54 protein-coding genes (2 of these 54 only partly in view) are annotated in these 55,944 nt (G+C 65.6%); 26 read left to right on the top strand and 28 right to left on the bottom strand.

What is annotated here, in order from left to right:
- Positions 1–1,433, top strand: the 3' portion of a protein-coding gene (locus RVU70_RS00840) for an NAD(+) synthase (protein ID WP_363349214.1). The gene continues 601 nt to the left of window position 1, outside the view; 1,433 of the gene's 2,034 nt are visible here — the last part of the coding sequence; its start codon lies beyond the left edge, outside the window; the stop codon is at positions 1,431–1,433.
- 61 nt (positions 1,434–1,494) lie between these two features.
- On the opposite strand, the gene RVU70_RS00835 is transcribed toward RVU70_RS00840, so the two are convergent.
- Both RVU70_RS00835 and RVU70_RS00830 read right to left on the bottom strand, forming a co-directional pair.
- Entirely contained in the window at positions 1,495–1,668 is a 174-nt protein-coding gene (locus tag RVU70_RS00835; protein WP_363349213.1) for a DUF1328 domain-containing protein, read from the bottom strand.
- 158 nt (positions 1,669–1,826) lie between these two features.
- Complete coding sequence (locus RVU70_RS00830; RefSeq protein ID WP_363349212.1) at positions 1,827–2,684, bottom strand: D-amino-acid transaminase; 858 nt, start codon at positions 2,682–2,684, stop codon at positions 1,827–1,829.
- A gap of 182 nt (positions 2,685–2,866) precedes the next feature.
- Between RVU70_RS00830 and RVU70_RS00825 the strand changes: the two genes are divergently transcribed.
- Together RVU70_RS00825 and RVU70_RS00820 are read left to right on the top strand one after the other, a co-directional pair.
- The gene (locus RVU70_RS00825) at positions 2,867–4,270 is read left to right on the top strand and encodes a hypothetical protein (protein ID WP_363349211.1); all 1,404 of its coding nucleotides are present in this window, start codon (positions 2,867–2,869) and stop codon (positions 4,268–4,270) included.
- Positions 4,271–4,272: 2 nt separating this feature from the next.
- Entirely contained in the window at positions 4,273–5,328 is a 1,056-nt protein-coding gene (locus RVU70_RS00820; protein WP_363349210.1) for a M14 family metallopeptidase, read from the top strand.
- A 64-nt stretch (positions 5,329–5,392) separates the two neighbouring features.
- Here RVU70_RS00820 and RVU70_RS00815 read toward each other — a convergent pair whose 3' ends face one another.
- Together RVU70_RS00815 and RVU70_RS00810 are read right to left on the bottom strand one after the other, a co-directional pair.
- The gene (locus tag RVU70_RS00815) at positions 5,393–6,796 is read right to left on the bottom strand and encodes a DUF1254 domain-containing protein (protein ID WP_363349209.1); all 1,404 of its coding nucleotides are present in this window, start codon (positions 6,794–6,796) and stop codon (positions 5,393–5,395) included.
- Between the two features lie 55 nt (positions 6,797–6,851).
- Positions 6,852–7,802 carry an endonuclease/exonuclease/phosphatase family protein gene (locus tag RVU70_RS00810; RefSeq protein ID WP_363349208.1) on the bottom strand — a complete coding sequence of 317 codons (951 nt, stop codon included), beginning with the start codon at positions 7,800–7,802 and terminating at the stop codon, positions 6,852–6,854.
- 140 nt (positions 7,803–7,942) lie between these two features.
- On the opposite strand from RVU70_RS00810, the gene RVU70_RS00805 reads away from it, so the two are divergent.
- From RVU70_RS00805 to RVU70_RS00780, 6 genes are all read left to right on the top strand, one after another.
- Positions 7,943–8,632 (top strand): Crp/Fnr family transcriptional regulator, encoded by a 690-nt coding sequence (locus RVU70_RS00805; protein ID WP_363349207.1) that lies wholly within the window; start codon positions 7,943–7,945, stop codon positions 8,630–8,632.
- A gap of 91 nt (positions 8,633–8,723) precedes the next feature.
- On the top strand, positions 8,724–9,056 hold the full coding sequence (locus RVU70_RS00800) for a polysaccharide deacetylase (RefSeq protein WP_363349206.1): 333 nt from the start codon (positions 8,724–8,726) through the stop codon (positions 9,054–9,056).
- A 187-nt stretch (positions 9,057–9,243) separates the two neighbouring features.
- A complete protein-coding gene (locus RVU70_RS00795; RefSeq protein WP_363349205.1) occupies positions 9,244–10,575 on the top strand; it encodes a tetratricopeptide repeat protein in 1,332 nt (443 codons plus the stop codon).
- An 11-nt stretch (positions 10,576–10,586) separates the two neighbouring features.
- A complete protein-coding gene (locus RVU70_RS00790; RefSeq protein WP_363349204.1) occupies positions 10,587–11,468 on the top strand; it encodes a FecR domain-containing protein in 882 nt (293 codons plus the stop codon).
- 109 nt (positions 11,469–11,577) lie between these two features.
- Positions 11,578–13,794 (top strand): adenylate/guanylate cyclase domain-containing protein, encoded by a 2,217-nt coding sequence (locus RVU70_RS00785; RefSeq protein ID WP_363349203.1) that lies wholly within the window; start codon positions 11,578–11,580, stop codon positions 13,792–13,794.
- Positions 13,773–14,486: a hypothetical protein gene (locus RVU70_RS00780; protein WP_363349202.1), complete on the top strand. Its 714-nt coding sequence runs from the start codon at positions 13,773–13,775 to the stop codon at positions 14,484–14,486. Before RVU70_RS00785 ends, RVU70_RS00780 begins: the two co-directional genes overlap by 22 nt.
- A gap of 2 nt (positions 14,487–14,488) precedes the next feature.
- On the opposite strand, the gene RVU70_RS00775 is transcribed toward RVU70_RS00780, so the two are convergent.
- The gene (locus RVU70_RS00775; protein WP_363349201.1) at positions 14,489–14,959 is read right to left on the bottom strand and encodes a CinA family protein; all 471 of its coding nucleotides are present in this window, start codon (positions 14,957–14,959) and stop codon (positions 14,489–14,491) included.
- 310 nt (positions 14,960–15,269) lie between these two features.
- Between RVU70_RS00775 and rpsU the strand changes: the two genes are divergently transcribed.
- Positions 15,270–15,569: a 30S ribosomal protein S21 gene (gene rpsU / locus RVU70_RS00770; RefSeq protein WP_363349200.1), complete on the top strand. Its 300-nt coding sequence runs from the start codon at positions 15,270–15,272 to the stop codon at positions 15,567–15,569.
- Positions 15,570–15,601: 32 nt separating this feature from the next.
- A complete protein-coding gene (locus RVU70_RS00765) occupies positions 15,602–15,820 on the top strand; it encodes a hypothetical protein (protein WP_363349199.1) in 219 nt (72 codons plus the stop codon).
- A 275-nt stretch (positions 15,821–16,095) separates the two neighbouring features.
- Here RVU70_RS00765 and RVU70_RS00760 read toward each other — a convergent pair whose 3' ends face one another.
- From RVU70_RS00760 to RVU70_RS00715, 10 genes are all read right to left on the bottom strand, one after another.
- Complete coding sequence (locus RVU70_RS00760) at positions 16,096–17,589, bottom strand: bifunctional UDP-sugar hydrolase/5'-nucleotidase (RefSeq protein WP_363349198.1); 1,494 nt, start codon at positions 17,587–17,589, stop codon at positions 16,096–16,098.
- Positions 17,590–17,705: 116 nt separating this feature from the next.
- Entirely contained in the window at positions 17,706–18,698 is a 993-nt protein-coding gene (locus RVU70_RS00755) for a L,D-transpeptidase (protein ID WP_363349197.1), read from the bottom strand.
- Between the two features lie 341 nt (positions 18,699–19,039).
- On the bottom strand, positions 19,040–21,217 hold the full coding sequence (glyS, locus tag RVU70_RS00750) for a glycine--tRNA ligase subunit beta (RefSeq protein ID WP_363349196.1): 2,178 nt from the start codon (positions 21,215–21,217) through the stop codon (positions 19,040–19,042).
- A 116-nt stretch (positions 21,218–21,333) separates the two neighbouring features.
- Complete coding sequence (locus tag RVU70_RS00745) at positions 21,334–21,573, bottom strand: CDGSH iron-sulfur domain-containing protein (protein WP_363349195.1); 240 nt, start codon at positions 21,571–21,573, stop codon at positions 21,334–21,336.
- A 9-nt stretch (positions 21,574–21,582) separates the two neighbouring features.
- Complete coding sequence (gene trxB / locus RVU70_RS00740) at positions 21,583–22,548, bottom strand: thioredoxin-disulfide reductase (RefSeq protein ID WP_363349194.1); 966 nt, start codon at positions 22,546–22,548, stop codon at positions 21,583–21,585.
- Between the two features lie 547 nt (positions 22,549–23,095).
- Complete coding sequence (locus RVU70_RS00735; RefSeq protein ID WP_363349193.1) at positions 23,096–24,076, bottom strand: mitochondrial fission ELM1 family protein; 981 nt, start codon at positions 24,074–24,076, stop codon at positions 23,096–23,098.
- A gap of 47 nt (positions 24,077–24,123) precedes the next feature.
- Complete coding sequence (gene greA / locus RVU70_RS00730) at positions 24,124–24,597, bottom strand: transcription elongation factor GreA (protein WP_363351160.1); 474 nt, start codon at positions 24,595–24,597, stop codon at positions 24,124–24,126.
- A 184-nt stretch (positions 24,598–24,781) separates the two neighbouring features.
- Complete coding sequence (gene carB / locus RVU70_RS00725) at positions 24,782–28,117, bottom strand: carbamoyl-phosphate synthase large subunit (protein WP_363349192.1); 3,336 nt, start codon at positions 28,115–28,117, stop codon at positions 24,782–24,784.
- Between the two features lie 472 nt (positions 28,118–28,589).
- Positions 28,590–28,880 (bottom strand): hypothetical protein, encoded by a 291-nt coding sequence (locus RVU70_RS00720; protein ID WP_363349191.1) that lies wholly within the window; start codon positions 28,878–28,880, stop codon positions 28,590–28,592.
- Entirely contained in the window at positions 28,877–29,560 is a 684-nt protein-coding gene (locus RVU70_RS00715) for a helix-turn-helix transcriptional regulator (RefSeq protein ID WP_363349190.1), read from the bottom strand. Before RVU70_RS00715 ends, RVU70_RS00720 begins: the two co-directional genes overlap by 4 nt.
- A 160-nt stretch (positions 29,561–29,720) precedes the next feature.
- On the opposite strand from RVU70_RS00715, the gene RVU70_RS00710 reads away from it, so the two are divergent.
- Complete coding sequence (locus tag RVU70_RS00710; RefSeq protein ID WP_363349189.1) at positions 29,721–30,068, top strand: cytochrome c; 348 nt, start codon at positions 29,721–29,723, stop codon at positions 30,066–30,068.
- Position 30,069: 1 nt separating this feature from the next.
- Positions 30,070–30,450, top strand: a complete 381-nt coding sequence (locus RVU70_RS00705; RefSeq protein ID WP_363349188.1) for a GtrA family protein — start codon at positions 30,070–30,072, stop codon at positions 30,448–30,450.
- Between the two features lie 4 nt (positions 30,451–30,454).
- On the opposite strand, the gene hemF is transcribed toward RVU70_RS00705, so the two are convergent.
- The 3 genes from hemF to RVU70_RS00690 all read right to left on the bottom strand — a co-directional run bounded on the left by hemF (position 30,455) and on the right by RVU70_RS00690 (position 32,756).
- Complete coding sequence (hemF, locus tag RVU70_RS00700) at positions 30,455–31,345, bottom strand: oxygen-dependent coproporphyrinogen oxidase (RefSeq protein WP_363351158.1); 891 nt, start codon at positions 31,343–31,345, stop codon at positions 30,455–30,457.
- A gap of 101 nt (positions 31,346–31,446) precedes the next feature.
- Positions 31,447–32,136, bottom strand: a complete 690-nt coding sequence (locus RVU70_RS00695; protein ID WP_363349187.1) for a hypothetical protein — start codon at positions 32,134–32,136, stop codon at positions 31,447–31,449.
- Between the two features lie 146 nt (positions 32,137–32,282).
- Complete coding sequence (locus RVU70_RS00690) at positions 32,283–32,756, bottom strand: tRNA (cytidine(34)-2'-O)-methyltransferase (protein ID WP_363349186.1); 474 nt, start codon at positions 32,754–32,756, stop codon at positions 32,283–32,285.
- 267 nt (positions 32,757–33,023) lie between these two features.
- Here RVU70_RS00690 and petA point away from each other — a divergent pair, with 267 nt between their 5' ends.
- The 3 genes from petA to RVU70_RS00675 all read left to right on the top strand — a co-directional run bounded on the left by petA (position 33,024) and on the right by RVU70_RS00675 (position 35,742).
- Entirely contained in the window at positions 33,024–33,554 is a 531-nt protein-coding gene (gene petA, locus RVU70_RS00685) for a ubiquinol-cytochrome c reductase iron-sulfur subunit (RefSeq protein WP_363349185.1), read from the top strand.
- A 63-nt stretch (positions 33,555–33,617) separates the two neighbouring features.
- Positions 33,618–34,856: a cytochrome b/b6 gene (locus tag RVU70_RS00680; protein ID WP_363349184.1), complete on the top strand. Its 1,239-nt coding sequence runs from the start codon at positions 33,618–33,620 to the stop codon at positions 34,854–34,856.
- A 34-nt stretch (positions 34,857–34,890) separates the two neighbouring features.
- Positions 34,891–35,742: a cytochrome c1 gene (locus RVU70_RS00675; protein ID WP_363349183.1), complete on the top strand. Its 852-nt coding sequence runs from the start codon at positions 34,891–34,893 to the stop codon at positions 35,740–35,742.
- A 15-nt stretch (positions 35,743–35,757) separates the two neighbouring features.
- Here the strand turns inward: RVU70_RS00675 and RVU70_RS00670 are convergent, their stop codons facing one another.
- Positions 35,758–36,390 (bottom strand): MarC family protein, encoded by a 633-nt coding sequence (locus RVU70_RS00670; RefSeq protein WP_363349182.1) that lies wholly within the window; start codon positions 36,388–36,390, stop codon positions 35,758–35,760.
- Positions 36,391–36,600: 210 nt separating this feature from the next.
- Between RVU70_RS00670 and RVU70_RS00665 the strand changes: the two genes are divergently transcribed.
- From RVU70_RS00665 to guaA, 5 genes are all read left to right on the top strand, one after another.
- Positions 36,601–37,899 (top strand): homoserine dehydrogenase, encoded by a 1,299-nt coding sequence (locus RVU70_RS00665; protein WP_363349181.1) that lies wholly within the window; start codon positions 36,601–36,603, stop codon positions 37,897–37,899.
- Positions 37,900–37,911: 12 nt separating this feature from the next.
- Complete coding sequence (locus tag RVU70_RS00660) at positions 37,912–38,892, top strand: fructose-bisphosphatase class II family protein (protein WP_363349180.1); 981 nt, start codon at positions 37,912–37,914, stop codon at positions 38,890–38,892.
- A gap of 74 nt (positions 38,893–38,966) precedes the next feature.
- Complete coding sequence (locus RVU70_RS00655; RefSeq protein ID WP_363349179.1) at positions 38,967–40,283, top strand: RsmB/NOP family class I SAM-dependent RNA methyltransferase; 1,317 nt, start codon at positions 38,967–38,969, stop codon at positions 40,281–40,283.
- A 67-nt stretch (positions 40,284–40,350) separates the two neighbouring features.
- Positions 40,351–40,767, top strand: coding sequence for a DUF559 domain-containing protein (locus RVU70_RS00650; protein WP_363349178.1), 417 nt, complete (start codon positions 40,351–40,353; stop codon positions 40,765–40,767).
- Positions 40,768–40,847: 80 nt separating this feature from the next.
- Positions 40,848–42,449: a glutamine-hydrolyzing GMP synthase gene (gene guaA / locus RVU70_RS00645; RefSeq protein WP_363349177.1), complete on the top strand. Its 1,602-nt coding sequence runs from the start codon at positions 40,848–40,850 to the stop codon at positions 42,447–42,449.
- 69 nt (positions 42,450–42,518) lie between these two features.
- Here guaA and RVU70_RS00640 read toward each other — a convergent pair whose 3' ends face one another.
- Genes RVU70_RS00640 through RVU70_RS00615 form a run of 6 tightly spaced genes read right to left on the bottom strand, consistent with a single transcriptional unit; the run spans position 42,519 to position 48,498 of the window.
- Complete coding sequence (locus tag RVU70_RS00640; protein WP_363349176.1) at positions 42,519–43,310, bottom strand: TonB family protein; 792 nt, start codon at positions 43,308–43,310, stop codon at positions 42,519–42,521.
- A complete protein-coding gene (gene exbD, locus RVU70_RS00635) occupies positions 43,307–43,753 on the bottom strand; it encodes a TonB system transport protein ExbD (RefSeq protein ID WP_363349175.1) in 447 nt (148 codons plus the stop codon). The genes RVU70_RS00640 and exbD overlap by 4 nt, the downstream gene beginning before the upstream one ends.
- 6 nt (positions 43,754–43,759) lie before the next feature.
- A complete protein-coding gene (exbB, locus tag RVU70_RS00630) occupies positions 43,760–44,563 on the bottom strand; it encodes a tonB-system energizer ExbB (protein ID WP_405044870.1) in 804 nt (267 codons plus the stop codon).
- Between the two features lie 5 nt (positions 44,564–44,568).
- Positions 44,569–45,252, bottom strand: coding sequence for a Fe2+-dependent dioxygenase (locus RVU70_RS00625; protein ID WP_363349173.1), 684 nt, complete (start codon positions 45,250–45,252; stop codon positions 44,569–44,571).
- Positions 45,253–45,256: 4 nt separating this feature from the next.
- Entirely contained in the window at positions 45,257–45,937 is a 681-nt protein-coding gene (locus RVU70_RS00620; protein ID WP_363349172.1) for a Fe2+-dependent dioxygenase, read from the bottom strand.
- 11 nt (positions 45,938–45,948) lie between these two features.
- On the bottom strand, positions 45,949–48,498 hold the full coding sequence (locus tag RVU70_RS00615) for a TonB-dependent receptor (RefSeq protein ID WP_405044831.1): 2,550 nt from the start codon (positions 48,496–48,498) through the stop codon (positions 45,949–45,951).
- Positions 48,499–48,821: 323 nt separating this feature from the next.
- Here RVU70_RS00615 and hemP (RVU70_RS00610) point away from each other — a divergent pair, with 323 nt between their 5' ends.
- From hemP (RVU70_RS00610) to RVU70_RS00600, 3 genes are all read left to right on the top strand, one after another.
- Entirely contained in the window at positions 48,822–49,010 is a 189-nt protein-coding gene (gene hemP / locus RVU70_RS00610) for a hemin uptake protein HemP (RefSeq protein WP_363349171.1), read from the top strand.
- 156 nt (positions 49,011–49,166) lie between these two features.
- Complete coding sequence (hemP, locus tag RVU70_RS00605) at positions 49,167–49,346, top strand: hemin uptake protein HemP (protein WP_363349170.1); 180 nt, start codon at positions 49,167–49,169, stop codon at positions 49,344–49,346.
- Between the two features lie 642 nt (positions 49,347–49,988).
- Positions 49,989–50,567 carry a DnaJ domain-containing protein gene (locus RVU70_RS00600; RefSeq protein WP_363349169.1) on the top strand — a complete coding sequence of 193 codons (579 nt, stop codon included), beginning with the start codon at positions 49,989–49,991 and terminating at the stop codon, positions 50,565–50,567.
- A 2-nt stretch (positions 50,568–50,569) separates the two neighbouring features.
- Here the strand turns inward: RVU70_RS00600 and uvrC are convergent, their stop codons facing one another.
- On the bottom strand, positions 50,570–52,558 hold the full coding sequence (gene uvrC, locus RVU70_RS00595) for an excinuclease ABC subunit UvrC (RefSeq protein WP_363349168.1): 1,989 nt from the start codon (positions 52,556–52,558) through the stop codon (positions 50,570–50,572).
- A gap of 53 nt (positions 52,559–52,611) precedes the next feature.
- Positions 52,612–52,782 carry a Flp family type IVb pilin gene (locus tag RVU70_RS00590; RefSeq protein WP_363349167.1) on the bottom strand — a complete coding sequence of 57 codons (171 nt, stop codon included), beginning with the start codon at positions 52,780–52,782 and terminating at the stop codon, positions 52,612–52,614.
- Positions 52,783–52,939: 157 nt separating this feature from the next.
- On the opposite strand from RVU70_RS00590, the gene RVU70_RS00585 reads away from it, so the two are divergent.
- A complete protein-coding gene (locus tag RVU70_RS00585; RefSeq protein WP_363349166.1) occupies positions 52,940–54,049 on the top strand; it encodes an ionic transporter in 1,110 nt (369 codons plus the stop codon).
- Between the two features lie 16 nt (positions 54,050–54,065).
- Entirely contained in the window at positions 54,066–54,710 is a 645-nt protein-coding gene (locus RVU70_RS00580) for a glutathione S-transferase family protein (RefSeq protein ID WP_363349165.1), read from the top strand.
- 584 nt (positions 54,711–55,294) lie between these two features.
- Here RVU70_RS00580 and ung read toward each other — a convergent pair.
- Positions 55,295–55,944 carry the 3' portion of a uracil-DNA glycosylase gene (gene ung / locus RVU70_RS00575; protein WP_363349164.1) on the bottom strand. It continues 19 nt past the right edge of the window, so the window shows 650 of its 669 coding nt (coding positions 20–669); the start codon falls outside the window, past its right edge — the gene reads right to left on this strand; it ends in the stop codon at positions 55,295–55,297.

The raw sequence follows: 55,944 nt of genomic DNA, 5'->3' as shown, positions 1-55,944 counted from the left end.
TCAATCTCTCGGCGTCCAACGCCATCGTCGGCAAATCCGATTATCGCCAGACGCTGTGTGCGTCCCATTCGGCGCGCTGCCTCGCCGCCTATCTCTACTCGGCCGCGGGGCAGGGGGAGTCGACAACCGATCTCGCCTGGGACGGCGAGGCCGTGATCTATGAGCAGGGCGATGTTCTCGCCCGCGCGCCGCGCTTCTCGGATACGCCGCAGCTCGTTGTCGCGGATATCGACCTCGGCCGCCTCCTGGCCGAGCGCGCGAGGCAGGGCACCTTTGGCGACTGCGCCGATGTCGAAGCGGGCGCCGTGCAGTATCGCCGCGTCGGCTTCGAGATCTTGGCCCCGTGCGACGTCGATCTCGGGCTTTTGCGAGATGTGCCGCGCTTCCCCTTCGTGCCGAATGACGAAGCGCGGCTTGCGGAACTCTGCTTCGAGGCCTTCAACATTCAGTCGCACGGGCTCGAGCAGAGGCTGCGCGCGGCTGGGATCAAAAAGGTCGTCATTGGCGTGTCGGGCGGGCTCGACTCGACGCAGGCCTTGCTCGTCGCCGTCACGGCGATGGAGCGGCTCGGTCTGCCGCGCGAAAACATTCTCGCTTATACGCTGCCGGCCTTTGCGACGAGCGACCGCACCAAGAGCAACGCCTGGGCGCTGATGCGGGCGCTGGGCGTGTCGGCGCAGGAGATCGACGTCTCGGCCGCCTGCCGACAGATGCTCGAAGATATCGGCCACCCCGCCGCGCGCGGCGAAACGGTGTATGACGCGACCTATGAGAATGTGCAGGCGGGCGCGCGCACCTCGCTGCTGTTCCGCCTCGCCAATTTTCATGACGCCATCGTCATTGGCACGGGCGACCTCTCGGAATTGGCGCTCGGCTGGTGCACCTATGGCGTCGGCGATCAAATGTCGCATTACAACGTCAACGCATCTGTGCCGAAGACGCTCATCCAGCATCTCATCCGCTGGTGCGCCCGCGACGCGCGCTTTGGCCCTGAGACGGTCGCCGTGCTCGTCGATATTCTCAAAACCGAAATCTCGCCCGAACTCGTCCCCGGCGAAGAGGCGCAGCGCACGGAAGCTTTCGTCGGCCCTTACGCCCTGCAGGATTTCAATCTGTTTTACACGACGCGCTACGGCTTCCACCCAGCGAAGACGGCGTTCCTGTCCTGGCGCGCCTGGCGCGACGCGGGTGCGGGCGAGTGGCCTTCGGTCATCGCGGAGAGCGACCGCTGCGCCTATGATCTGCATGAGATCAAGCATTGGCTCACAGTCTTCCTGCGGCGCTTTTTTGCGACGAGCCAGTTCAAGCGCTCGGCGCTGCCCAATGGGCCAAAGGTGAGTTCGGGAGGCTCTCTCTCGCCACGCGGCGACTGGCGCGCGCCGAGCGATTCATCGGCGGAGGCGTGGCTCGCCGGCCTCGACGACATTCCGTAAAAAAAGGACCGGCCAACGCCGGTCCAGTTGGGAGCACCAAGAGAGAAAAGCGCCTGTCCCGTCAGGCTCGGCGGACGAATCCGATGACCGCCGAGATAACGAAGAGGGCGAGCGCCACCCAGAACAGAATCCGGGCGCCTTCCATCGCCGTGCCGGCGACTCCGCCAAAGCCAAAGAACGCGGCGATGACGGCCACGATGAGAAACAAGATCGCATAGTGCAGCAGGCTGCCCATGTTGACCTCCGTGGGTGAAACCTAACTCGCAGGCACAACGCGCGCTTGCCAGCAGTGTTCCAACATGAACGCGACGGTCGCCACAAAAAGACGGCCAGGGGCGCCGCGGCGTCCCTGGCCATCAACCTCCCGACCACGCGTAGCGCACTACGCGGCGGTCAGACCGCGGTGGCGCGTGCGAAATTGAGATAGATGGCGCGCAGCCGCTTCGCTCTTTCGCCAGGAACGCCCGTCCCCACCGGGCGCCCGTCAATCGAGACGACCGGCAGAACGAGATTGGATGCGCTTGTCAGAAAGGCTTCCGCCGCCTCCTGAGCTTCAGCCACTGTGAAGGGCCGTTCCTCGACCGATAATCCTTCTTGATCTGCGAGCGCCATCACGGCGCGGCGCGTGCAGCCGGGCAGGATCGCCGTCGAATTGGGACGCGTGACGATGGCGTCCTGCTTGGTGATGATGAAGGCCGTCGAGGACGAGCCCTCGGTGACGAAGCCTTCCTGATCCACCATCCAGGCTTCCTGACAGCCGGCTTCCGTCGCCGCCTGTTTGGCGAGCACCTGCGCCAGCAGGGCGACGCTCTTGATGTCGCGACGCGCCCAGCGCAGATCAGGGACTGTCAGGATCTTGACCCCAGTCTGCGCCGCGGGGGAGGCGAGAATATTCTTTCGCTGCGCAAAGGCGACGAGAGTCGGGCGGGCGTTGTTCGGGAAGGAGAAATCCCTTTCGGCCGCCCCGCGTGTGATCTGGAGATAGACGAGCCCTTCGTCGATCCCGTTGCGCGAGACGAGCGCGCGCTCGATCTCGACGATCTCCGGCATGGGCGCGGGACTGGTGAGCCGCAGCGCGTCGAGCGAGCGCTGAAGCCGCGCCAGATGCGCCTCATTGTCGACCAGCCGGCCGTCGATGACCGCCGCGACTTCATAGACGCCGTCAGCGAAGAGGAAACCGCGGTCGAGGATCGAAACTTTGGCGTCTTCGAGCGGCGTGAACACGCCATTGACATAGGCGACGTCGGACAAGCGGGCTCTCCTGTTATTCTGATTCGTCTCTTAGCGCGGCCTTTCGTCTTGCGGTAGGCGGCAAGACGTGAGCTTTGCAGATTCTTCGCCACGACGAGAGCGGGGAGGGGTTCGCGACGCATCGTCGCGCCTGCTTCCCCGACTCGCTTCTAGGTAATAGAAGGGGGCGAGCGGGAGGCGTCGTGGGCGAGGAAATCAGGGCAACCGGATTTACCGGCGAAGACAAGGTCCGCTTCAGGGCCCGGCTCGCCGAAGAGACCGAAATGGCCCGCGCTCTGTTCGCGGCCGGCAAATTTTCGCGCGCGGGCCACATGCTCGGCTTCGAAGTCGAGACCTGGATCGTCGATCACAATTACTTTCCGGCGTCCATCAATCAACTGCTGCTGGAGACGCTCGCGAACCCGCTCGTCGTGCCGGAGCTGTCGCGCTTCAATCTAGAGCTGAACTGCGATCCGCTGCCGCTCGAAGGCGACGCGCTCGGCCTGGCGCATGACGCGCTGACCGAGGTGTGGCGGCGCTGCAACGACGCCGCGCATCGCCATGACGCCAATCTCGTGCTGATCGGCACGTTGCCGACGATCCGCGACGAGGATCTGACGCTCGCCAATATGTCGCCGCTCAACCGTTATTACGCGCTCAACAGCGAGGTGCTGCGCATGCGCGGGGGCCGGCCGCTCAAGGTCGACATATTGGGTCGCGAACATCTCGTCTCCGAGCATCGAGACGTGATGCTCGAGGCCGCGACGACCTCCTTTCAGGTGCATCTCAAGGCGCCCGCCGATCTCGCGCATCTCTATTACAACGCCTCCATCGCCGGCTCCGCCCCCATTCTCGCGGCAAGCGGCAATGCGCCTTTCCTCTTCGGCAAGGCGCTGTGGGAAGAAACGCGCATCCCGCTCTTCGAACAGGCGGTGGACGTCCCCGGCCCGGCGCGCGTCTGCATGGGCTCGGGCTACGCGCAACAATCGCTGCTCGAAATCTTCGAGGAGAACCTGCGCGACTATGACGCGCTGCTGCCGATCCACTTCGAGGACGAACCGGCCGCGATGCGCCATTTGCGCCTGCACAATGGCGTCATCTGGCGCTGGAATCGTCCACTGATCGGCTTCGACGCCGATGGCGCGCCGCATTTGCGGGTGGAGCATCGCATTCTGCCGGCCGGCCCGACCTTCGTCGACATGATGGCCAACGCCGCGCTCTACCTGGGGCTCGCCCGCGCGCTGGCGGTCCAGGGCGACAATGGAACGGGCGGCCTCTCCTTCGAGGAGGCGCGGCGCAATTTTTACACGGCGGCGCGTCATGGGCTCGACGCCGTGCTCACCTGGCCGGGGGAGGGCGAGATCGGAGCCGACCGGCTGCTCACGGAGCGGCTGCTTCCGTTGGCGCGGCAGGGGTTGGACGACCTCGGCGTCACGGACCCGCGCGGCTATCTCGACGTGATCGAGGCGCGCGTGCGCTCCGGACAGACCGGCGCGGCCTGGCAGCGCAAAGCACTCGACGCCTGCGACGGCGACCTCTATGCCATGATGGCCGCCTATTGCGAAGGACAGCGCAGCGGCGCGCCCGTGCATGAATGGGACTTGTGAGAATGACTGTGATCGACGCGCCCTGCGCGGTGATGGATCGGCTGCCGGGAGGCTTTCTCGACTGCCCCGCCAATAGACTGAGCGAAATCCTTCCTGGCCCCACGCTGTTCGATCTGCCGGGGCGCGATCCGCATCCGCTGTTCGTTTCGACCTTGCTGCATGGGAACGAGTATAGCGGGCTCGAAGCGATGCAGGTGGTGTTGCGCCACCATGCGGCGCGGGGGCTCAACCGTTCGCTGCTGCTCTACATCGGCAATGTGCGGGCGGCGGCGGCGAATGTGCGCACGCTGCCGGCCGAACGCGACTACAATCGCGTCTGGCCGGGCACGCTCTATCCGGACGACCCGCAGGCGGCGACGGCGCGATGGGTCTATGATTTCGCCGCGGCGCGCGGTCTCTTCGCCAGCATCGACATTCACAACAACACCGGCTTCAATCCACATTACGCCTGCGTGCGGCGGCTGGAGCCCAACTTCATCGCGTTGGCGCAGCTCTTTTCGCGAACCGTGGTGCATTTCCAGCGCCCCGTCGGCACGCAGGCGGCGGCTTTTGCCAATCTTTGTCCCGCGATCACCGTCGAATGCGGCAAGGCGGGCGCGGGCTCGGCGACCGAACATGCGATCGAGCTCGTCGAAGCGGCGCTCTCCATTACCCAACTGCCCGAACATGCGCCGTCCGCGCATGACGTCGATCTCCTGCGCACCTTCGCCATCGTCAAGCCGCCGGCCGGATCGACCTTTTCCTTTGACGGGTCGCCCGCGGATTTCATGTTCCGCTCCGATATCGACCGTCTGAACTTCAGCGAACTGTCGCCGGAGGCGACTTTCGGCGTCGCCCGCGCCGGGATGAAACTCGACATCCTGCCCGGCGACGGCGACCACCCGCCGCCGGAAGATTGCTTCGCCTATGACGGCGGCGAGATCAGGCTGACATGCCCCGCCATCCCCGCCATGCTCACCGTCGACCCGCGCGCGGTGGAGCAGGATTGCCTGTGCTATCTGATGCACCGCATCGGCATGGACGGCGCGCCGCTTCAAGCTGCAAGCCCCTCACCCTGACCCTCTCGCCGCGCGCGGGGACAGGCGATGGCGGCTTGCGGACGGCGTATAAGGAGAGGCGCGCTTATTGGCCCCGTCGGATCGCAGGCGGCGCCCAGCGGCCGTCGAGCGCTTCCGGCTTTGGCGCATAAAGCCGCATGGTGACGCTGGGGCCGCCCGACGCTGGCGCGGGCAGCCAGTTCGCCTCTCTGTCCGGCCCCGGGCTCGCAGGCTGAATATAGATATCCAGCGAACCGTCTGGATTGTAGGCCAACGGGTCGCGGTCGCCGATGGCAAAGCGGTTGATCGGGTTCGGGATCTGAAAGCCCTTGTCGTCATACATGGTGAGCGACCAGAAAGCCTCGACCGGCGGCAATTCGCCTTTCGCGAAATGCAGCACGTAGGGGCTTCCGCCCTTGAGCGGCTGGCCCTCGCTGTCGGCGAGGTTGAACGGGTAGATGGCGTCCTCCGGCTGGTTGGCGCCGAGGCCGATCTGCGCAACGATGGCGCGCTTCAAATAGTAATCGCCATAAACGCCCATTGTGTCGGTGTTCATCTGCCAGCCGTTGACGACGCGGGCGAGCGTCGGCGTCTTGGCCTTCATCTCCGCCAGCGCATCGACGCGGGCGCGCTCCAGGGCGGCCTTGATTTTCGGGTCCGCCTTCTCGCCGTCGAAACTCTTCCCGGGTTCGATCCCGAGGCGCTTCAACCGCGCGATCTGCGACCAGTCGGTCACATGCGGCGGGTTCGCCTTCATGAGCTCCGCCCCATAACCGAGGAACTTTGCCGCCGGCATGGAATCCACCTGCTCCATGGGCGGCGTCTTCATGTCGACGCCAGGATCGGGCTTGAACGGGGCGGCGGGCTTCTCCGGCTTGCCCCAGCGCGAGAGCGGCGTGAGCTTGTAGCCGTCCTGCACCTCGTGAACCGCCGCGTAATCTTTCGGCCCGTTGGTTTGTGTGCGGCCGACGACCCACACATAGGGGGTCGGCGCGTCGATCCGCTCGACGTTTTTCGGCAGTTTGCCCTTCCAGCCCTGCGGCGTGATCGCGAAATGGCCGGCGGCCGTTCCCGTCGTGCGCTTGCCGGGCGAGGCGAAAACGTCGGTCCACATGTCGAGGAGCGGCAGCAGATAATAGCGCCCCTTGGTGTCCGGGGCCGACATGACGATGGGCTCCTTGGTCAGATCGAGCCAGGCGATCGAATAGAGCGTGTCGAAGTTGGGCCGCACGACGTCGTGGAAATCGGCGGGCGGATATTCGCGCACATGGGCGAAGGCGTTCATCGGGCCGGCGCCCGGCTTTTTTCCGGGCTCCACATTGGTCATGACCTTGCGGGTCACATCCATCGTGACGAGCGGGTAGAAATAGACATAGGCCTCCTTGCCGATCTCATAAGCGTCCTGCTCGGTGAGCGGCTCCGCGGCGCGAGCGACGGAGACGAGCGACAAAGCCGCGACGAACGCGGAAAACTGGATTGTGAATTTCATGTGGCTCTCCTTGCAACCAGCAAAGCTTACAGGTTGAGGCCGTCAGCGCAACCAGTCACAGAGACAGCCGCGCCACGATCGGCGCATGGAGCGAGCCGAGGATCGGGTCCTGCGCAAAGACCTCGTCCTCCAGGCCGTCGTTGAGAATGCGCGTCTCGCGCCAGCCCTTGGCGAGAGCGTTGGAGACGAGAATATGGTCGATGAGCCTGGGCCGGCCGGCATGGATCACCGTGAAGCGCTGCGTGGCGTCGACGCAGACTTCGAGCGGCGTCAGCGCGCGCGGCCCCTGCTGCGTTTCATTGTCGCCGCCGCGCAGCAAGCGCGTCGGCGCGTCGTACTCGTCGGCGTTGAAATCGCCGCAGACGGCGAGACGCGCCTCGGGTTCGGCGTCGAAAATCGTTTCGATGAAGAGACGCGCCTCCAGCGCCTGCCCCTCGCGCTTTTGCGCCGCGACGAATTGCCCTTCGACCTGCGACTTGCTCGAGCCTTCCCCGCGCGCGGTGGCGACGGGGGCAGGGCGCGGCGCGCGCAAATGCAAATCGAGCACATGCAGGAGCGTCCCGTCTGGCGGTTCGATCGCGGCATAGAGCAGCGGCCGATCCCATTCGATGAGAATAGGCTCGGGCGCGACGTCGCCGTCGCGCGGCGGCGGCCATGACCAGCGCTGGACGATGTCGTGATGAATTTGCCGCGCTGTTCGAATCGGCCAGCGACTGAGGAGCACGAGGTTGTGAACGTCGGCGGGCGCGTCGGTTCCCGGCCGTACGCTCGCGGCTCGCGCGTAATCGGCGTAAGGCGTTCCGGCCAGCAGCCGCTCGAGCGCGAGATAATCTCGCGGCGCGTGCTTGTGCGGCTTTTGCGCGCCGACCTCCTGCAGGCAGAGCACGTCGGCGTCGAGCGCGAGAAGAAGCGGCAGCAGCGCCGCCCGCCGCGCCTCGAACGCCGCCGTACGCGTCGCGGCCCAGTCGAGGTTTTCGAGATTGAAGGTCGCGAGCCGCAGATCCATCCGCTAATTGTCGCGCGGCCGGCCCCATCGCGCCAGAGAGCAATGGCGACGCCTGCGCCAAAAAAACGCCCCTCGACGGCGCGGCCCTTTGCCGGCACTATGTCGCGCCCCTCTCGTCATCTTTTCCCGGAGCGTTTTCCGTGTCGGTCTTCGACGGCATTCCTTTTTTCGCCGGACTCGATTCGGCGCGCGCCGAAAGCCTCGGCCGCCAATGCGTCCGCAAGCGTTATGACGAGGGGGAGCTTGTCCTCGACTTCGAAGACCCGTCGGAGGACGTTTACTTCATCGTGAGCGGGGACGTGCGCGTGCTGGTCCGCACGGCGGCGGGCAAGGAGATGATCCTCGGCGATTTCGGCCCCGGCAAATTCTTCGGGGAAATGGCGGCGATCGACGGCGCCAAGCGGTCAGCCAACGTCACGGCGCTGACCAACGCCGAGATTATGCTCGCCCCGCCAGGGGTCTTTCGCGACATCGTGCTGCACTCGCCGGAAATTTCCGAGCGGCTGATGCGTCTGCTCACGGCGCGCATACGCGAACTCAACATCCGGCTGTTCGAGCGCTCCGTGCTGGATTTGCGCCACAGGCTCTATTCCGAGTTGTTGCGCATGTCGTCGCCGCGCAAGGGGCACGACGGCCAGGCGATCATCTCGCCGCCGCCCTTCCAGCATGATCTCGCCGCGCGCATCGGCTGCCGTCGCGAGCAGGTCAGCCGCGAGCTCGGCGCCATGATCGAGGAGGGCACAGCCGAGAAAATCCGCGGCGGCCTTGTCCTGCTGCGCCCGGCGGTGCTCGAAAAGCGCGTGCGCGACGCGATGAACGAAGCGGAGTGACGCGTGCGCTCGCGCACGCACGCGCTCTCCGCCAACCCCTATACAGGGTCTAGCTCGCATTATTCGAGCAATGACCTTTGGAGGGGTTGTGATGAGCATCCAGTTGACGCCCATTGCGCGCTGCCAGGAAATCGCCGGGCTCGGCCCGCATGAAATCATGCTCGGCGCGGTGCCGGGCGAGAAGCACGAGCGTCTCCTCGCCCGTTATTGCCGCAACCGGCGCTCGGCTGCTCTCGCGCGTACCGCGATCGTCGCCGACATTCGCGCCGCTGTGACAGATGGCGCGACGCGGGAAGCCGCCGATCTCCTGATCGTGCTGCGCCGGCTTCTGTCGCAGCCTGCGTCGTCTCGCCGGCCGCCCTGCGCGCGCCGCCCGCTCGGCAGGCGCCGCCATGGTCGAGCTGTCGCCTTGGCGCAACATTGAGTTTTTCTTTGCTGCGGGGCTCGAGTCCCGAAAAGCGTTGTCGGCAATTAATTCTTCTTAAGCTGAAAAAGAGATCTGCGACCAGATCGGCGCTCGTCCAGCGCCTGGGCGCTCATTGCAAAGATTAAGGCTGCGGGCGATGATTCCTTCGTTGTGAAGGGGGCGCCCGGTGCTTTCTCTTAGAGCTTTGTCGGCACAGGTTCTGACGGCCGTCTTGATCGTCGGGGCGCTTCACGCGCCCGCGGTCGCGCAGGACAGCGACGCGGAGCGCGATCGCCTCGCCGCGCATATTCAGAGCCATCCCGAGGACGATGCGGCGACCTACCGCTTCGTCGTCCTCGCGACCGAGCTCGAGGACTATGAGGGCGCCGTCGGGGCGCTCGAACGGCTGTTGATGTTCAATCCCGATCTGTCGCGGGCGCGCAAGGAACTGGGGTTTCTTTATGCGCGCCTCGGCAATTGGGACATCGCCGCGCAGCATCTGCGGGAGGCGCGCGAGAGCGAGAGCCTCGACGCCGTCCAAAAGGCCCAGATCGACGCGCAGCTGCCCGACATCGAGAAACGCGCGCAGCCGAGCCGCCTGTCGGTCCGTCTGCATTCGGGTTTTCGGGCGCAGTCCAACGCCAACTATTTCCCCGCCAATAATCTCTTCCAGGTTGGCGGCGCGGGGCTCGTCGCGCCCGGCGGACCGGCGCGCGACGTCAATACGTTTCAGCTCGTCGAGGCGCAGCACGAATATGAATTCGGCGCGCGGCGCGGCGACCGCCTCGAAACGCGCGGGACCGCTTACGCCACGCAGCAGTTCCGCTTGCCGCAATACAGCGTGGCGCTGTTTTCCGGCTCGATCGGCCCGCGCTTTTTTCTCCCGTCGAGCGCGTTGAGCGGTCTGTCGGTCAGGCCTTATCTCGCGGGCGTCGTCTCGCTGCTCGGCTCGGATAATTATCTCAACGCCGGCGGCGCGGGCGCGAGCTTTCGCGCCGAGCTGACGCCCGACGCCTGGCTGGAGCCCGGCGCCGAATGGCGCAGCCTGTCGGTCGCTCCGACGCGCGGCTTCTTCGGCGTCGCGCCTTCGGCGACATTGTCGACCCTAGCGTCGGGCGACGCCGTGACCGGTTATGTGAGCGGCGGCTATGCGTTCTTCGACACGGTCCGGCTCGAAGGGCGCTTCGGTTACACGCGGGCGAACGCCTTTTACGTCGCGCAGAGTTCCGACCAGATCGACGCGCAGGCGCTGCTGAGGCTCGAGGTCGATCCGCTGCATCCGATGTTCGGGCGCCGCTGGACGATCGCCCCTTATGCGCGCTTCACCCATCTCTCCTTCGACGCGCCAAATCCGCTCGTCTCGCCCTTCGTCGCGCGACGCGACTCGGCATGGACGTACGGCGTCATGCTGGATGCGCCCGTGACCGCCATGCTCGGCTTCGCCGGCAATCTCGAATTCTCCCGCAACGACTCCAATCTGCCGAACTTCCGGACGCAGAACGTCTCGGTCTCCTTCGGCCCCACGGCGAAATTCTAGGGAGACCGCTCATGTCCACAATTCAAAGATTCGCGCTCGCCCTCGCGCTCTTGCTGCCGGCCTTGCCGGCGGCGGCGGAAAAAGTCGGCAACGTCGGGGCCGCCAACCCGGCGGCTTTCGGCGCGCCGCCCGGCGCCGCGCGGCATGCGCTCGCTATCGGCCTCGGCGTCGAAAAGGGAGAGCGCATCGACACTTCGGCCGAGGGCAGCGCGCAAATCATCTTCAACGATTCCTCCACCATGACCGTCGGACGAAACAGCTCGGTCGCCATCGACGACTTCGTCTATCAGGGCGGCGCGGGCGGCCAGGGCGTGCGGCTCGCCAGGGGCGTCATGCGATTCGTCGGCGGCGGCGTGAGCCATGGGGCCGGCGCGACGCTGAATACGCCGACGGCCGCGGTCGGCGTCCGCGGCGGTTCGCTTCTCCTGCGGATCGGCGGCGACTGCGGAACCCTTGTCGTGCATCAGGTCGGCGTCATCGAGGTGCGCGGAGCCGGCGGCGGGTCGCAAATCCTTAACCGTCCCGGTTTCGGCGTCTGCGCCGCCGGGGAGGGCGTTTCGGAGCCTTTCCGCGTGCCGGGCGAGACCATCGCCGCCATTACCGCACAAATGGCCAGCCGTCGCGGACAATCGGGCGGAGCCCGCGGCCGCCACTCAAACGAGAGCGCGGCCGCGCTCGGAGATCACGCGCCCGCGAGCGTGGAGCCGCCGCCGGGGCTCGAGGCGCTTGCGCCCGTCTGGGCGGGCGGCGCCCTGGTCCAGAGCAGCGCCAATGCGACGAATCAGCCTGCGCCGCCCCAGCCGCGCGCCGCGCCTCGGGACGCGCCCGAGACCCCGACGGGCCATTACACCCACTCCTATCCCCATCGGTCCTATTCGCACGGGAAGGACTGAAGCTTTGCGCCTCGGAGCGCGGCCTTGGTCTTGTTGAAGGGCGCAGCGTGAACTAGCGTGGCCAAAAAGCAGGTTGGCCGCGCGCTTGCGCCATGTTCACGGACCCTCGATGCGATCGCGCAAACATATCTTCGTCGTCGCGGCTGTGCTTGCCGGCCTGTTGACGCTGCCCTGGGGCTTGTTGCAGCCCCGCCTCCTCGACGACCTGCGCAACATGGTCTTCGATTATTATCAGCGGCTGTCGCCGCGCGTCTACGACCCAGAGGCGCCGGTCCGCGTCGTGGGCGTCGACGAAGAAAGTCTCGAGGCCTATGGGCAGTGGCCCTGGCCGCGAACGCGCATCGCTGCGCTGGTCGACCGCCTGAGCGAATTGGGCGCGGCGGTGGTCGCCTTCGATTTCGTTTTCGCCGAGCCGGATCGCGCCAGCGCCCGCATGCTCGTTGAGGCCTTGCCCGACGCCAAGCTGCGGGCGGATGTCGCGCGGCTCGTGGCGAAGGCGCCGGATAGCGACGCCCTGTTCGCCGATGCGGTCGGGCGCGGACCGGTCGTGATCGGCGCCACGCTGGCGGCGCAGGGCGCAAAGTCTTTCCCGGCCAAGGGGGGCGTGGTCTCGGCGGGCGACGACCCGCTGCCCTTTGTCTATGAATTCCCGGGCGCCATTTTGCCGCTTGCCGCGCTGATCCAAAAGGCGAAGGGCGTCGGCGTCACCAACTGGCTGCCCGACCGTGACCTCGTCGTGCGACGCGTGCCGCTGCTGTTGCGCGTCGGCGAGTCGCTTGCGCCGTCGCTCGCCCTGGAGGGCTTGCGCGTCGCGCAGGGGGAGCCGAGCATCATCGTGCGCTCCTCGAACGCCAGCGGCGAGACCGCCTATGGCGCGCATACCGGCGTCAACGCCGTAAAGGTCGGCGCCTTCGAGATCGCCACGGGGTCGGCGGCCGACGTGCGGCCGCGTTACGCCTTCAGAGATTCGCGGCGGACTCTTTCCGCCAAGGCGGTGCTGGAAGGCCAGGTTCCGCGCAGCGAAGTCGAAGGGCGGATCGTCTTTGTCGGCGCGCTCGCGATTGGCCTCGGCGACGTTCGCGCGACGCCGCTGGAGCCGGTCGTCCCGGGCGTCGAAGTGCACGCCCAAATCCTCGAAGCGCTCACCAGCGGCGCGCTGTTGTCGCGCCCCGACTGGGCGCCGGGGCTGGAAGTCGTTCTCTCTTTTCTCGCGTTTCTGGTGACGATGCCGCTCTTGTTCCTCGCGCCTTTGTCCGTCTCCACGCTTTACGCGCCGCTTGCCGTGGCGGGGCTTTTCGGCGGCTCCTTCTACCTTTTCGAAAAATACGGGATGTTGATCGATCCCGCCTATCCGAGCCTCGTCGTCATCGGCACTTATATCGTCGGCGCCGTCACCCTGTGGCGCTCCGAAAATTCAGCGCGACGCCAGGTGCGCAACGCTTTCGGCAAATTCGTCGCGCCGGCGGTCGTCGACCGCCTCGCCGAGAATCCGAAATTGCTCGTTCTCGGCGGAGAGACGCGCGAATTGACCGTGCTGTTCTCCGACCTGCGCAACTTCTCCGGCCTCTCCGAAGGCATGAGCGCGCGCGAGCTCACGCAGTTCATGAATGATTATTTGACGCCCATGACCGACGCCATTCTCGAATGCGAGGGCACGGTCGACAAATATATGGGCGACGCCATTCTCGCCTTCTGGAACGCGCCGCTCGACATCGCCGACCATCCGCGCAAGGCGCTGAAGGCGGCGTTGGAGATGCGCGAGGCGCTGCTCGCCTTCAACGCGGCGCGGGCCAGGGCCGCTCAGGAGACGGGGCGTCCTTATGTCGAGGCGCGCATGGGCTGCGGCCTCAACCTCGGTCCCTGCAACGTCGGCAATATGGGCTCGGTGCGGCGATTCGATTACTCGATTCTCGGCGACAATGTGAATCTCGCCTCGCGGCTCGAGGGGGCGAGCAAGGCCTTCGGCACGGATATCATCGCCTCTGGCGCGGTGCGCGACGCGGCGCCCGACCTGGCTTGGCTCGATCTCGGCCGCATTGTCGTCGTCGGCCGCAGCGAGCCCACCCAGGTCTTCGCGCTCGCGGGCGACGCGCACTTTGCTACCTCGCAGCCGTATGTGCGCTGGCGCACATCGCACCAGGAAATGATGGCTGAATATGAGGCAGGTCGCTTCGAGGCCGCCGCGGCGCGCGCGGCGGAACTGGCGCGAACTCGTCCCGGCCTCTGGGCGAGCCTCTACGCGGCCCTAGAAAAGCGATATGCGGGCCTCGCCCGCGACGGCGTGCGGGAAGGTTGGTCCTCGGTATGGAATTTGACAAGCAAGTAGACGCCCTCGGCATCGATCCAATCATTGGGAAATATTGGTCGCTTTTGGCCTCCCGCCATGACGCCGACGCCTTCGACGCGCTGGACGCCGGCTATCGAGAGCCCCAGCGCGCCTATCACGCCTGGGGCCATATCGCCGACATGCTGGAGAAGCTCGATCGTCTCTCGCCACTCGCCGCGCGTCCCGACCTCGTCGCGGCGGCCATCTTCTGGCACGACTCGGTCTACCTCACCCGCGATCCCGATGGCCGCCCGCGCCTCGATCCTGAAAATGTCCGCGACAGCGCCGATTTGTTCGAGCGGCATTCGAGATTCGACGCCATGGAGGCGCAGGCGATCCACGATCTCATCATGGCCACCTCCCACCACATGAAGGCGAAGGCGCGAAAAGAGCATTACCCGGGCTTTGCGCGCGACCTCGACCTCTTCCTGGATCTCGATCTCTCTTCGCTCGCCGCGCCCTGGCCGGTTTTCCTCAAGAACCTCGACGATATACGGTTCGAGTTCGGCTGGGCGCCGGAGCAGGAGTTTTTCCTCGGGCGCACCAAGATGCTGGAGAGCTTCCTTGGCGGCGGCGACGCGCTTTTCCGCCTTCCCGAGACGCGCGCGCTTTGGCTCGACGCCGCGCGCGACAATCTCATCCGCGCCGACGCCGATCTGCGCTCGAAGATGGCTTGCCAGAAATCGGCGTAACGTCAGCGCGTGGAAGCCGCGAGAAGCATTTCGAGCGCCTGCCTCACTGCGCCCTCGCGAATGTCGCTTCGACTCTGCGGCCCGAAGCGGCGCTCGACATGCTCAGTCGGCGCCTCGCGCCGCGCCAGAGCGAAGTGAACGAGCCCCACCGGCTTCGCCGCCGATCCGCCGCCCGGCCCGGCGATCCCGGTGATGGAGACGGCGAGGTCGGCGCCGGAATGGGCGAGTGCGCCCTCGGCCATCGCCCGCGCGACCTCTTCGCTCACGGCGCCGTGGGCGAGGATCAGCGCTTCGGGCACGCCGAGCATGTCCTGCTTGGCTTTGTTGGAATAGGTCACGAAGCCGCGGTCGAAAATCTCGCTCGATCCGGCAACTTCGGTGATCGCTCCGGCGACGAGGCCGCCCGTGCACGATTCGGCCGTCGCCGCGACAAGCTTGCGCTCGCGAAGAGCGACGAGAAGTTTATTTGCCAAATCAAAGACTTGATGTTGCACGACAGGCCCGGGCTCGATGACGGCCGCAGCTTACACGCCATGGGCGTCCTCGAGCCATAGCCTTGATGCCGCCGCCCTGGCCAATCGCAATTATGGCTGGCGCTTGCCCGCGCATTGCCCTAAATAGAGCCGGCGGGGCCGTTCGACTGTCGAACTGGAGCCTCCCGCCCTCGAATCTTCCTGATACCCGAGTTCTCGCCATTTTCGCTTCGATGTCGGAGCATCGAGCGCATGGTTCGCGCCATCCCCCGAGAGCCGGGTTTCCTCTTTTTTGCAGATCGGAAAACTCGTGCAGGTTTTGGTTCGCGACAACAATGTCGATCAGGCCCTTCGTGTGCTCAAGAAGAAGCTGCAGCGCGAAGGCGTCTTTCGGGAAATGAAGCAGCGTCGCGCTTACGAGAAGCCCTCTGAGCGGCGCGCGCGAGAAAAGGCGGAAGCCATTCGCCGCGCCCGCAAGCTCGCTCGCAAGCAGGCGCAGCGCGAAGGCCTCCTGCCGGCGCCGAAGCAGAAGCCGCGCCCCGCGAAGCCCCGTCCGGCCACGCCCGCCTCGCCGACGCCGTCGCTCACGCCGGCCGCCGGCGGCTTCTGATCGTTCGCGGCCGCGCCGACAGGGGAGTCACCATGGCCCGCAAACCTGCGACGAAGAGCGAGTTCGTTCTCTTCGACGTCGTTTATGACGATGGCAGCCAACGCTCCAATCGTCGCGTTCCCAAGGAAGCGCTGGGCGGGCTCGACGGCGACGCGCCCGCACGCGCGATCCTCGAAGCCCAGGATCTCGAGATCGCCGAACGCTCGGGCCGACCGGCCGCGACGATCAAAACGGTGCGTCGCTCCTCGTGAGCGACCGCTCCTCAGATCTCGGCGGGGGCAATCCGCGACGATAGCGATCCCCCATGCGGCCATAATCCCTCCTCCGGCAGTCCGACCACGGTTCGGCTCGCCCGCGCGTTCAATATCGCCGCTGCGTCCGTGCGGCTGGTAGGAGTTGGGAAGAAAAGCGACGGACCCTGCGTAATCGTCGGCGCTCGAGGGCGGGGTGCAGAACGCGTCGGTAATGATGTATGTCGGCTCGGGGGCGATCGATCGCCGCGGGCTGACACGTAAGGGCCGTGCCATCACTCGATCGTGATCCGCCCGTCGACCGCCGGCGAAATGGCCCCCGCCTTGCGGATCGCCTCGATGACGACCGCGGAGAGCAGCGGCGCCGCGTCCTCGGTGACGAGCGGCCGGCCGCGAAGCAGGGCGTCATAGCCGTCCTTGCCGTTGGCGAGATAGTCGTTCGTCGCGATCCTGTAGAGCCGCTTCTCGTCGAGCGGCGCGCCGCCGATGGCGATGGCGAGGAGGCGCGAGCCTGGAACCGCGTCGCGCCGCAGCGCGAGACGCGCGCCGGAGATTTGTGCGAAGCGCCCCGCATCCTTGCCGAGCGCGCCATAGGCGCTCTCCAGCGCCGCGCGCAGATCGGCGCCGCTGAGTTCGATCGTCACGAGCCTGTTGGCGAAGGGCAAAGCGGCGAGCACGCTCTTTCGCGTCAGCGTCGCGCCGGCGGGGAGGACGGCGTCGCCGCGAATGGCCCCGCCGTTGAGAATCGCCACATCGGCGCCGGTTGCGGCGCGCATGGCGTCGGCGAGGTAGTCGCCGAGCGCGGTCTCGCGCGTGCGCACGCTCGCCTTGCGTCCATCCAGTTCTTTCTGCGTGACGCCGATCGGCTCGTCGAGACCCTTGTCCAGCCGGGCGCGAATTTCGTCGGCGCGCGCGGCGACGGCGGGGTCGGGCGCAACGTCCCCCGTATCGAGGATGCGGAACTTTGGCGACCACGCGACCTTGCGCGCGCCGGCGTCGGACACGGTAACGGCAAGATCGACGGCGACGAGCTGCGCGCCGTCGGCTTGCGTCTCGGCGATGACGGCGCGTCCGTCATAGGCGACGAAGAGATTGTGGTCGTGGCCGGAGAGGATGACGTCGATGAGGCCGGTCTTGGCGAGGCGCAGATCGTCCGTCCACTCGGAATGGGTGACCGCCACGATGAGATCGGCGCCCGCGTCGCGCAGCCGCCGCGCCTCCCGCCGCGCGGTTTCGATCGCCGGGAAAATGCGCAGCGTCTCCGTGTTCGAGCGTTCGCGCGACTCGTCCTCGGTCAGGCCGATGACGCCGATCCGCACGCCCTCCACGTCGATGATCGCGCTGTCGGCGAAGCCCGGCAGCGGACGCCCCGCGCCGTCGCGCAGATTGGCGGCGAGACGCGTGGCGTGCAACGCGTCCATGCGCGCGCGAAATACGTCCTCGCCGAAATCGAACTCGTGATTGCCCGGTGTGAAGACGTCGACGCCCACGAGATTGAGCAGTTCGACGATATGCGCGCCTTTGTCGAGACTCGAGAGAAGCGACGGCGACAGAGCGTCCCCCGCAAGCGCGACGAGGGTCGCTTTGGTCTTGGCGCGCTCCGCCTTCAAGACGCCCGAGACGCGCGCAAATCCCCCGCGCCCATTGCGCTCGTCCATCTCATAGATGTCGCTGAAGACGAGCAGCGTGAGATTGACGAGGCGCTCCGCCGCCGCCGATTCGCAAGACAGCGCGAGAAGGAAGAGGACGACGGCGAGAGGGCGGCGCATGAGTTGATCCGTGTCGGACGCAGGGGCGCATGTTGCCGCCCCGGCATGACAGTTTCAACGCCCGGCGGTGCAAGGCCCGCGTCCACCCCTCTCCCCGCTGGGGGAGAGAGGGGGAATCACCCCGTGGTGACGATGACGAAATCCTTGCCGCTGCGGCTGTCGGGCGAGAGGGGCGCGTCGGTGAGCACCATGGTCATGCCGGGGTGCATGCGCGTCTGCATCGCCTCGACGAAAGCGGGCTCGGCGCCGATTCGCTGCATCACGGCGTCGTCGCGCATCGCCGGCGACGCCGCGGCGCTGTGGGTGATGGCGCTCCACCTCAGGCCGCGCGCGTCATTGGCCGCGCCGTTCAAGACGAAGACATGCGAGCCGAGCGCGTCGCCGCCCTTGAGAGTGAGCTTGGAGCGCGCGACGACGCGGTCGTTTTCGATGAGCTCGATCACACGATCGGCGGATGAGACGATGACGCTCGTGACGGGATAGCTCTCCGCCGCCGCCCAGTCCGAGGGGTGCTTCTTGCCGTCGAGGCTCGAGACGACCTGCTCGAATTCCTGTTCGGCATAGCCCGAGAGCACCATGCCGGGATGCGTCAGCTCCCAGGGGTCGGTATGAGCGCCGGCGATGATGACCGGCGTGCCGATATGGGTGACGCCGAACAGCAGTTCCGAGAACTTCACCGGCAGGCGCACGCAGCCGTGCGAGGCCGGGTAGCCGGGCAGATTGCCGGCGTGCAAGGCGACGCCGGACCAGGTCAGCCGGTTCATATTGGGCATGGGCGCGTCGTCGTAGATCGACGAGTGATGATTCTTGTCCTTCTCCAGCACGACGAACACGCCCGTCGGGGTCGCATGGCCCGGCTTGCCGGTCGAGCAGGTGGAGACCGCTATTCGGATGCCGTTGCGATAAACGTGGACGCGCTGCTCGGGGATCGAGACGACGACCGACACCGGCCCCGTCTCGGCGCGCTCGGGATGCCAAGTATAGTCTCCGGGCTTGAGCTGCGCGATATCCTTCAGCATTTCGCCGGCAAAGGCCGGCCGGCCTGCGAAAGCGGCGGCGCCCACCAGTCCGAAAACAAAGCTGCGACGGGACGAATAAAGGATGCTCATAATATTTCTCCCCTGTTACCGGGACGTATCGCGCCAGTAACACGGCCGTATCGTTCGGCCAAGTTTCGGAATAAGGGAGAAGCGCATGGCTGTGCGTGCGCCCGCGCACGGGGCGAGGGGGAGGAGCGCCGATGAAACGGTCTCTCGACGTTTCCATCCCCCCCTCTTGCGGGGAGGGTGGCGCGCGCGGCGCGCCGGGTGGGGGACTTGGGGCGGCCGCAAGCCGGTATTAAGAAAGCAGTTTCACAACGCTGCGCGCCCCGCCCGACCCCGCTTCGCGGGGCCACCCTCCCCGCAAGGGGGAGGGATCGTTCGCGGGTGAGGTTGGTTCTCGCGGCTCGTTATGCTTGGGCTTCGCCGGCGACCTTGCCGAAGTCGGCCACGCCCATCATCACCCGACGCAGTTCCGCGAGCAGGCGCAGGCGGTTCAGGCGCAAGTCGGCGTTGTCGGCGTTTACCGTCACATGGTCGAAGAAGGCGTCGACCGGCGCGCGCAGATGCGACAGCGCGCGCATGGCGCCCGCGAAATCCTCCTTCGCCAGCCGCTCGGCCGTCTCCTCGCGGGCCCGGGCGATGGCGGCGGCGAGCTTGTGCTCCTGCGGCTCGATTCGCAGATTGGGCGCGTGGCGGTGGGAATAGGCCTGCGGCCCGTCCTTCTTTTCCTCGGCCTTGAGAATATTGACCGCGCGCTTGAAGCCGGCGAGCAGATTCTTGCCGTCGTCGGTGGCGAGGAATTTGTCGAGCGCTTCGACCTTCTTCGTGATCATGAGCAGATCGTCCTGCAGAGGCGCGGCCGCGGCCGGCTCCTCCTCGGAGTCGGCGAAGGCCACGGCGCCGAGCGCCGCATCAATAAGATCGTAGCGCGCCCCCTTGTCCCGCAAGTAGACCTTCAGGCGCTCGATGAAAAATTCCAAAAGCTCGACCGCCTTCACGCCGACCATGCCGCTGTCCGTCTTCTTCAGCGCTTTTGCGTGGAAGGAGAAGTCGTTGTAATGGCGGTCGACGATCTGCGCCAAAGGCGCGCGCAGTTCATTCTCCAGCACGATCCGGATGACGCCGAGCGCCGCCCTCCGCAGCGCATAGGGGTCCTTGCTGCCGGTCGGCTTCTCGTCGATCGCCCAGAAGCCGACGAGCGTGTCGAGCTTGTCGGCGAGCGCCACGGCGATGGAGACGGGGTCGGTCGGGATGCGGTCGCTCGGCCCCTGCGGCTTGTAATGCTCCTCGCAGGCGGCGGCGACCGAAGCGTCCTCGCCCTGCGCGGTCGCGTAATAGCGGCCCATCAGCCCCTGCAGCTCGGGGAATTCGCCGACCATCTCCGAGACGAGATCGGCCTTGCACAGCGTCGCGGCGCGCGCGGCCTTCTCCGGATCGGCGCCGACGACCGGCGCCAGTTCGCGGGCGAAGGCGGCGATGCGCTTCACGCGCTCGCCCTGCGTGCCGAGCTTCTCGTGGAAGACGATCTGGTCGAGCTTCGGCAGCCGGTCTTCCAGTCTCGTCTTGAGGTCCGTCTCGTAGAAGAATTTCGCGTCCGAGAGCCGCGCGGCGATGACGCGCTCATTGCCGGCGACGACCGTGGCGCCGCCGTCCGCCGCCTCGATATTGGAGACGAGGATGAATTTGTTGGTCAGCGCGTCGCCTTTGCGAAGCACAAAGCACTTCTGGTTCACGCGGATCGTCGCGCGAATGACTTCGGGCGGGATCGACAGGAAGCTCTCGTCGAAAGAGCCCATCAGCGTCACCGGCCATTCGACGAGGCCGCCGACCTCCTCCAGAAGCCCGACGTCCTCGATAAGTTCGAGCCCCTGTGCGAAGGCGAGGTCCTTGGCGTCATGCAGGATGATGTCGCGCCGCCGCGCCGGGTCGATAACGACCTTGGCGCGCTCCAGCCCCATCGCGTAATCCTCGAAGCGCCGCACGCGGAAGGGCGCCGGCGCGAGGAAGCGATGGCCGCGCGTGACGTCGCCCGAACGAACGCCGTCGACCTCGAAGGGCACGACGTCCGGCGTCTCGGTCTCCGGCCCGAAGGTGGCGACGATGGCATGCAGCGGGCGCACCCAGCGCAGACTCTCTGTGCGCTCCGAAGCGGCGCCCCAGCGCATGGACTTGGGCCACGGGAAGCTTTTCACGATCCCCGGCAGGATTTCCGCCAGCACGTCGATCGTCGCCGCGCCGGCGCGCTCGATCACCGCGAGATAGAATTCCGCGCCCTTCTTGTCCTTCTCGATCCGCGCCTGCTCGAGCGAGGCGAGCCCGGCGCTTTTCAGAAAGCCCTGGATCGCCGCCTCCGGCGCGCCGACGCGGGGCCCTTTGCGCTCCTCGCGCACGTCCGGCTGGCGGCCGGGCAGGCCGACGACCTGCAGCGCGAGCCGGCGCGGCGTGGCGTAGGCGGCGGCGCCCTCATAGGTCAGCCCACGGTCGACGAGGGCGTTGGTGACGAGCTTCTTCAAGTCGTCAGCCGCCTGCCGCTGCATGCGCGCCGGAATTTCTTCGGAGAACAGTTCGAGGAGAAGATCGGGCATCCGGGGATCTTTATCGGGCGAGGGTGAATCCGGGACGATGTTTAGAGCCCGATGCGGCGCCGCGCAAATCCGCGAGGCTCAAATCCCTTGAGCGGGGCTTCCCGGAGCCCAGCGCCTTACAGCTCCTTATGCGTGCCGTCGCAGAGCGGCTCTTTCCTTGAATGCTTGCAGCCGCAGAAAAACGCCTTGCCGGTGGCCTCGGCCTTGTAGGCGACGGGCTCGATCCCCGAGCCCTTGTGGGCGCCGTCGCAGAAGGGCTGCTTGGCGCTGCGGCCGCAGGCGCACCAGTAATAGGTCTTTCCTTCCTCCACCTCGACCGGCATGGCTTTCTTCTGGAAGATGACGCGTTCTGTCATGTGTTCTCCTCAAGCGGGCTCGGTGGCCAGCGCCGGCGCGCCGAGCAGAAATTTCTCGACCTCCAGCGCGGCCATGCAGCCGAGCCCGGCGGCGGTCACGGCCTGGCGGTAGACTTCGTCGGCGACGTCGCCGGCGGCGTAGACGCCGGGGATGTTGGTGCGCGTCGTGCCGGCCTCGACGGCGATATAGCCAGAGGGCTTCACCGTGAGCTGGCCCTTGAACAGTTCGGAGGCGGGCGCATGGCCGATGGCGATGAAGACGCCCTCGGCGTCGAGCGTCTGCGTCTCGCCGGTAAGGACATTCTTCACCCGCGCCCCGGTGACGGCGAGCGGGCCTTCCACGCCGACGATTTCATCGATCACATGATTGAACAGAACGGAGACGTTCGCCTGCTGGCGCAGCCGCTCCTGCAGCACGCGCTCGGAGCGCAGCATGTCGCGGCGGTGCACCAGCGTCACATGCGAGGCGAGGTTGGAGAGATAGAGCGCCTCCTCGACCGCGGTGTTGCCGCCGCCCACCACGATGACCTTTTTGCCGCGGAAGAAGAAGCCGTCGCAGGTCGCGCAGGCGGAAACGCCGAAACCCTTGAATTTCTCCTCGCTCGGGATGCCGAGCCATTTGGCCTTCGCGCCCGTCGCGACGATCAGCGCGTCGCAGGTGTAGGTCGCGCCGCTGTCGCCGATCAAGGTGAAGGGGCGGGTCTCGAGACGGGCCTCCACAATGTGGTCGGAGACGAGCTTCGTGCCGACATGCTCGGCCTGAAGCCGCATCTGCTCCATGAGCCACGGCCCCTGAACGGGCTCCGCGAAGCCGGGGTAGTTCTCGACGTCAGTGGTGATCATGAGCTGGCCGCCCTGGTCGAAGCCGGCGATGAGCATCGGCTCCAGCATGGCGCGCGCGGCGTAGATCGCGGCTGTATAGCCGGCGGGCCCGGAGCCGATGATGATGACGCGCGCATGCTTGGGGGCGGACATGGGAAACTCTTTCGAAACGGCCGCGAAGGAGCCCGCAATCTAGCGATTATGCGCCGCGCCGCAAGGCGGCCGTCTCTCCCGCGCATACGCCCCGTGGCCGTCTCTCTCCTCATGTCCTGAAGGAGGCCCGAAGGGCAGTCTCGAAGGATGGGCCGCTTGGTCCTGCCGGATTTCCTCGTCCTTCGAGACGCGCGCTTCGCGCGCCCTCAGGATGAGGAAATCCTCCGGCCGGCGTTGGGACGGTTGTTCGCCTGCGGCTTAGAGGCTTTGGCGGTCTCTCCCCCTCATCCTGAGGAGGCCCGAAGGGCCGTCTCGAAGGATGGGCCGCCTGGTCCTGCCGGATTTCCTCGTCCTTCGAGACGCGCGCCTTGCGCGCCCTCAGGATGAGGAAATCCTCCTGCCGGCGTTGGGACGGTTGTTCGCCTGCGGCTTAGAGGCTTTGGCGGTCTCTCCCCCTCATCCCGAGGAGGCCCGAAGGGCCGTCTCGAAGGATCGGCCGCTTGGTCCTGCCGGATTTCCTCGTCCTTCAAGACGCGCGCCTCGCGCCTCAGGAGGAGAAACTGGCGAAATCCGCCGCGATGCGCGCGGCGATCATCGGCGTCGAATTGATGGGCGTATAGGTCCAGTCCTCGAAAGGACCGCGCCAAATGCGGATGGCGCCGGCCGTTTCCAGCGCGGCGAGATAGGCGCGGATCTTCGGGCGCGGGGCCAGGGGTTCGATCACATGGACCGGGACGCCGGTCGCGACCGCTTCGCCGACCATATTGACGCTGTCTCCCGTAACGACGAGGCGATCGGCGTTGGCGAGAATGGAGAGATAGGGGTTTTCGCCCGAACCGTCCCAGCAGAAGCCGCCGGGCCCCGAGAGCGCCGTCCGTAATGCCTGCGCGACCTCGGGCGGCGTGCGCCGCGAGGGCGTCGCCATCACCCCGAACCCGCCCTGGAGCAGGGCGCCGGCGATATGGTCGAGGTCATGGATGACGCCCTCGGCCCCGCCGATCAGCATGGCGACCCTCGGGCGGGGCAGGACGGCGATGCGCGGGTCGGGGGCGGCGCGGGCCTCGGCGAGGCGCGCCGGTGTGATGCGATTCGGCGGCGTCAGCGGCGAAATCACATTGGCGCCCTTGAGACGGTCATGGCGCGGCGCGACGATGAGATCGGCGGCGTTCCAGCCGAGCGCCGGGGCGTTGACATAGATCGTGAAGACACGCCCCCCAGAGTCGCGCTTCAGCCGCCGCAGCGCCGGCAAGGCGCGCCGCCCGGCGGCGAGCGCAATGTCCGGGTAGGGTGCGGCATAGGCGAAGGCGTCGCGCGGGTCCGGCGGGCCGAAGGGCGCGAGCGACGAATAGGGCGGGCGCGGGTCGACGGCGCGAATGTCTGGCCCGAGGCCCAGCGCCTCCGCGAGCCCGAGCGTCTGCGCCTCATGCCCGGCGCGGCCGTCGGTAATGATGCGGAGCGTTGCTCCGAGTCTCACTCCCGCTTCGCAGGAGACGGGACGCTCGTGCTCAGCCATTTGAATGAAGGCCACAATCCGCTCCCTCTCCCGCGAAGCGGGGGAGGGCCGGGGAGGGGGCCTTACACAAAAGCGACCTTCAGAATTTCGTAACTCTTGCCGCCGCCGGGTGTTTTCACCTCCACCGTGTCGCCGACCTTCTTGCCGATCAGCGCGCGGGCGATGGGGCTCGTGATGGAGACGCGGCCGCTCTTCACGTCGGCTTCGGTCTCGCCGACGATCTGATAGGCTTTCTCCTCCTCGGTATCCTCGTCGACCACGGTGACGGTTGCGCCGAACTTGATCGTCGAGCCCGTGAGTTTGGCGACGTCGATCACCTCGGCGCGCGAGAGCTTGTCCTCGAGCTCGGCGATGCGGCCTTCATTGAGCGACTGCGCTTCCTTGGCGGCGTGATATTCGGCGTTCTCCGAGAGATCGCCATGCGCGCGGGCTTCGGCGATCTGCTGGATGATGCGCGGCCTGTCCTCCTGTTGACGGCGGCGCAGTTCCTCTCCGAGCGCCGCATATCCTGCGGCTGTCATGGGCACCTTGTCCACCATTTCTCGCTCTTCGCTCCGATCATATGCGGCGCTCCCACGCAGGCGTTCAGCCGGCGCGAGAGGCGCGTGTCCCGAATCATATGACTGACGGTTTTGCCGCAAAATCGGCGCCGGCAGCCGACCTTCGGCGCCTCAGCGTCCGAAGGGGCGCCGGGGGCGCCGTCCTCATTTCCTTTTTCTCTCAGTCTTTTGCAGGCTCGAAATAATCCTGTAGCGCCCGCGCCTCGAGGTCTCCCGACACATAGGCCCTGACCCCCTGCGCCGCCGCAATAGCGCCTGCGAGGGTCGTATAATAGGGAACCTTATGCAGAAGGGCGGCGCGGCGCAAGGAACGCGAATCCGCGAGCGCCTGGGCCCCTTCGGTCGTGTTGAACACGAGCTGAATCGCGCCGTTCTTGATGGCGTCGACGATGTGCGGCCGGCCTTCCGAGACCTTGTTGATCTTCTGCGCGGCGATGCCCTCCTCCTGCAGGAAGCGGGCGGTGCCGCCGGTCGCGACGACGCTGAAGCCGATTTCTTTCAAGGCTCGGATGGTCGGCACGATGCGGGGCTTGTCCGCGTCGCGCACCGAGACGAAAACGACGCCCTCGCGCGGCGCCTTGGCGCCGCCGCCGAGCTGGCTCTTCACAAAGGCCGCGTCGAAGGCGACGTCGAGGCCGATCACTTCGCCCGTCGAGCGCATCTCCGGCCCGAGAACCGTGTCGACGCCGGGGAAGCGCGCGAAGGGGAAGACGGCCTCCTTCACGCCGATATGTTTCAACGGACCCGTCGGCAGGGAGAAGCCCGAGAGCTTCTCGCCCGCCATCACGCGCGCGGCGATCTTGGCGAAAGGCGCGCCGACGACCTTGGCGACGAAAGGCACGGTGCGCGAGGCGCGCGGATTAACCTCGAGCACGTAGATTTCGCCGTCCTTGAGGGCGAATTGCACATTCATCAGGCCCACGACGCCGAGCGCCATGGCGAGGCTCCTGGTCTGCGCCTCGAGTTCGGCGACGACCTCGGGGGCGAGCGAGCGCGGCGGCAGCGAGCAGGCCGAGTCGCCCGAATGGATGCCGGCCTCTTCGATATGCTCCATCACCCCGGCGATGACGGCCTGTTCGCCGTCGGCGACGCAGTCCACGTCCACTTCAATGGCGTCGGTCAGATAGCGGTCGAAGAGCAGCGGGTTCTTGCCGAGCACCATATTGATCTGCCCGGTCTTGTCATTGGGGTAGCGCGTCTTGATCTCCGACGGCACCAGGGTCGGCAGCGTGCCGAGCAGATAGTCGTCGAGGTCGGTCGCGTCCCGAATGATCGCCATGGCGCGGCCGCCGAGCACATAGGACGGACGCACGACGAGCGGCAGGCCCAATTCGCCCGCGACGATGCGGGCCTGTTCGACCGAATAGGCGATGCCGTTCTTGGGCTGCTTGAGGCCGAGCTTGTCGAGAAGCCGCTTGAAGCGGTCGCGGTCTTCGGCGAGATCGATCGAATCGACCGGCGTGCCGAGGATCGGCGCGCCCATGGCGGCGAGGCCGTGGGCGAGCTTCAAGGGCGTCTGGCCGCCATATTGGACGATGACGCCGGCGAGCGTTCCGCGCGACTTTTCGACGTCGAGGATTTCGCCGACGTCCTCATTGGTCAGCGGCTCGAAATAGAGGCGGTCCGACGTGTCGTAATCCGTCGAGACCGTCTCCGGATTGCAATTGATCATGATCGTTTCGAAGCCGGCGTCGTCGAGCGCGAAACAGGCGTGACAGCAGCAATAGTCGAATTCGATGCCCTGTCCGATGCGGTTCGGTCCGCCCCCGAGAATGACGACCTTCTTGCCGTCCGAGGGCGCCGCTTCATTGGCGAGGGCGCCGGCGAAGGGCGATTCGTAAGTCGAATACATATAGGCCGTGGGCGAGGCGAACTCCGCCGCGCAGGTGTCGATGCGCTTATAGACCGGGCGCACGCCGAGCGCGTGGCGCGCGGCGCGCACGGCGGCTTCCTCGACGCCGGCGAGGGTGGCGAGCCGCGCGTCCGAGAAGCCGGCGAATTTGAGCCGGCGTAAATTCTCGGCGTCCTTGGGCAGGCCGAATTTCTTCACCTTCGCTTCGAGCGCGACGATTTCGGCGATGCGGGCGATGAACCAGGGGTCGATCTTGCTCGCTTCGTGGATTTCGTTCTCGCTCATGCCGAGGCGCAGCGCCTGGCCGACGACGAGCAGGCGGTCCGGCGTCGGCGTGCCGAGCGCGCCGCGCAGCACATTCATGTCGTCGCCTTTGCCGAGCCCTTCGATCTCGATGTCGTCGAGCCCCGAGAGGCCCGTCTCCAGCGAGCGCAGCGCCTTTTGCAGGGATTCCGCAAAATTGCGGCCGATCGCCATGGCTTCGCCGACCGACTTCATCGCCGTCGTCAGCACCGGCTCGGAGCCGGGAAATTTTTCGAAAGCAAAACGCGGAATCTTGGTGACGACGTAATCGATCGTCGGCTCGAAGGAGGCCGGCGTCGCGCCGCCGGTGATGTCGTTGGCGATCTCGTCGAGCGTGTAGCCGACGGCGAGGCGCGCGGCGACCTTGGCGATGGGAAAGCCCGTCGCTTTCGACGCGAGCGCCGAGGAGCGCGACACGCGCGGATTCATCTCGATGACGATCATGCGGCCGGTGCGCGGATCGACCGCGAATTGCACGTTCGAGCCGCCGGTCTCGACGCCGATCTCGCGCAGCACGGCGAGCGAGGCGTCGCGCATGATCTGGTATTCTTTATCGGTGAGGGTCAGCGCCGGCGCGACGGTGATCGAGTCGCCGGTGTGCACGCCCATCGGATCGATGTTCTCGATCGAGCAGACAATGATGCAATTGTCCGCCTTGTCGCGGACGACCTCCATTTCGTACTCTTTCCAGCCGAGCACGCTTTCTTCAATCAGCACTTCGCTCGTCGGCGAGGCGTCGATTCCGCGCTCGACGATCTCGATGAACTCGGACTTGTTGTAGGCGATGCCGCCGCCTGTGCCGCCGAGGGTGAAGGAGGGACGGATGATGGCCGGAAGGCCGATGTCGTCCAAAGCGTCGAGCGCCGCGGTGAGGGTCTTCACGTGATGCGAGCGCGGCGTGTCGAGGCCGATCTTGGTCATCGCCTCGCGGAACAGTTCACGATCTTCGGCCTTGTCGATGGCGTGCGCCGTGGCGCCGATCATTTCGACGTCGAATTTTTTCAGCACGCCCATCTTCTCGAGCGAGAGCGCGCAGTTGAGCGCGGTCTGGCCGCCCATGGTGGGGAGCAGGGCGAAGCCGCCGGGAACGGCGTAGCGCTCCTTCTCGATGATCTTGGCGACGAACTCCGGCGTGATCGGCTCGACGTAAGTGCGATGCGCCAGATCCGGGTCGGTCATGATCGTCGCCGGATTGGAGTTGACGAGCACGATCCGGTAGCCCTCGGCTTTGAGCGCCTTGCACGCCTGGGTGCCGGAATAGTCGAATTCGCAGGCCTGGCCGATGACGATGGGGCCCGCGCCGATGATCAGGATGGTCGATATGTCGGTTCTTTTCGGCATGTCGCTTCTGTGGTTCGGCGCGGCTCGCGCACATTTGGTCTCGCCCTCGCGCCAAGGACTCCCGTCAGGCGGGCGCCTCGCAGCGCGGGGGCGCGGAAGAATTCGTCCTCGGCCCGTTTGCGCGCCCTGTGGGTAAGCGCGCGCATAAAAAAAGGCCGCGTTTCCGGCCCTTGGACCGGCACGCGTCCCGTATGTGCCCATCTTGCGGGCGGCGAGCGGGCGCGCCCGGCTCGAAAGTTGTCGTTTGTTAGACGATTATCCGGCCGATGAGAAGGGGGCAGAAGCCGCGAGCGGGCGGAAGCCGTGGAGCGTAGCCGCGACATTTTTATTGCCCATTTTGGGCGCACACCTGCTCAGGTTGAGCAATTTACGGATTCTCGTACTTTCCAACCACAGCTTTACGGCCAAGATTGAATATGATCAGATTCGGTAAATACTTACTCGGCGGGCGGAAAAAATGGGCGCAATTGATTCAGCGGTCGCCGAGGCGGTCGGCCGACGCATTTTGGAGCGAAGGGGCGCAGAGCTCATCGAATTCATGTATCTGCTCGATGAGAAAAATACCCTTGAATTGCTGCGAGAATTCGTCGTCCTGCGCGGCGAGGACCAGGCCAAAATCGTAGATTTTTTCAAAAAGATAAACCGCCGCGGGGATCTCAAATTGAGCTTTGGCCGCGACGGCATAAGGGTTCAGCCCGGGGGTTTGGGGGGCTGAACGGGTCGGCTCCGACCGGCTGCCTCCGGCCGGAGCCGACCTGATCATGTTATCAGACCGGAGCGCATCGCGATGACGATCGCCGAGGTCCGGTTGACGGCTTTGAGCTCCTGCTTGATCTGCCGCATATATTTATCGACCGTATGCCCGGAGACATTCAAAATCGCGGCGATTTCCTGATCCGTCTTGCCCTCCGCGGCCCATTTCAAGGCCAGGATCTGGCGTTCAGAGAAGCGCGGCGCTTCGTTCACGCAGTCAATCTTCAACATGCGCGCAAAGGCGTAGTGTGCGAGGAAGGCCAGGCTCCTCTCCAGATCCGGCCCGGACGATAAGGCGGGGCCGAAAAAACCGAGGCCGTAGATGACCGCTTCTTCCGCGACGACCGGAAAAAGCAGCCCTTCTCCACCCTGAATCCATGCGTCGCGGCAACGCGCGCAGTCGACGATCCAGTGGGCAACTTCGCCGGTGTCCAGAATGCGATCGAAGAGATGCGTTCTGTTCGGATTGATGAAAAAGCTCGACGCTTGTGTCGGCGGCTCAGAGTCAGCGATTGGCGGCGGAACGGGCCGCCAGCATGGGGTCCGCTCGCAGGGCCCTGGCGGATTTCGCGACATTTCCTCGGGGATTGCGCCGGCGAGGATGGACTCGACGCCGAATGAAGCGGTGATCGCGAGCAGGCCGGCCCCGAAGTCGCGCGCGGACGCAGCCTCGTCCAGGGACTTGACCATCTCATTGGCGGTGGCGATTCTGGTTAAAAGCCAGCTGCCTTCGGGGATCAAACGCGCTCCATTGCAATTTTGTCGAACGACGACCTGGCCTTCTGCCCGTAAGTGCAAGCCCAGAAAAACAAAATTACTTGAGCGGAAGGGTGGCGATCAAGGAAAAATGATGTGCAGTGACGTTTTCCGACTGGCCCTCGTCCGCTTTCGCGCCTTGAGGGCCGCAACTCTCGCCTGCGCTTTCTGCTTCGCCAGCTTGACGTGGCAGGCGCCGGCGCGGGCGGAGGAGCCGCCCGTCAGCCTTGCGGAATGCGCGGCCTGTCATGGCGCCGATGGCGTCGGACGGGATGAAGAGATTCCCAATCTCGCCGGCCAGCACGAACGCTATCTCTATACGCAGCTCCAGGCCTTCAAATCCGGCAAGCGCCCGCACAAGGAGATGCGCTACGAGAGCCGCCATCTCTCCGATCAGGAGATGCAGGCGCTGGCGCGCTATTACGCGCAGCTGGCGCGCTGAAATGGTTCTTTTTCGCCAGCTTACGACTTACGCCTCGGTCGGCGCGGCGGCGACGGCGGTTCATTACGCGATCCTCGTCGGCCTCGTGGAGGCGGGCGGCTGGCGGCCGGTGCCCGCGACGCTGTGCGGCTATGTCGCCGGCGGCGTCGTCGCGTATCTCCTCAATCGCCGCCACACATTCGGCAGCGACCGGCCGCACGCCGAAGCCGGTTGGCGCTTCGCTTTGACGGCCTTCATCGGCTTTTGCATCACTTATGCGCTGATGAGCCTGTTCGTGGAGCGTCTCGGCGCGCCCTATCTGCCCGCGCAGATCGTCACGACGGTGCTCGCAATGTTCGTGACTTTTGCGATCAACAGGTCGTGGACCTTCGGGGTCGGCTGACGCTTCAGGGCCATTTCACCGTCGGCGGCATGGAGGATAAGATCGAGTCGACATTGCCGCCGGTCTTGAGGCCGAAAATCGTGCCGCGGTCATAGAGCAGATTATACTCGACATAGCGCCCGCGGCGGATGAGCTGCTCTTCCCGCTGCGCCGCGCTCCAGGGCGTCGCGACGTTGCGGCGCACGAGTTCGGGGTAGATCGCGAGAAAGCTTTCACCGACGTCGCGGGTGAAGGCGAAGTCCTTGTCCCAGGCGCTGTTTTCCGCGTCGCCCGCGCTGTTGAAGTAATCGTAGAAAATGCCGCCGATCCCGCGCGGCTCTTTGCGGTGGGGCAGGTAGAAATACTCGTCGCACCACGCCTTGAAGCGCTCGTAGTCGGCGACCGGATGGCGCTCGCAGGCGCCGCGCATGGCGGCGTGGAAGGCCATCGTATCCGGGTCGGTTTGCGTACGGCGGGCGTCGAGGACGGGCGTGAGGTCGGCGCCGCCCCCGAACCAGGCCTTCGTCGTCACGACGAAGCGCGTGTTCATGTGCACGGCCGGCACATTCGGGTTCCAGGGATGGGCGATGAGCGAGATTCCCGTGGCGAAGAAGCGCGGGTCCTCGGCGGCGCCGGGAATCTGCTTGGCGAATTCCGGCTGGAACGTGCCGAAGACGGTGGAGCAGTGGACGCCGGCCTTTTCGAAGACCCGTCCGTGGATCATCCCCATGCGCCCGCCGCCGCCGGGAGCGCCGTCGTGATTGACCCGCTCCCAATGGCTCAGGTCGAAGCGGCCCGGCTCGGAGGAATCGGCGAAGGGCCCGGCGGCTTCGTTCTCGAGCGCTTCGAAAGCGGCGCAGATGCGCAGTTGCAACGCCTCGAACCATTCGCGCGCCGCGCTTTTGCGCTGTTCCATAAGGTCGTCCGTCACGCCGCCGCCCTTCCTGAGATGACCGGATGACCGACGTTTTGGGGTGGACCGCCCGGCGTGTCAATTCATGGGCCGGGTCGGCTCGATCATTGGCCCTGGGACACCCGCACCCGCCGCTCGGCCGATCCATGGGCCGCGCCGCTGCGTTCGGGCTTCGCCGGCGCGGCCTGGGCCTGCGCGGGCTGGGCGCTGGAGGGTTCGGAGGCAGGGGCCGACTCGACCTCTCCGGAGAGCGCCGCGCCGAGCGTGTAGGCGATCGCCGACCGCACGTCGTAACCGCGGGCCGTCATGGTCATTCGGTAGCAACGAACCGGCGCGCCGAGTTGCGGATTGAGGTCCTTCTTTGCGAGGACTTCGGCCCTGACGTCCTCCGCATCCTTGATTTCCACGAGGTCGAGATCGCGAAGACGGTGATCCGCGGCGACATCGTCGAGAAGGCCGGCTTTCGGCCCATCGAACAGGCAGAGGTTGCTCAATGTTCCGACGTTGAGAAGGCGCGCGAGCAGCCTGCCATTGAGCTTCGTCAAGTCCGCCACGGCCTGACCGCCGACGAAACGGCTGTCCCTCGGAAGGATCATCTTGTCGAGCCGCCGGGCGTCGAAGGTGACCTTGGTCCCCATCATCTCGACCTGATTGACGTGGTCGATGAGGCTCCCGATCTTCGCCTCGACAGCCATATGGTTATAGGCGCCATAGGCGAGCAGGCCGGCGAAGGCCGCGGAGGCGAGCGTGCGGTTGAGAATGTTCGGCAGGGCCTGAAGCTTGTCGAGTTCCATGGCGGAGCTCCTATCGAATGGCTTTGCTCAATGAGAGACCCTCCCACGGGGCGGCTCTGCGCGCCGTGCGTTGGCGCACAAAAAGGTTAATGGCCGTTAACTTTTCAAAAAGCCGCCGTGCGGACGCGGAGCCTCACGCGCGCGCGTCAAGTCCCGAGCTGGCGGAGCGCCTCGCCCATGACCATCGCCGCCGCGACGGCGACATTGAGCGAGCGCGCCGGCGGCGCCATGGGAATGCGCAAGGTCATGTCCGCGGCGGCGAAAACCGCGTCCGGCACGCCCGCCGACTCGCGCCCCGCCAGGAGGATGTCGCCGGGCTGGAAAACACAGTCGGTATAGGGCGTTGAGGCGCGGGTCGAGAGCAGGACGAGGCGCCGCGGGGCGCCTTCCGCCGCCCGGGTGGCGCGCCAGGCCTCAAAGGCGTCGAAAGAGGCGTGACGCTGGATCGTCACCAGATCGAGATAGTCCATTCCCGCCCGGCGAAAGGCGCTGTCCGTGACCGGGAAGCCCGCCGGCCCGATTATTGCGGCCTCGACGCCGAGACAGGCGCAGGCGCGCAGCATCGTGCCGGCGTTTTGCGGAATGTCCGGCTGGTAGAGTGCGAGCATGAGCGGGGGCATGTGTCAGACTTTGCGGCAAATCGACGCGAATGGTGCGCTGCGGCGGGAAACACAGGGCGAATGGCAAAGATTCCCGGCCCGCGCAAGTGGACATGATGGCGGATTGGCGCCACATAAGCCGCGCGCGAGCGGGGTTCAACTGCTTTCGCCGGGCCGTGGCCTTGCGGGCTGGCGCGCGGCGCGTAAAAGTGAAACGATTGCTCTGAGTCGAGTTTGCGCTTGTCGCCCAAGCGCTCTTTGCTCGCAGCGATTGGGAGAGGTCAAGGCGTGAACGATAGAATCGCACAAAAAGCGCCGGCGGAGCCGAGCCGGCGGGACATTCTCTATATCGCCACGGGCGCGGCCGCGGTCGTCGCCGCCGGCGGCATGGTCTGGCCGTTGATCTCGCAAATGAACCCGGACGCCTCGACGCGGGCGCTCGCCTCGACGGAAGTCGATCTGTCGGCCATCCCGCTCGGGCAGATCGTGACCGTGAAATGGCGCGGCAAGCCGGTCTTCATTCGCCACCGCACCCCCGAGGAAATCAAAGCGGCTGAAGACGTGCCGCTCGCCGAGCTGCCCGATCCCGAACCCGATTCGAAACGCGTCCAGAAACCGGAATGGCTCGTCATCGTCGGCGTCTGCACCCACCTGGGCTGCATTCCGACCGGCAAGGCCGGCGAATTCGACGGCTGGTTCTGCCCCTGCCACGGCTCGACCTACGATCTTTCGGGCCGCATCCGCAGCGGTCCGGCGCCGAGCAATCTCGAAGTGCCGCAATATGCTTTCCTGAGCGACACGAAGATCAAGATCGGATAGGCCCGCCGCCTTTTCCGCCTTTCCCGCGCCCTTCGCCGCGCCTGACGCATTCGAGAAAGTTCCATGAGCGGACATTCCCAATATACGCCCAAGAGCGGCTTCGCCCGTTGGCTGGAGCGCCGGCTGCCGATCATCAGCTTCATGTATGACGCCTTCGTCGCCTATCCGACGCCCAAGAATCTCAATTATCTCTGGACCTTCGGCGCCATTTTATCCTTCATGCTGGTCGCCCAGATCGTCACCGGCGTGGTGCTCGCCATGCACTACACGGCCGAAACCACGCTCGCCTTCGACTCCGTCGAAAAGATCATGCGCGACGTGAACTGGGGCTGGGCGCTGCGCTATGCGCACGCCAATGGCGCCTCGATGTTCTTTCTCGCCGTCTACATCCATATCTTCCGCGGCATGTATTACGGCTCCTACAAGGAGCCCCGCGAGGTGCTGTGGATCCTGGGCGTCATCATCTTCATGGTGATGATGGCGACGGGCTTCCTCGGCTATGTCCTGCCGTGGGGTCAGATGTCCTTCTGGGCGGCGACGGTGATCACCAATCTGTTCACGGCGATCCCCGTGGTGGGGCCGTCCATCACCACTTGGCTGCTCGGCGGCTATTCAGTCGACAATCCGACGCTCAACCGATTTTTCGCCCTGCATTATCTGCTGCCCTTCATCATCGTGGCGGTGGTCGCCCTGCACGTCTGGGCGCTGCATGTGACGGGGCAGAACAATCCGACCGGCGTCGAGGTGAAGAACGTCAAGAAGGACACGGTGCCCTTCACGCCCTATGCGACGCTCAAGGACGGTTTCGCCATCGGCGCCTTTGTGGTGCTCTACGCCTGGATGACGTTTTTCGTGCCGAACTATCTCGGCCATCCCGACAATTACATCGAGGCGAACCCGTTGGTGACGCCGCCGCATATCGTGCCGGAATGGTATTTCCTGCCCTTCTATGCGATCCTGCGCGCCATCCCGAACAAGCTGCTTGGCGTGATCGCGCTGTTCCTGTCGATCCTGATCGCCGCCGCCTTGCCCTGGCTCGACAGATCGCCGGTGAAGTCAGGGAGCTATCGCCCGCTGTTCCGCAAATTCTACTGGGTGTTCGTGGCCGTCTGCATCGGGCTCGGCTATCTCGGCGCGCAGCCGGCGGAGGGCGTCTATCTCTGGCTCGCGCGCCTCTTCGCCTTCTATTATTTCCTGCACTACGTGGTCATCCTGCCGCTGCTCGCGAAATTCGAGAAGCCCGAGCCGCTGCCGGACTCCATCGACGCCGCCGTCGCCACGGGAGAGGTCTCCCATGTCTGAGGCCGGCCGCATGTTTGCCCAACAGGACTCTTCGATGACCCGCAGACCGATTCTGGCTTTCCTTTCGGGCGCCGCTTTGCTTCTCGCCGCTTTCGCTTCCCCGGCATTCGCGGAAGGGGGCCATCACGAGAAGAAGCCGGAAGTCCATTCCTGGAGTTTCGCAGGGTTCTTCGGCCAGTACGACAAGGCGCAGCTGCGTCGCGGCTTCAAGGTCTATAAGGAAGTCTGCTCGACCTGCCATTCGATCAAAATGCTGGCGTTCCGCAATCTGAGCCAGCCGGGCGGGCCGGAGTTCACCGAGAAGGAGGTCGCGACCCTCGCCGCAACCTATAAGGTCAAGGACGGTCCGAATGACGCGGGCGAATATTACGATCGTCCGGCGCGTCCGAGCGACCGCTTCCCGCCGCCCTTCGCCAATGAGCAGGCGGCGCGCGCCGCCATGTCGGGCGCCTATCCGCCGGATATGTCGGTCCTGGCCAAGGCGAGGGGCTATGGCCGCGGATTCCCGACCTTCCTGCTCGACGCGCTGCCCGGCCTGTCCTATCAGGAGCATGGCGTCGACTACATCGCCTCGCTGCTCGAAGGCTATACCGACCCTCCCCATGACGTGAAGGTTCCGGAGGGGCAGTATTACAATGCGTATATGAGCGGCAACCGCATCGGCATGCCGCCGCCCCTGTCCGACGGCGCCGTCACCTATGACGACGGGGCGCCGCAGACGGTCGATCAATATTCCAAGGACGTCACCGCCTTCCTGATGTGGGTCGCCGAGCCGCATCTCGAGGCCCGCAAGCATATCGGCCAGGGCGTCGTCGCCTTCCTGATCGTCTTCGCGCTGCTGCTTTACTTCACCAAGCGCATGATCTGGCGCGACGTCGCGCATTAGCGATCGGCGCGCGCCTCACGCCAGAAAGCTTCGCGCGCCGTCCATGACGAACTGGACGGCGAGCGAGGCCAAAAGCACGCCGACCAGCTTCTCCATCACAATGCTCGCCGAGGCGCCAAGGAGGCGCTCGACCTGCGTCGCCAGGCGACAAACCGCCCAGCAGATGGCGACGACCACCAGAATTGCCCCGATCAGCGCCGCAAGTCGCGCCGGATCGCCATGCGCGTCGCCCGCGATCAGCAGCGTCGCGGTGATGGCGCCGGGGCCGGCCATCATCGGAATGGCGAGCGGGAAGGCGGCGATATGCTTGCCGTTTTCGACCACGGCCCGATGCGCCGTGGCGGCGTCGCGGTTGATGCGCACGCCGAACACCATCTCGGAGGCGATCGAAAACAGCAGCAGTCCGCCGGCGATGCGGAAGGCGGGAATCGTGATCCCCATGGCCGAGAGCAGGGCGGCCCCGCCAAAGGCGGCGCCGGTCAGGATCAAGAAGGCGTAGAGACAGGCGCGGGCCGCAATCTGCGCCCGAGCGGCCGGCGTCTCCCGCGCCGTGGCGGCGAGAAAGATCGGCGCGAGGCCTGCCGGTTCGACGACCACGAGCAAAGTGACGAAAGCCGTCGCCAGACCGCCGAGGTCGATCGCCGCCATGGGACCTCCCAGCTCGGTCGACGCCGCCGCGCGACCTTCATTCCTTCATACTACCTGAAGTGGCGATGGGGCGCTTCATGCGCCAACGCCCAAAGAGGGGGCGCAGGCCCTCTGCGCTCTTCCTTGATCCCCTGACTGAAATCGTGCACAAGGCGCTTCGCATGGGCGGGGGCGCCCCAGGGTTGATCGCTTTTTCCCGGAAGGGTGGAAATGTCGGAGATTTTGCGCGTCGGGATCGCGGGACTCGGCACGGTCGGCGCGGCGGTGGCGCGGCTGCTCCACCGGCAGGCGGAGGCGCTGACCGCGCGCACCGGACGACGGATCGTCGTCACCGGGGTTTCGGCGCGCGACCAGGCGAAGAAACGCGACGCCGATTTCTCTGGAGCGGAATTTTTCTCGGACCCGGTGAAGCTCGCTTCGTCCGAAAAGGTCGACCTTTTCGTCGAACTGATCGGCGGCTCTGAAGGGCCTGCCCGCGCCAGCGTCGAGACCGCGCTCGCGCATGGCAAGTCGGTCGTGACCGCCAACAAGGCGCTGCTCGCGGCGCATGGCCTGCATCTCACGCAGCTCGCCGAGGAGAAGCATGTCGCGCTGTCCTTCGAGGCCTCGGTCGCCGGCGGCATACCGATCGTGAAGACGCTGCGCGAGGGCCTCGCCGGCAATTCGATCGAGCGCGTCTATGGCGTTCTCAACGGCACCTGCAATTACATTCTATCGCGCATGGAGCGCGAGCAGCTCTCATTCGAGGAGTGCCTGAAAGAGGCGCAGAAGCTCGGCTACGCCGAGGCTGACCCCACCTTCGACATCGGCGGCTTCGACACGGCGCACAAGCTTGCGATCCTCACCTCGCTCGCCTTTGGCACGCGGATTTCGGCGCAGTCGATCGATATTGAAGGCATCGAGCGCGTCAGCCTCGCCGACATCGAGGCCGCCGACGAACTCGGCTTCCGGATCAAGCTCCTGGGCGTCGCTCAGCGCACGGCGGACGGCATCGAGCAGCGCGTGCATCCGACCATGGTCAGCAAGAACTCGGCGATCGCCCAGGTGATGGGCGTGCTCAACGCCGTGACGATCGACGCCGACGCGGTGCACGAATTGACGCTCGTCGGTCCCGGCGCGGGCGGCGACGCCACCGCCTCGGCCGTCGTCGCCGATATCGCCGACATCGCCAAGGGCGTGCGCTCTGCGCCCTTCGGCCTGCCGTCGGCGCAGCTTTCCGAGCTCAAGCGCACGCCGATGCGCCGCCACGAGGGCGGCTATTACATCCGCATGTCGGTGCGCGACGTGGCGGGCGCCTTCGCCAAGATCGCCGGGCGGATGGCGGAGCGGCAGATTTCGCTCGAGAGCATCATGCAGCGCGGCCGTCGCGGCGCGCCCGGGGCTTGCGTGGACGTGATCCTGATCACGCACGCGACGAGCGAGCATCTCGTCCGCGAGGCGCTGGAGCTTATTTTCCAGGATGGCACGATCGTCTCGCGCGCCCAGGTCATCCGCATCGAGCGCGAATAGGCCCACCGCCTCATGACACTCAAACCGCAGCTCGACGCCGCGTCCATCGACCGCCTGCTTACGATCGAGCTCGCCCGCGCCACGGAGCGCGCGGCGGTCGCGGCGGCGCGACTGCGTGGGCGTGGCGACGAGATGAGCGCGGACCGCGCCGCGGTCGAGGCCATGTATGAGGAGCTGGCGCGTCTGCCCGTGCGCGGCCGCATCGTGATCGGCGAAGGCGACGACGCCGAGTCGTCGCGCCTTCATGTCGGCGCCGAGATCGGCGCGGCGGCGGGCCCGCATGTCGAGCTCGCCGTGGCGCCGCTCGAGGGCGCGACGCTCTGCGCCAAGGACATGTCCGGCTCCATCGCCATCGCCGCCGCCGCCACGTCCGGCTCCTTCCTGCATGCGCCCGACTCCTACATGGACAAGATCGCGATCGGTCCGGGCTATCCCAAGGGCCTCGTCGATCTCGACCGCGACCCGGCCGACAATGTGCGCGCGCTGGCAGAGGCCAAGGGCGTGCCGGCCGCCGAGATCACGGTCTGCGTGCTGGACCGTCCGCGTCACGCCCAGATCATCTCCAAATGCCGCAAGGCGGGCGCCTGCGTGCGACTCATTTCCGACGGCGACGTCGCCGGGATCGTCTTCGTGACCGACCCGACGGAAACCGGCGTCGACATGTATCTGGGCCGGGGCGGCGCGCCCGAGGGCGTGTTGGCCGCGGCGGTCCTGCGCTGCGCCGGCGGCCAGATGCAGGGCCGCCTTGTCTTGGAGACGCCCGAACAACGCGCCAGCGCTTTGCGCCACGGCCTCGACGATCCGCGCAAGAAATACAGCGTCGCCGACATGGTGACGGGCGACGTCGTGGTCTGCGTCACTGGCGTGACCGACGGCCCGCTGGTCGACGGGGTCGTGTTCGACAAGGGCCGCATCGAGACCGAGACCCTCGTCTATCGCTCCGCGACGAGCACAGTGCGCTGCATCGGCGCGCGGCGGCGCCCGCGGATCTAACCTTTCGCGGGCGCGCGGCCGCCGGCCGCTGTAAAGCCGACGCGGACGTCCGCCCTTCGCCCGGAAAACCCTTTATGACCCCTGCCGCCCATATCTCCGCCGCCATTGAAGTTCTGGCCGATCTCGCGCAGCGCCGCCGCCCCGCCGCCGAGGCGCTCAAGGACTGGGGGGCGTCGCATCGCTTCGCGGGCTCGAAGGACCGCGCCGCGATCGCCAGCCTCGTCTTCGACGCGCTGCGCAAGCTTTCGTCCGCGCGGTGGATCATGGGCGCGGAGACGCCGCGCGCGACCATGCTCGGGGCGCTGCGGGAGGCGCGGGGGCTCGACGTCGACGCCATCGCCGCGCTTTGCTCGGGAGAGCGCCACGCTCCGGCGCCGCTGACCGAAGAAGAGCGCCAGCGGCTCGACACGGCGACGCTCGCGGACGCGCCCGCACATGTGCGCGGCGATTATCCGGAGTGGCTCACAGAGCGCTTCGCCGCCGCCTTTGGCGTGCAGGCGGCCGCGGAGGGCGCCGCGCTCGCCACGCGCGCGCCCGTCGATCTGCGCGTCAACATCCTCAAGGGCTCCCGCGAGCAAGCTATGGCGAAGCTCTCGCATCTCAATCCATCCCCGACGCCGCTCTCGCCGATCGGCCTGCGCATAGAGGCCGGGCAGGGCCGGGGGCCGGCGCTCCCCGCCGAAACAGCTTATGTGAAGGGTCTGGTCGAGCCGCAGGACGAGGCCTCGCAGCTCGCCTCTCTTTTATGCGCCGCCGCGCCGGGCGAGCAGGTTCTCGACCTTTGCGCCGGCGGCGGCGGCAAGGCGCTGGCGCTGGCCGGGCAGATGCATAATCGCGGGCAGCTCTACGCCTATGACGCCGACGGGCGCCGGCTGATGCCGATCCACGAGCGGCTGGAGCGGGCGGGGGCGCGCAACATTCAGGTGCGCCAGCCGAAGGGCAAGGCGGATGTCCTCTCCGATCTCGCCGGGCGCTGCGACCTCGTCCTGATCGACGCGCCCTGCACCGGCGTCGGGGCCTGGCGGCGCCACCCCGACGCCAAATGGCGCCTCGCGCCCGGCGCGCTGGAATTGCGGCTCAAGGAGCAGGCGGCGCTGCTCGAGCAGGCCCTGCGCTTCGTGAAGCCCGGCGGCCGGCTCGCTTATGTGACCTGCTCGCTCCTGATCGACGAGAACGAAGTGCAGGTCGAGGCGTTTCTCAGCGCGAATCCTGACTTTGCCGCTCTTTCGGCCCAGGAGACGGCGGAAGGCGCGGGGCTTCCCGACCTTGCCCGCTTCGCTTCGCCACATGGGCGGGGGATCAGGCTTTCGCCGGCGACGAGCCGGACGGATGGGTTTTATGTGTGTTTGATGCGGAACTCCCGACCCTTCTCCCGCTTCGCGGAAGGATAAGGTTCAGCTAAGCTTCGTCGCGAGCGTCCCCTCTCCCGCAAAGCGGGGGAGGGGCAGGGAGGGGGCGATGGAGAAGGGCAAACTTCCAAAGATTGCCTTCGCCCGGAAGCTTCGCCGGGAGATGACCGAAGCGGAGCGTAAGCTCTGGCATGCGCTCCGCGGCCATCGCTTCAAGGCTTTGCACTTCCGCCGGCAGGCTCCTTGTGGTCCCTATGTTGCTGACTTTCTCTGCCACGCTCTCAAACTCGTCGTGGAGCTCGATGGTGCCACGCATTCCACCGACGACTCCGAGCTTTTGCGCGACGGTCTCCGCGACAGATGGTTCGCGAAGAATGGATTTTCGGTCTTGCGATTCACCAACGGGCAGGTTTACGCAGAGTTCGAGGGCGTGCTGGAGATGATCCGCCTGCGCGCTGAGGACAGATTACCCCCTCCCCAACCCTCCCCCGCTGCGCGGGAGAGGGAGTTAGACTGTGATAGCTGAGAGACGAAGCTACCACGGGCGTGAGCGTCCCCTCTCCCGCGAAGGGGGCGGGACACGAGGGGGCGACGCCGAAAGAACCCATGACCGCCGCCGAAACCTTCCACCACGACATCGCCGACCGCCACGACAAGGTTCTCATCGTCGACTTCGGCTCGCAGGTCACGCAGCTCATTGCGCGGCGTGTGCGCGAAGCGGGCGTCTATTGTGAGATCGCGCCCTTCCAGCGCGCCGATCGCGCCTTCGCCGAGATCCGCCCCAAGGCGGTGATCCTCTCCGGCGGGCCGTGCTCGGTGACCGACGAAGGCTCGCCGCGCGCGCCGCAAGCGATCTTCGAGTCGGGCGTGCCCGTGCTCGGCATCTGCTACGGCGAGCAGACCATGGCGACGCAACTCGGCGGCAAGGTCGAGGGCGGGCATCATCGCGAATTCGGCCGCGCCGAGATCACGGCGCTGGAGCATAGCGCGCTCTTCGACGGCGTCTGGGCCACAGGCGCCAGCGCCACGGTCTGGATGAGCCATGGCGACCGCGTCACGGACTTACCGGAAGGCTTCCGGGTCATCGCCGCGTCGGAAAACGCGCCCATGGCGGCGATCGCCGACGAGCAGCGCCGCTATTTCGGGCTGCAGTTTCACCCGGAGGTCGTGCATACGCCGGACGGCGCGAGGCTTCTCGCCAATTTCGTGCACAAGGTCGCGGGTCTCAAATCCGACTGGACGATGGCGGCGTTCCGCGGCGAAGCCATCGCCGCGATCCGCAAGCAGGTCGGCGAGGGGCGCGTGCTCTGCGGCCTCTCCGGCGGCGTCGACAGCGCCGTCGCAGCGGTGCTCATCCACGAGGCGATCGGCGATCGCCTGACCTGCGTCTTCGTCGACCACGGCCTGTTGCGGCTCGGCGAGGCGGAGGAGGTGGTGCGCCTGTTCCGCGACCATTACAACATCCCGCTGCATCACGTCGAAGCCGAGGAGCTTTTCCTCTCGGCGCTCGAGGGCGTCGACGATCCGGAAGTGAAGCGCAAGACGATTGGCCGTCTGTTCATCGAGACCTTCGACGCGGAAGCCAAGAAGATTGCTGAGGACGGCCGCGGCGCGCCGCAATTTCTCGCGCAGGGCACGCTCTACCCCGACGTTATCGAGAGCGTCTCCTTTACTGGCGGGCCGTCGGTCACGATCAAATCGCATCACAATGTGGGCGGGCTGCCGGAGCGCATGAATATGGCGCTCGTCGAGCCCTTGCGCGAACTCTTCAAGGATGAGGTGCGGGCGCTCGGCCGCGAACTCGGTCTGCCGGAGGCTTTCGTCGGGCGCCATCCCTTCCCCGGACCGGGCCTCGCCATTCGCTGCCCTGGCCTCATCACGCGCGAGAAGCTCGACATTCTGCGCAAGGCCGACGCCGTCTATCTCGACGAGATTCGCAAGGCGGGTCTCTACGATGAAATCTGGCAGGCCTTCGCGGCGCTGCTGCCGGTGCGCAGCGTCGGCGTGATGGGCGACGGCCGCACCTATGATTACGTCGTCGCGCTGCGCGCAGTGACGAGCAGCGACGGCATGACGGCGGATTTCTATCCCTTCGACATGAATTTCCTCGGCCGCGCGGCGACGCGCATCATCAATGAGGTGAGGGGCGTCAATCGCGTCGTCTACGACGTGACGTCGAAGCCGCCGGGCACGATCGAGTGGGAGTGAGGGGGCTGCGGGCTCGATCCCTGGCGAGGGCCGCAATCATCCTCCGGCAGAACTTCTATTCAACCGACCCTATCGCCGATCCGCGCGAAACTGCACGGGCACCTCGAAGGACAGGCTTTCGTCGGCGATGACCGGCGGCGGCGCGGGGACCGGATCGGCCTTCTTCATCATCGCGAGCGCGGCTTCGTCGAAGACGGGGAGGCCGGAGGAGCGCTTGATGCTGTAAGCTAGGATGTGACCGTGTCGATCGAGGGTGAAGTGGACGCTGGCCTCCGCGGCCCGTCGGCCGCCGCCGGCCGGGTAACGCTTGGCGCGATTGAGATGCGCCATCAGCGCCTTCTGCCACGTCAGCTTGACGGCGCTGGCGGCGGCGTCCGCGCCTTGCACCGGCGCGGCCGGGCGGTCGGCCAGCTTTTCGGCTTCGGATTTCGGCGGCGCCGTCGCTTCGGAGGCGGCGGATTCGTTCGACACCACCTGCTGGGCCTGCCGCGACTTCTGATCCTCGACCGGCTTCTCCGGCTTCGCGTCGCGCGACAGCTCCGCATCCTCGGCCTCGGCCCGCGCTATTTTCTCTTCGATATTTTCCTTGGTTTCGGCCGAGGCGACCGACGGCGCCGCCGCGGCGGACTCGTCGGTCACGGGGCCGGGCGGATGATCGAGATGTTCGATCTCGCGCGCCGCCACGGGCTCGAGCGAAATCTCGATCGCCGGCGCGCCGCTCGCCTCCTCGTCTATGTCGCCCCGAAGCGTGAGGAACGCGGTCGCGGCGCCGCCGACATGCAGGAAAATCGCGCAGAGCGTCGCGAGGCCCCAGAGCCTGTTGTTCAGCGCTTCGTTTCGCAGAGCCGCAGCGCCGCTCATTTGGCGCCGCCCGCGTCTTTGCCCCCGCTGTCTTTGCCGCCAGCGTCGAGCGCAACCAACGCAACTTTCAGGAAGCCGCCGGCGCGCAGCCGCTCCAGCACCGCCATCATCTCGCCATAGGGCACCGCGCTGTCGGCGCGCAGATAGATGCGCTTGCCCTTGTCGCCGAGATGCCTTTCCAGCGTCGCGACCAGATCGTTGCGCTTCACCGGCGTATCGCCGATCGCCAGCGCGAGATCGGATTGGATCGTCACATAAACGGGCTTGTCCGGCTTCTCGTGCGGCGCCGCGTTGGAGGCCGGAAGATCGACCGGCAGGTCCACCGTCGCGAGCGGCGCGGCGACCATGAAAATAATGAGGAGAACCAGCATCACGTCGATGAATGGCGTGACGTTGATCTCGTGCGTTTCCTGCAGATCGCCTTTGCCGAGATGCGCGGCCATGGTCGCTTACTCCGCTGCTTGAATCTTGCTTGCGTGATGTCCGCGATCCAGGTCGCGCGACACGATGCGCAGCAACTCGCCCGAGACATTGGAGACGAGCTCGAGATAGGCGCTCGTCTGTCGCGCGAGATGATTGTAGATCAGCACGGCGGGGATCGCCGCAAAGAGGCCGATGGCCGTCGCGAGAAGGGCCTCGGCGATGCCGGGCGCGACGACGGCCAGATTGGTGGTCTGGGCCTTCGAGATGCCGATGAAGCTGTTCATGATGCCCCACACGGTTCCAAAGAGGCCGACGAAAGGCGCCGTCGACCCGACGGACGCCAGAAACCCCGTACCGCGCTTGACGGACAACGCCTCGGCGCGCTCGACTTCCACAAAGCAGGAGCTGACGCGCTCCTTGACGCCGGGCCAAGCGAGAATGTCGGAAGAGAGTTTCAACTCACGCGTCGCTTCCGAGAGGAGAGCGGTGGTCAAACGGTCGCCGTTCCCCAAGGCTAATCGCGCTTCTGCAAGTCCGCGCGCCTCGGAGAGCCTGGCGAGAGCGTCGAGGGCGCGTTGGCGGGCGCGCTTCAATTCAATCGTCTTGGCGATGAGGACGGTCCACGTGCCGACGGAGGCAAGCAGCAGGCCGATCATGACGATTTTCACGACGATGTCGGCGTTTGAAAACATCGTCCAGACAGAAAGATCATGAGGCTTCGTCGCGGCGATCGCCGCATCGACGGCGCGCGCCGTCGGGGAGCCCTGAGCCCAGCTCGCAGAGACGAGGGCCTCGAGAGAAAGCATTCCCAGGAACGCCGATCGCATCATGTTTTTCATGCTTCCGCCCATACTCGAATGAGATTGTGGTAGATTCCAGTAAGCCTCACACAAGCTGGATCGCCTGCGCCAAGCCGATGGCTCAAGGATTGAATCGCCTGGTCCAGATCGAACAGCAAAGCGCGGGCCACATTGTCCCGGATCATGCTTTGCAGCCAAAAAAACGAAGCGACGCGTTCGCCGCGCGTCACTTCACGAACAAAGTGTAGGCTCGTCGAAGGGTAGAGAACGAGATCGCCAGCGGCAAGCTTGATTTCCTGCTGCCCCACGCGGTCCTCGATCACCAGTTCGCCGCCTTCGTAATCCTCCGCCTCCGAGAGAAAAAGCGTGCACGAGAGATCGGTGCGAATGCGGATCGTCGTGCCGGGAATCCCGCGGATCGCGTTGTCGACGTGGAGGCCGAAATTCTGCCCGACGCCATATCGGTTGAAAAGCGGCGGAAAGATTCTGAGCGGCAGCGCCGCCGAAACGAACGTCGGGCAGCTCGCGAGAGCCTGCAGGACATGCTCTCCCAGCTCGCGGGCGGCGGGGCCATCCTGGGGAAGCTGCAGATTGTTCTTCACCAAGGAAGACTGGGAACCGGCGGTCGTCCGCCCGTCCTCCCAATCGACCGCCGACATGGTTTCTCGAAAGAACGCCACTTGCTGCTTCGTCAAGACCTCGGGGATGCAGATCAGCATGGGCTTATGCTTCTCCCCAGATTCGGATGAGGTTGTGATAGACCGTCGTGAGCTTGCGCAGGTCGGGATCGTCGCCGCCAATGCGCGGCGAAAGGTCCTGTATCGCCGCGTCGAGATCGCAGACGAGATCGCGCGCTTCGTCGGACTGAATCATGCTCTGCAGCCAGAGAAAGGACGCGAGACGCACGCCTCGGGTGACGGGCGTCACCATGTTCGGACTGCCCGCGGAAAAAAGCACCGCGTCTCCGGCTTGCGGCTTGAATTTCCGGGACCCGAAGATGTCTTCGACGATGAGCTCGCCGCCGTCATATTCTTCGGGTTCCGACAAAAGCAGCGTCGCCGCGAGATCGACGCGTATGCGCGCGCCGGTCAGCGCGTCGCCGCGCACGGCATTATCGACATGCGGGTCGTAGCGATCTCCCACGTCATATCGCTCGAACAGAGGCGGGAAGATGCGCAGCGGGATCGCCGCGGCGACGAAAGCCGGACTCGCGAGCAGCGCCGAAGCCACCGCCGACCCGAGCTGACGCGACAATTCGGAGTCGGGCGGCGTCTGGCTGTTGCGCTTGGCGGTCTTGCTCGCTCCGCCCGACGCCGCGCCGTCCTCCCACGACGCGCTGGCGAGCGCGTCGCGTAATCGCAGGACTTCCGCCTTTCCGAGGGCGGCGGGAACATGAGTGAGCATAGCCGGTCTCCCTAGAAGTTCACATGGGCTTCAAGGTAGGCGGCGCGACCCGGCGCCACCTGGGTGAAGGGCGTCGCCGTCTGGTAGAAGGCGTCGTAATAGGTCCGGTTGAAGATGTTCATGAGCGTGAATTTCATCCCCACGTTTTTCGACAGATTCATCTCCGCGAAGACGTCGAAGCGCCAGTAGGACGGTAGAATCGTCGGCACGTTGACGAAGGGGTTAGCCGCCGTCGGCGCCGGGAAGCCCGCCGCGTTGATGACCGTCGCGCCATTCGCGATGATATTGTTGCCACCATAGATCTTCGAGCGGTAGATCGCCTGGCCGCCGATCTCGAGGCCGTCGAGAGGGAGACCGATGAGATCGCCGAATTTGTATTTCGACAGCATGCTGAAGGATTCATGCGCAATATTGGCGAGCTGCAGGCCGACGTTCGACCAGGCGAAGGAGTTCTTGACCTTCGACTCCATGATGACGAGACCGCCGAGCACGCTCCACCTGTCGGTGATGTTGCCGGCGACTTCGAGATCGACGCCCTGGATGTAATAGGCGGCGTTGCCGGTGGTTATGCCGGAATTGATCTCGCGCGCATTGGATACGTCGGTTCGAAACAGCGCCGCCGTCGCGAGCAGATGGCCGAAGAGCTGCCACTTGACGCCGATCTCTTTCGCCCGATTGAACTGTGGCGGGAAAATCTGCACCGCAGCCGTCAGTCCGCCATAGTTGGCTGCGCCGCCATCGAGTTCGGCGCCGACCGGATTGCTCGAGGTCGCGTAGGCCGCATAGAGGCTGACGTCGGGAATGGGCTTCAACACCAACCCGCCATTGTAGTTGATCATCAAGGAATGGTTGTTTGCGAAGGTCGTGCCGAGCTCGTTGCGATTCCAGATCGTGTAATCGTCGGCGCGCACGCCGCCGTTGGCGATGACGATGTCTTGATAGTTCGCCGTCTCGATCAGGTAGCCTGACCTCGTGTCCACCCCGATACGCGTCACATTGGGATTGCGGTAGGGTTCGTTGGGGAAAGGCAGATAGGTGCAGGGCAGGTAGAGATTGCAGTTGAGCGGGCCCGCAACGAGCGGCACGCCGTTGAACTCCGAGTTCAGCCCCGCGTAGTTGGTGCGCGTCACCCCCTCGTGCGCGAACTCCACGCCGGTGACGGCTTCATGCTTGATCGGCCCGGTGTAGAAATTGATGTTCGCGTCGGTCTGGTTGTCGACGACATTCGTCACCTGATAGCGGCTCTGCGCGCCGAGCGTCACGGTCCCGCGGAAGATATTGGTATTCTGCGCGAGCGTGCCGATGTAATCGACGACCGAGCGCGACTGCCGCAATCGGCTGGTGATCATCAAATTTTCATTATAGCGGTACTGCGCGGTAAACGTGCCGAAGTCCTGCGAATAGGCCTGGAAATCACGGTTGATGAGGCCGTACCAAGTGTAACGCGGCGTGACGCCTTCCGGATAGGGCCGGTTGCGAATGCGGTTGTAAGGCACGCCGAAGTCGGGCAGGCCGTTCTGATAGACGTGCGTGTATTGCGCGGTGAAGGTCAGATTCTCGAGCGGCCTGAAGACGACCGATCCGGCGGCGCCGTTGCGGTCGTCGGTGACGAAGCTGCGGCCGGCGACGTTCGCATTCTGGAAGAGTCCGTTGGCGCGGATGGCCAGGATCGGACTGATGACCTTGTTGACGTCGAGCGTGACGCGCTTGGTGTCGTCCGAGGGCCCGCCGATCGCGCGGAAATCGACGAAGTCGCCAATCGTGTTGGCCTGTTTGGTGACGATGTTGATGGCGCCGCCGGAGGTGCCGCGACCGGCGAAGGTCGATCCGGGCCCGCGCAGAATCTCGACCTGTTCCGTGTAGAAATTCTCGCGCAGATTGACGCCCGGATCGCGAATGCCGTCGATGAAAATATCGTTGCGCGCGTCGAAGCCGCGAATGAAGAAGCGATCGCCGAAAGCGTTGCCGCCCTCGCCCGTGCCCAGCGTGACGCCGGCGGTGCTTCGGCCGATTTCGCGGAGCGACCAGGCGTTCTTGTCCTCCAGAACCTCCTTCGTGAGCACCGTCACGGTGCGCGGCTGGTTCAAAATCGGCTGCGTGAATTTGTTCGACGCGAGCCGGACCGCGCGATAGGGCGCAACCGGATCCGCATAAGGATCGGCCTCCGCCTGGATGAAGAGCGGAACGCTTGTGGCGGCGACGCCGCCGCCTGGTCCGCCAGCCGCCGCGGCCGCGGCGGAAGCAGCGCCGGCGCTGCGCTGTCCTGTCGACGCATTCGTGTGCGCCGTGTGATGCGCCGGTTGCGGCTTGGCGACGACGACGGGCGTCGGCTTCGGCTTCACGGGCGCGACGGGACGCGGCTTTTCGCGCGGCGCGTCGACCTTGACCGGCGGCAAAGTCGTGGACGCATCCTGAGCGAGAGCGACGCTCGCTGTCGAACTGAGGAACGCGGCGACGCCCAGCGCCGTAACCGACCCCTCCCGCAGGGCTGCGCTCGGCGACGGTAGTCGCAAGGTTCTCAGCGAGAGCGGGGACTTGATCGAGCTCGGAACACGTTTCACCAGATGTATCTCCTGCCATGCGGAATTTATCTGCGATGGCTGGCTGGCTGGGCGTTTCGCCGTGGCTGGCTTGCTGGTCGCCTGAACTGCTTTGCTTGTTTAGAAGTTGCTCGCGCGCACACTCAAGAAGAAACTAGGATTTCGTAGTTGGAAGATTTCCATGTTTGTAGCGTTCGGCACATGAAGGGATCGGCTCTGAAACAAAGCGCACACCCTCAGAGGCGAAATGATCAGTTTCCTACAAATAAGCGGTCGCAAAGCTGGAAGCATTCCAAGCTTCGTCAGTTGACGCGCGCACTCGCTTCGTTGGATGTGTTTCAACTATGGAGAAGGAAAGAAGAACGCGGCGTCACAGACAGTCGCTTGCACAAGCGCCCAATTCGGATTGTCCGGCGCTCGAAATAGACACGCGTGATTTGCTCGGTCGGCGCCAAGAGGCGACGATAGTTCATGCCGGAGAACGGTACCGGCTCCGCATCACGGCGAATAACAAGCTCATATTGACGAAGTAATGCTCGCCCGCAGAATGTCGCCAGCGCGCCAGCGCGCGCCGACACCCGTCGAGGCGGATCGAAGTTTGAACTTTGCTAAATTTCCAATCAACGTCGGCTGGCGTTGACCATGAGACTTGCTTGCTTCAGCGTGCGGCTAAAGCGAGATGGATCACGATGTCAGACCAGCAGGATGAAGAACCGCCCTCTTTACCAATCCCTTCGCCGCAGCCCTTCCTGAAGCAGTATGTCGCGCGCGAGCTGATCGGGCAGGGCGTAGAAGCGATCATCATCCATGATGGAGAACGGTATCGTCTCCGTATTACGAACAACAATAAACTCATCTTGACGAAGTGACTCTGGAGCGCCCTTGGCCCGCCATCCGCTTTCTTCTCCCACTAGAGCCTCGTCCGCGCTCCAGCAAATGGGTGACATCATGTGCGACATAGCAAATGAAAAGAGCCGAATCGACGCAATCCTCGAATGGGCGATGACGCAGTCTCCGGTCCGCCATTGCGTCGATGAGGCGAAACTCGCCGGTTACGGGCTCGCGGTGCTGCGAGGCTGTTACTCCGACTCCTGTCCGGACGAGTGCTTGCGCCAGAGAAGCGCGGAATATGCCGCTTTCATCGCCCGTTCGCGTCGCTCCGACGGTCACTCGTCGGACGAGCCCCTTCGGCGAGCAGGTTAGTGCAATATCGCAAGCGGCCGAGAGCGTCAGAATTGACGGGGTCGCCAAGGCGTAGTCTTTGGCGATGAATCGGCCGCGCTTCCCGTGCGGCGTTCGCGACAGGCCGACGCGCGCGGTGGTTCAGAGTCGCGGCCGTCCGCCGACAACGCGTGAGCGCGCGCAGAAAGGGAGGGAGGCCACGCCTTCCGCCTTCACGCCAGCGTCGCCATTTTTATCCCCGCCCTTTCGCCCGAGGCGCGCACGCCACTTGATCCTGCAACGAAGTCGCGGGAATAGTGGCGACGTAGATCTAATTTCGGGCAGGGCGGATGCCGACGTATCACGAAGTTCTTGGCGTCAGGGAAGATGCGTCGCGGCGCGAGGTCAATGCGGCCTATCGCCGGCTCGCGAAGAAATATCATCCCGACGTCGCGGGCGGAGACGCGGCCATATTCCAGCAGGTCACGGAAGCCTATAACGCGCTGACGATCCGCGGCCAGCGGCAGCAGACGCCGGAGGTCGCGCGTCCCGTGGATCCCGCCCCGCGTCAAGCGCCAAATCCGCCTCCGCGTCCCGGCTTTCTGCGGCGACGCGCCTATCTCATGCTCGCTTTCGCGGCGTTTGTTCTCGGGCTTTTCCTGCTCGACCGCGGCGACGGCATTCACGCGGCTTTCCGGCCGGGCCTGCTTGTCGCGGGCGGGCTCGCGATTCTGTTCAGCGCCGGCTTTTTCGCCAGCCGCCGGCGCGAGTATGCCGGTCTGTCGGACGCGTTGGAGCAGGCCGTCCTGGCGGTGCTGCGTTTCTTCCTCGACATCGTGATGCGCGTCTATATGGCGCTTCTCTTCGTCTTCGCCGTCGTTGCGCTGCTTGCGCTCGTCAACTGGCTCGAGGCGTTCTGGAAGTGGTGAGGCTAGTCGCCGCGCTGGAAGTGGTCATAGACCATCCGTGCCGTCGCCTTATTGATGCCCGGCGCCTTTTCGAGATCGGAGAGCGCGGCGCGGGCGACGGCTTTCGCCGAACCGAAGGCGAGCAGCAGCGCGCGTTTGCGCGAGGGGCCGATTCCCGGAATTTCGTCCAGCGGGTTCTTGGTGAACTCCTTCTTGCGCCGCGCGCGATGCGTGCCGATCGCAAAACGATGCGCTTCGTCGCGCAGGCGCTGCACGAAGTAAAGCGCGGGGTCGTGCGGGGGCAGACGGAAGGGGTCGCGTCCGTCGATGAAGAAGGTCTCGCGTCCGGCCTCGCGGTCGCGGCCCTTGGCGATGGAAGCGAGCGCGACTCCTTCGACGCCGCTCTCGCGCAGGGCCTCGCGCGCCACGTCGAATTGTCCGCGGCCGCCGTCGATCAGCACCAGATCGGGCTTTGTCGGAAAGGCCTCCGGATCCGCATCCTTCTCTGAATCCTTGGCGAGGCGCGCGAAGCGGCGGGTGAGCACCTCGCGCATCATGGCGTAATCGTCGCCCGGGGCGATGTCCGCGCTCTTGATGTTGAAGGTGCGGTAATGGGCCTTCATGAAGCCGGCAGGCCCCGCGACGATCATCGCGCCGATGGCCTGCGCGCCGCCCGTATGCGAATTGTCGTAGACCTCGATGCGGCGTGGCGGCGCAGCCAGTCCGAAGGCTTCGCCGAGCGCTGCGAGCAGCCGCTGCTGGCTCGCGTCCTCCGCGAGTTTGCGGCAGAGCGCCTGGCGCGCGTTATTGAGCGCATGTTCGACGAGCTCGCGCTTCTCCCCACGCTGCGGAGCAATGACGTCGACGCCCTTCTTGAGCTTGGCGGAGAGCGCCTCCTCGAGGAGGGCGCTGTCTTCGATCGGATGCGAGAGCAGCACGCAGCGCGCCGACGGATGTTCGTCGTAGAATTGCGCGAGGAAGGCGTCGAGCACTTCAGCCTCCGAGAGGCTCGCGTCGGCGCGCGGGAAATAGGAGCGGTTGCCCCAGTTCTGATAGGCGCGGAAGAAGAACGCCTCGATGCAGAAGCGCCCGGCGTCCTTCGCGATGGCGAAGACGTCGGCCTCCTCGACCGTGCGCGGATTGATTCCCTGCGCGCCCTGAATCGCGGAGAGCGCCGAGATGCGGTCGCGCAGCCGCGCCGCGCGTTCGAATTCGAGCCGCTCGGCGGCCTCGGTCATCTCCTGAGCCAATTGCTCGCGCACGCTGCGGCTCTTGCCGGAGAGAAAGTCGCGCGCCTCGCGGACGAGCTCGGTGTAATCCTCGATCGAGATTTCCCCGGTGCAGGGGCCGGAGCAGCGCTTGATCTGGAAGAGCAGGCAAGGGCGGGTGCGATTGTCGTAGAAGCTTTGTGCGCAGGAGCGCAGCAGAAAGGCGCGCTCCAGAGCGTTGAGCGCGCGATTGACCGCCCAAACGCTCGCGAAGGGTCCGAAATAATCGCCCTTGCGGACGCGCGCGCCGCGATGCTTGGCGATCTGCGGCGCCGCGTGGTCGCGCGCGATGAGAATATAGGGAAACGACTTGTCGTCGCGCATCAGGACATTGAAGCGCGGCTTCATCTGCTTGATGAGATTGGCCTCGAGAAGCAGCGCCTCAGTCTCGGTCTCGACCGAGATGAACACCATCGAGGCCGTGCCCGAAATCATCCGGGCGATGCGGTTCACATGGCCGGCGAGCCGCGTGTAGCTCGCGACGCGCTTGCGCACATTCTTGGCCTTGCCGACGTAGAGCACCTCGCCGTTCTCGGCGATCATGCGATAGACGCCCGGGCCGTTCGGCGCATGTTTCCAGTAGCGCTTGATCACGGCGACGCCGCGTCTCACGCTCTCGGGCGTCTGGGGAGCGTCATCTTCGGGCGTCGCCTCGTCCAACGGCTCCGGCGCGGCGTCTGCGGCGTCAAATGCGTCGTCAGCCTCCGGCGGGAGGTCGCGCGTCTTTCCGGGGGGAGGGGTCATGGTCCCCCAGACTTATGCCGCGTTTGCGGTCTTGGGAAGGCTTTCGACGCGGCTCAGCCGGCGGCCGTGGCCCACGCCTTGAGGAGCCCGCCGAAATGCTTGTCGGCCAAGGTCCTTCCGATCGCCTGGGCGCCGGCGTAGACCAGGATGGAAAGGAAGCAGCCGATCGCGGCGTATTCGACCGCGGTTGAGCCGTTTTGATCCATGAAAAACGCTCTGATCATCTAAAATCCCCGATTTCCGTTTCGAAATCGAACGCCTCGGCGCTGTTCTCCCTGCACGCGGCATCTCTGGCGCCAAAAAGCCTCTGGTCAGGCTTGCGCTCGTGGCGCGCCATGGCCAAAGTCCCGCGCGCTTGGCGAGCTTTAGACCGGAGAGACCATGATTGGCGTTGGAGTCACGATCGGCAGCGTCGTCTTTCCGGCGCTGGCGCTCGGCTATGCGGCGGTTTTCGCGGCCACCGAGGGCTGGATCGAAAACGTTCACCCGTCCATGGCCTTCGTCGTGCCGCTGACGGCGGCCGCGCTCGTGATCGGTTCGGTCTTCGCGGCGCTTCGCCACGCGGAGAACATCAGCGCCAAAGTAGGGGAGCCGGTCGGCACGCTGGTGCTGACGATTGCGGTGACGATCATCGAACTCGCCATCCTGACCTCGATGATCAATCACGGCATGGATGACCCGACGGAAGCGCGCGAGGCTGTCTTCTCCGCGATCATGATCGTCTGCAACGGCCTTGTCGGGCTATGCCTGTTGCTGGGCGGGTTCCGCCATGGCGAGCAGGAGCTGCAGCCGATGGGGGCCAGCGCCTATCTGGCCGTGCTGATCGCGCTGTCGATGCTCACGCTCATCATCCCGAATTACACGACGTCGTCCTACGGGCCGACGCTCGCGCCGGCGCAGCTCGTCTTCGTCAGCGTGCTGTCAATCCTGCTCTATTGCGCCTTCCTCTTCATTCAGACGGTGCGGCACCGCTCCTATTTTCTCGACGCGCACGCCGCCGCGCTGGGCGCGCATGCGCATGCGCCGACGACCGGCCAGTCTATTTTTGCGGGAGCTGGATTGGCGGCCAGCCTCCTCGGCGTGTCGCTGCTCGCGCAGCGGGTGATCCCGAGCCTCGAAGAGGCGTTGGCCTGGGCGGGCGTCGCCGAGGTCAATCCCGTGACAGGGGCTTGCGCGGCCTTGCTGGTTCTTCTTCCCGAGTCGCTGAACTCCATTCGCGCCGCGCACCGCAACGCGCTGCAAACGAGTCTCAACGGCGCGCTCGGCTCTGTCGTCTCCACCATCGGCCTGACGGTCCCGACCGTGGCGCTGTTGAGCCTCTCGACGGGACGCGAGATTGTGTTCGGCCTCGGCAGCCGCGACACCGCCATGCTCGTGCTGACGCTGATGCTGAGCGTGGTGAGCTTCGGCGCCGGGCGCACCAACGTCTTTACGGGCCTTGTGCATCTCGTCGTCTTTGCGACATATGCCTTCTTCCTGTTTTTCCCATGAATCAAGGAGCGCGCCGATGAGTGAGAGCGACCTGATCTTCTACCATTCCCCGCAGACGCGTTCTTCCGCCGTGCTGACCCTGCTCGAGGAGCTGGACGCGCCTTACGCTTTGCGCGACGTGAACTTCAAAGTCGGCGCGCAGCGCGAGGCCGACTATCTCGCCGTCAATCCGCTCGGCAAGGTTCCGGCCATCGTCCACGACGGCGCGCTGGTGACGGAGCTTGCGGCGATCTTCATCTATCTCGCAGACGCCTTCCCGCAGAAGAACCTCGCGCCGCCGATCGGCGATCCGCTGCGCGGGCCTTATCTGCGCTGGCTCGTCTTCTACGGCTCGGCTTTCGAGCCGGCGGTGATGGACCGCTACAACAAGCACGAACCGCAAAGAAGCATGAGCGCCTATGGCGATTTCGAGAGCGTCATGGCGCTGATCGACAATCAGCTCGCGGCGGGCCCCTATCTCTTCGGCGCGCGCTTCACCGCGGCGGACATTCTGTGGGCGACGGCGCTGCGCTGGACGACCGGCTTCGGCCTCGTGCCCGCGACGCCGAAGATTTCAGCCTTTGTCGAGCGCGTGGCCTCGCGGCCCGCTTTCGCGCGGGTGGCGGAGACCGACGCGCAATTGCTGAAGGTTCACGAAGCCGCCGCGGCGGCGAAGGGGTGACGCCAGCCACACCCCCTCTCCCCGCGAGCGGGGAGAGGGTTGGGGTGAGGGGCCAGGGGATTATCACAAGGTTTCATTTTATCATTGTCACTTACTGCCCCGAGCCCCTCACCCGGCCTCTCCCCGCAAGCGGGGAGAGGAGGAGAGGTTGGCCCTTCCTTGATGACGCCGTTCACGAGCCACGCCCCCTCTCCCCGCGAGCGGGGAGAGGGTTGGGGTGAGGGGCCAGGGGATTATCACAAGGTTTCATTTTATCATTGTCACTTACTGCCCCGAGCCCCTCTCCCGGCCTCTCCCCGCAAGCGGGGAGAGGAGGAGAGGTTGGGCCTCCCTTGACGACGCCGTTCACGAGCCACGCCCCCTTCTCCCCGCGACCGGGGAGAGGGTTGGGGTGAGGGGCCAGGGGATTCTCACAAGGTTTCATGTTATCATTGTCACTTACTGCCCCGAGCCCCTCACCCGGCCTCTCCCCGCAAGCGGGGAGAGGAGGAGAGGTTGGGCCTTCCTTGACGACGCCGTTCACGAGCCACGCCCCCTTCTCCCCGCACGCGGGGAGAGGGTTGGGGCGAGGGGCCGGGCGGCGGTCACCAGTCGATGGGCGTTTCCCCGTTGGCGACCAGATAGTCGTTCGCCTTGGAGAAGTGCTTGCAGCCGAAGAAGCCGTTGTGCGCCGAAAGCGGCGAGGGGTGGGCGCATTCGAGCACGAGATGCTTCTTGCGGTCGATCCCCGCGCCCTTGCGGCGCGCATAGGAGCCCCAGAGCATGAACACGACGCCCTCGCGCTCGCGCGCCAATGCGTGAACGGCGGCGTCGGTGAAGCGCTCCCAGCCCTTGTTCTGATGCGATCCCGCCTGCGTGGCGCGCACGGTGAGCGTCGCGTTGAGCAAAAGCACGCCCTGTTTCGCCCAGCGCGAGAGGTCGGGGTCGCGCGACACAGGATGGCCGAGGTCCGCCTCGATCTCCTTGAAGATGTTTTGCAGCGACGGCGGCGGCGCGACGCCGGCGCCGACGGCGAAGCACAGGCCATTCGCCTGTCCGGGGCCGTGATAGGGATCCTGGCCGAGAATGACGACTTTCACCTGATCGAAAGGGCATTCGTCGAACGCGCGAAAGATCTGCGCGGCGGGCGGATAGACCGCGCAGGACGCATATTCGCTTCGCACGAATTCGCGCAGCTCGGCAAAATAGGGCTGCTCGAATTCGCGCGCGAGACGCTTTTTCCAGCTGTCGTCGA

This window comes from Methylocystis echinoides, from assembly GCF_040687965.1.
GTDB lineage: Bacteria > Pseudomonadota > Alphaproteobacteria > Rhizobiales > Beijerinckiaceae > Methylocystis > Methylocystis echinoides_A.
This window is presented reverse-complemented; position numbering and strand designations above follow the sequence as displayed.

What these genes read in the sequence shown, in the direction of transcription:
- RVU70_RS00660 (WP_363349180.1), top strand. Translation starts at nt 37,912, where the DNA reads ATGACACTCAAACCGCAGCTCGACGCCGCGTCCATCGACCGCCTGCTT.
- RVU70_RS00745 (WP_363349195.1), bottom strand. Translation starts at nt 21,573, where the DNA reads ATGACAGAACGCGTCATCTTCCAGAAGAAAGCCATGCCGGTCGAGGTG.
- RVU70_RS00835 (WP_363349213.1), bottom strand. Translation starts at nt 1,668, where the DNA reads ATGGGCAGCCTGCTGCACTATGCGATCTTGTTTCTCATCGTGGCCGTC.
- RVU70_RS00720 (WP_363349191.1), bottom strand. Translation starts at nt 28,880, where the DNA reads ATGATCAGGTCGGCTCCGGCCGGAGGCAGCCGGTCGGAGCCGACCCGT.
- RVU70_RS00585 (WP_363349166.1), top strand. Translation starts at nt 52,940, where the DNA reads ATGATTGGCGTTGGAGTCACGATCGGCAGCGTCGTCTTTCCGGCGCTG.
- RVU70_RS00600 (WP_363349169.1), top strand. Translation starts at nt 49,989, where the DNA reads ATGCCGACGTATCACGAAGTTCTTGGCGTCAGGGAAGATGCGTCGCGG.
- RVU70_RS00705 (WP_363349188.1), top strand. Translation starts at nt 30,070, where the DNA reads ATGGTTCTTTTTCGCCAGCTTACGACTTACGCCTCGGTCGGCGCGGCG.
- hemP (WP_363349170.1), top strand. Translation starts at nt 49,167, where the DNA reads ATGTCAGACCAGCAGGATGAAGAACCGCCCTCTTTACCAATCCCTTCG.
- RVU70_RS00625 (WP_363349173.1), bottom strand. Translation starts at nt 45,252, where the DNA reads ATGCTGATCTGCATCCCCGAGGTCTTGACGAAGCAGCAAGTGGCGTTC.
- RVU70_RS00690 (WP_363349186.1), bottom strand. Translation starts at nt 32,756, where the DNA reads ATGCCCCCGCTCATGCTCGCACTCTACCAGCCGGACATTCCGCAAAAC.
- RVU70_RS00580 (WP_363349165.1), top strand. Translation starts at nt 54,066, where the DNA reads ATGAGTGAGAGCGACCTGATCTTCTACCATTCCCCGCAGACGCGTTCT.
- RVU70_RS00655 (WP_363349179.1), top strand. Translation starts at nt 38,967, where the DNA reads ATGACCCCTGCCGCCCATATCTCCGCCGCCATTGAAGTTCTGGCCGAT.
- RVU70_RS00785 (WP_363349203.1), top strand. Translation starts at nt 11,578, where the DNA reads ATGCGATCGCGCAAACATATCTTCGTCGTCGCGGCTGTGCTTGCCGGC.
- RVU70_RS00755 (WP_363349197.1), bottom strand. Translation starts at nt 18,698, where the DNA reads ATGAGCATCCTTTATTCGTCCCGTCGCAGCTTTGTTTTCGGACTGGTG.
- RVU70_RS00710 (WP_363349189.1), top strand. Translation starts at nt 29,721, where the DNA reads ATGTGCAGTGACGTTTTCCGACTGGCCCTCGTCCGCTTTCGCGCCTTG.
- exbB (WP_405044870.1), bottom strand. Translation starts at nt 44,563, where the DNA reads ATGATGCGATCGGCGTTCCTGGGAATGCTTTCTCTCGAGGCCCTCGTC.
- RVU70_RS00670 (WP_363349182.1), bottom strand. Translation starts at nt 36,390, where the DNA reads ATGGCGGCGATCGACCTCGGCGGTCTGGCGACGGCTTTCGTCACTTTG.
- RVU70_RS00810 (WP_363349208.1), bottom strand. Translation starts at nt 7,802, where the DNA reads ATGGATCTGCGGCTCGCGACCTTCAATCTCGAAAACCTCGACTGGGCC.
- guaA (WP_363349177.1), top strand. Translation starts at nt 40,848, where the DNA reads ATGACCGCCGCCGAAACCTTCCACCACGACATCGCCGACCGCCACGAC.
- glyS (WP_363349196.1), bottom strand. Translation starts at nt 21,217, where the DNA reads ATGCCCGATCTTCTCCTCGAACTGTTCTCCGAAGAAATTCCGGCGCGC.
- RVU70_RS00790 (WP_363349204.1), top strand. Translation starts at nt 10,587, where the DNA reads ATGTCCACAATTCAAAGATTCGCGCTCGCCCTCGCGCTCTTGCTGCCG.
- RVU70_RS00640 (WP_363349176.1), bottom strand. Translation starts at nt 43,310, where the DNA reads ATGAGCGGCGCTGCGGCTCTGCGAAACGAAGCGCTGAACAACAGGCTC.
- RVU70_RS00665 (WP_363349181.1), top strand. Translation starts at nt 36,601, where the DNA reads ATGTCGGAGATTTTGCGCGTCGGGATCGCGGGACTCGGCACGGTCGGC.
- RVU70_RS00650 (WP_363349178.1), top strand. Translation starts at nt 40,351, where the DNA reads ATGGAGAAGGGCAAACTTCCAAAGATTGCCTTCGCCCGGAAGCTTCGC.
- RVU70_RS00820 (WP_363349210.1), top strand. Translation starts at nt 4,273, where the DNA reads ATGACTGTGATCGACGCGCCCTGCGCGGTGATGGATCGGCTGCCGGGA.
- RVU70_RS00695 (WP_363349187.1), bottom strand. Translation starts at nt 32,136, where the DNA reads ATGGAACTCGACAAGCTTCAGGCCCTGCCGAACATTCTCAACCGCACG.
- exbD (WP_363349175.1), bottom strand. Translation starts at nt 43,753, where the DNA reads ATGGCCGCGCATCTCGGCAAAGGCGATCTGCAGGAAACGCACGAGATC.
- hemP (WP_363349171.1), top strand. Translation starts at nt 48,822, where the DNA reads ATGGAGAAGGAAAGAAGAACGCGGCGTCACAGACAGTCGCTTGCACAA.
- RVU70_RS00715 (WP_363349190.1), bottom strand. Translation starts at nt 29,560, where the DNA reads ATGGTCAAGTCCCTGGACGAGGCTGCGTCCGCGCGCGACTTCGGGGCC.
- trxB (WP_363349194.1), bottom strand. Translation starts at nt 22,548, where the DNA reads ATGTCCGCCCCCAAGCATGCGCGCGTCATCATCATCGGCTCCGGGCCC.
- uvrC (WP_363349168.1), bottom strand. Translation starts at nt 52,558, where the DNA reads ATGACCCCTCCCCCCGGAAAGACGCGCGACCTCCCGCCGGAGGCTGAC.
- RVU70_RS00815 (WP_363349209.1), bottom strand. Translation starts at nt 6,796, where the DNA reads ATGAAATTCACAATCCAGTTTTCCGCGTTCGTCGCGGCTTTGTCGCTC.
- carB (WP_363349192.1), bottom strand. Translation starts at nt 28,117, where the DNA reads ATGCCGAAAAGAACCGACATATCGACCATCCTGATCATCGGCGCGGGC.
- RVU70_RS00590 (WP_363349167.1), bottom strand. Translation starts at nt 52,782, where the DNA reads ATGATCAGAGCGTTTTTCATGGATCAAAACGGCTCAACCGCGGTCGAA.
- RVU70_RS00800 (WP_363349206.1), top strand. Translation starts at nt 8,724, where the DNA reads ATGAGCATCCAGTTGACGCCCATTGCGCGCTGCCAGGAAATCGCCGGG.
- RVU70_RS00765 (WP_363349199.1), top strand. Translation starts at nt 15,602, where the DNA reads ATGGCCCGCAAACCTGCGACGAAGAGCGAGTTCGTTCTCTTCGACGTC.
- RVU70_RS00760 (WP_363349198.1), bottom strand. Translation starts at nt 17,589, where the DNA reads ATGCGCCGCCCTCTCGCCGTCGTCCTCTTCCTTCTCGCGCTGTCTTGC.
- RVU70_RS00680 (WP_363349184.1), top strand. Translation starts at nt 33,618, where the DNA reads ATGAGCGGACATTCCCAATATACGCCCAAGAGCGGCTTCGCCCGTTGG.
- RVU70_RS00675 (WP_363349183.1), top strand. Translation starts at nt 34,891, where the DNA reads ATGACCCGCAGACCGATTCTGGCTTTCCTTTCGGGCGCCGCTTTGCTT.
- RVU70_RS00780 (WP_363349202.1), top strand. Translation starts at nt 13,773, where the DNA reads ATGGAATTTGACAAGCAAGTAGACGCCCTCGGCATCGATCCAATCATT.
- RVU70_RS00620 (WP_363349172.1), bottom strand. Translation starts at nt 45,937, where the DNA reads ATGCTCACTCATGTTCCCGCCGCCCTCGGAAAGGCGGAAGTCCTGCGA.
- hemF (WP_363351158.1), bottom strand. Translation starts at nt 31,345, where the DNA reads ATGGAACAGCGCAAAAGCGCGGCGCGCGAATGGTTCGAGGCGTTGCAA.